49 protein-coding genes and 2 tRNA genes are annotated in these 57,671 nt (G+C 53.3%); 42 read left to right on the top strand and 9 right to left on the bottom strand.

What is annotated here, in order from left to right:
* Positions 1 to 128: 128 nt before the first annotated feature.
* Together P1S59_07640 and P1S59_07645 are read left to right on the top strand one after the other, a co-directional pair.
* Positions 129 to 1,151 carry a hypothetical protein gene (locus P1S59_07640; protein ID MDF1526122.1) on the top strand — a complete coding sequence of 341 codons (1,023 nt, stop codon included), beginning with the start codon at positions 129 to 131 and terminating at the stop codon, positions 1,149 to 1,151.
* A 133-nt stretch (positions 1,152 to 1,284) separates the two neighbouring features.
* Positions 1,285 to 2,106, top strand: coding sequence for a DMT family transporter (locus P1S59_07645; protein MDF1526123.1), 822 nt, complete (start codon positions 1,285 to 1,287; stop codon positions 2,104 to 2,106).
* A gap of 155 nt (positions 2,107 to 2,261) precedes the next feature.
* Here the strand turns inward: P1S59_07645 and P1S59_07650 are convergent, their stop codons facing one another.
* Positions 2,262 to 3,179, bottom strand: coding sequence for a cation diffusion facilitator family transporter (locus tag P1S59_07650; protein ID MDF1526124.1), 918 nt, complete (start codon positions 3,177 to 3,179; stop codon positions 2,262 to 2,264).
* A 127-nt stretch (positions 3,180 to 3,306) separates the two neighbouring features.
* Between P1S59_07650 and P1S59_07655 the strand changes: the two genes are divergently transcribed.
* A complete protein-coding gene (locus P1S59_07655; GenBank protein MDF1526125.1) occupies positions 3,307 to 3,789 on the top strand; it encodes a peptidylprolyl isomerase in 483 nt (160 codons plus the stop codon).
* Between the two features lie 136 nt (positions 3,790 to 3,925).
* Here P1S59_07655 and sixA read toward each other — a convergent pair whose 3' ends face one another.
* Entirely contained in the window at positions 3,926 to 4,384 is a 459-nt protein-coding gene (gene sixA, locus P1S59_07660) for a phosphohistidine phosphatase SixA (protein MDF1526126.1), read from the bottom strand.
* A 175-nt stretch (positions 4,385 to 4,559) separates the two neighbouring features.
* Here sixA and P1S59_07665 point away from each other — a divergent pair, with 175 nt between their 5' ends.
* The 19 genes from P1S59_07665 (at position 4,560) to P1S59_07755 (ending at position 29,307) form a co-directional block, all read left to right on the top strand.
* Complete coding sequence (locus tag P1S59_07665; protein MDF1526127.1) at positions 4,560 to 7,046, top strand: PAS domain S-box protein; 2,487 nt, start codon at positions 4,560 to 4,562, stop codon at positions 7,044 to 7,046.
* A gap of 97 nt (positions 7,047 to 7,143) precedes the next feature.
* Positions 7,144 to 7,419: a hypothetical protein gene (locus tag P1S59_07670; GenBank protein MDF1526128.1), complete on the top strand. Its 276-nt coding sequence runs from the start codon at positions 7,144 to 7,146 to the stop codon at positions 7,417 to 7,419.
* The gene (locus P1S59_07675; protein MDF1526129.1) at positions 7,416 to 9,479 is read left to right on the top strand and encodes a PAS domain S-box protein; all 2,064 of its coding nucleotides are present in this window, start codon (positions 7,416 to 7,418) and stop codon (positions 9,477 to 9,479) included. The genes P1S59_07670 and P1S59_07675 overlap by 4 nt, the downstream gene beginning before the upstream one ends.
* A 205-nt stretch (positions 9,480 to 9,684) precedes the next feature.
* Entirely contained in the window at positions 9,685 to 11,541 is a 1,857-nt protein-coding gene (locus P1S59_07680; protein MDF1526130.1) for an ABC-F family ATP-binding cassette domain-containing protein, read from the top strand.
* 121 nt (positions 11,542 to 11,662) lie between these two features.
* Positions 11,663 to 12,610, top strand: coding sequence for a D-2-hydroxyacid dehydrogenase (locus P1S59_07685; protein MDF1526131.1), 948 nt, complete (start codon positions 11,663 to 11,665; stop codon positions 12,608 to 12,610).
* Positions 12,611 to 12,897: 287 nt separating this feature from the next.
* Positions 12,898 to 14,001, top strand: coding sequence for a GntG family PLP-dependent aldolase (locus tag P1S59_07690; protein ID MDF1526132.1), 1,104 nt, complete (start codon positions 12,898 to 12,900; stop codon positions 13,999 to 14,001).
* Between the two features lie 692 nt (positions 14,002 to 14,693).
* Positions 14,694 to 15,515 (top strand): restriction endonuclease subunit S, encoded by an 822-nt coding sequence (locus P1S59_07695; protein ID MDF1526133.1) that lies wholly within the window; start codon positions 14,694 to 14,696, stop codon positions 15,513 to 15,515.
* Between the two features lie 206 nt (positions 15,516 to 15,721).
* The gene (locus P1S59_07700) at positions 15,722 to 16,057 is read left to right on the top strand and encodes a type II toxin-antitoxin system MqsR family toxin (protein ID MDF1526134.1); all 336 of its coding nucleotides are present in this window, start codon (positions 15,722 to 15,724) and stop codon (positions 16,055 to 16,057) included.
* A complete protein-coding gene (locus P1S59_07705; protein ID MDF1526135.1) occupies positions 16,050 to 16,580 on the top strand; it encodes a type II toxin-antitoxin system MqsA family antitoxin in 531 nt (176 codons plus the stop codon). The genes P1S59_07700 and P1S59_07705 overlap by 8 nt, the downstream gene beginning before the upstream one ends.
* Positions 16,577 to 17,059: a protein-export chaperone SecB gene (locus P1S59_07710; GenBank protein MDF1526136.1), complete on the top strand. Its 483-nt coding sequence runs from the start codon at positions 16,577 to 16,579 to the stop codon at positions 17,057 to 17,059. The genes P1S59_07705 and P1S59_07710 overlap by 4 nt, the downstream gene beginning before the upstream one ends.
* Positions 17,060 to 18,154: 1,095 nt before the next feature.
* Positions 18,155 to 20,353, top strand: a complete 2,199-nt coding sequence (gene rlmKL, locus P1S59_07715; GenBank protein MDF1526137.1) for a bifunctional 23S rRNA (guanine(2069)-N(7))-methyltransferase RlmK/23S rRNA (guanine(2445)-N(2))-methyltransferase RlmL — start codon at positions 18,155 to 18,157, stop codon at positions 20,351 to 20,353.
* A gap of 188 nt (positions 20,354 to 20,541) precedes the next feature.
* Positions 20,542 to 21,828: a class II fructose-bisphosphate aldolase gene (locus tag P1S59_07720; protein MDF1526138.1), complete on the top strand. Its 1,287-nt coding sequence runs from the start codon at positions 20,542 to 20,544 to the stop codon at positions 21,826 to 21,828.
* A 244-nt stretch (positions 21,829 to 22,072) separates the two neighbouring features.
* Complete coding sequence (gene tpx, locus P1S59_07725; GenBank protein MDF1526139.1) at positions 22,073 to 22,576, top strand: thiol peroxidase; 504 nt, start codon at positions 22,073 to 22,075, stop codon at positions 22,574 to 22,576.
* Positions 22,577 to 22,746: 170 nt separating this feature from the next.
* Positions 22,747 to 23,847 (top strand): DUF3524 domain-containing protein, encoded by a 1,101-nt coding sequence (locus P1S59_07730; GenBank protein ID MDF1526140.1) that lies wholly within the window; start codon positions 22,747 to 22,749, stop codon positions 23,845 to 23,847.
* A gap of 257 nt (positions 23,848 to 24,104) precedes the next feature.
* Positions 24,105 to 25,223 carry an NADH:flavin oxidoreductase gene (locus P1S59_07735; protein ID MDF1526141.1) on the top strand — a complete coding sequence of 373 codons (1,119 nt, stop codon included), beginning with the start codon at positions 24,105 to 24,107 and terminating at the stop codon, positions 25,221 to 25,223.
* 418 nt (positions 25,224 to 25,641) lie between these two features.
* Entirely contained in the window at positions 25,642 to 27,006 is a 1,365-nt protein-coding gene (gene trkA, locus P1S59_07740) for a Trk system potassium transporter TrkA (protein ID MDF1526142.1), read from the top strand.
* Between the two features lie 43 nt (positions 27,007 to 27,049).
* A complete protein-coding gene (locus tag P1S59_07745) occupies positions 27,050 to 28,510 on the top strand; it encodes a TrkH family potassium uptake protein (GenBank protein ID MDF1526143.1) in 1,461 nt (486 codons plus the stop codon).
* 126 nt (positions 28,511 to 28,636) lie between these two features.
* Positions 28,637 to 28,783, top strand: coding sequence for a hypothetical protein (locus P1S59_07750; protein MDF1526144.1), 147 nt, complete (start codon positions 28,637 to 28,639; stop codon positions 28,781 to 28,783).
* Between the two features lie 98 nt (positions 28,784 to 28,881).
* Positions 28,882 to 29,307, top strand: a complete 426-nt coding sequence (locus P1S59_07755; GenBank protein MDF1526145.1) for a hypothetical protein — start codon at positions 28,882 to 28,884, stop codon at positions 29,305 to 29,307.
* Between the two features lie 87 nt (positions 29,308 to 29,394).
* On the opposite strand, the gene P1S59_07760 is transcribed toward P1S59_07755, so the two are convergent.
* From P1S59_07760 to ald, 3 genes are all read right to left on the bottom strand, one after another.
* Complete coding sequence (locus P1S59_07760; GenBank protein MDF1526146.1) at positions 29,395 to 30,561, bottom strand: uracil-xanthine permease family protein; 1,167 nt, start codon at positions 30,559 to 30,561, stop codon at positions 29,395 to 29,397.
* A 248-nt stretch (positions 30,562 to 30,809) separates the two neighbouring features.
* Positions 30,810 to 31,436 (bottom strand): uracil phosphoribosyltransferase, encoded by a 627-nt coding sequence (gene upp, locus P1S59_07765; GenBank protein MDF1526147.1) that lies wholly within the window; start codon positions 31,434 to 31,436, stop codon positions 30,810 to 30,812.
* A gap of 276 nt (positions 31,437 to 31,712) precedes the next feature.
* Positions 31,713 to 32,831 (bottom strand): alanine dehydrogenase, encoded by a 1,119-nt coding sequence (ald, locus tag P1S59_07770; GenBank protein ID MDF1526148.1) that lies wholly within the window; start codon positions 32,829 to 32,831, stop codon positions 31,713 to 31,715.
* 168 nt (positions 32,832 to 32,999) lie between these two features.
* Between ald and P1S59_07775 the strand changes: the two genes are divergently transcribed.
* From P1S59_07775 to P1S59_07835, 13 genes are all read left to right on the top strand, one after another.
* On the top strand, positions 33,000 to 33,359 hold the full coding sequence (locus P1S59_07775; protein MDF1526149.1) for a cupin domain-containing protein: 360 nt from the start codon (positions 33,000 to 33,002) through the stop codon (positions 33,357 to 33,359).
* Between the two features lie 248 nt (positions 33,360 to 33,607).
* The gene (locus P1S59_07780) at positions 33,608 to 34,039 is read left to right on the top strand and encodes a hotdog fold thioesterase (protein ID MDF1526150.1); all 432 of its coding nucleotides are present in this window, start codon (positions 33,608 to 33,610) and stop codon (positions 34,037 to 34,039) included.
* Between the two features lie 305 nt (positions 34,040 to 34,344).
* The gene (locus P1S59_07785) at positions 34,345 to 35,346 is read left to right on the top strand and encodes a DmsE family decaheme c-type cytochrome (protein MDF1526151.1); all 1,002 of its coding nucleotides are present in this window, start codon (positions 34,345 to 34,347) and stop codon (positions 35,344 to 35,346) included.
* A gap of 31 nt (positions 35,347 to 35,377) precedes the next feature.
* Positions 35,378 to 37,261: a hypothetical protein gene (locus P1S59_07790; GenBank protein MDF1526152.1), complete on the top strand. Its 1,884-nt coding sequence runs from the start codon at positions 35,378 to 35,380 to the stop codon at positions 37,259 to 37,261.
* Position 37,262: 1 nt separating this feature from the next.
* Positions 37,263 to 38,219, top strand: coding sequence for an ABC transporter substrate binding protein (locus tag P1S59_07795; GenBank protein MDF1526153.1), 957 nt, complete (start codon positions 37,263 to 37,265; stop codon positions 38,217 to 38,219).
* 8 nt (positions 38,220 to 38,227) lie between these two features.
* A complete protein-coding gene (locus P1S59_07800) occupies positions 38,228 to 40,360 on the top strand; it encodes a methyl-accepting chemotaxis protein (protein ID MDF1526154.1) in 2,133 nt (710 codons plus the stop codon).
* 52 nt (positions 40,361 to 40,412) lie between these two features.
* Positions 40,413 to 42,488, top strand: coding sequence for a hypothetical protein (locus P1S59_07805; protein MDF1526155.1), 2,076 nt, complete (start codon positions 40,413 to 40,415; stop codon positions 42,486 to 42,488).
* Positions 42,489 to 42,569: 81 nt separating this feature from the next.
* Positions 42,570 to 42,803: a hypothetical protein gene (locus P1S59_07810; protein ID MDF1526156.1), complete on the top strand. Its 234-nt coding sequence runs from the start codon at positions 42,570 to 42,572 to the stop codon at positions 42,801 to 42,803.
* Between the two features lie 777 nt (positions 42,804 to 43,580).
* Positions 43,581 to 44,546: a hypothetical protein gene (locus P1S59_07815; protein MDF1526157.1), complete on the top strand. Its 966-nt coding sequence runs from the start codon at positions 43,581 to 43,583 to the stop codon at positions 44,544 to 44,546.
* Positions 44,547 to 44,664: 118 nt separating this feature from the next.
* Positions 44,665 to 44,823 (top strand): rubredoxin, encoded by a 159-nt coding sequence (locus P1S59_07820; GenBank protein ID MDF1526158.1) that lies wholly within the window; start codon positions 44,665 to 44,667, stop codon positions 44,821 to 44,823.
* Between the two features lies 1 nt (position 44,824).
* Positions 44,825 to 46,012, top strand: a complete 1,188-nt coding sequence (locus P1S59_07825; protein MDF1526159.1) for an FprA family A-type flavoprotein — start codon at positions 44,825 to 44,827, stop codon at positions 46,010 to 46,012.
* 11 nt (positions 46,013 to 46,023) lie between these two features.
* A complete protein-coding gene (locus P1S59_07830; GenBank protein ID MDF1526160.1) occupies positions 46,024 to 46,725 on the top strand; it encodes a type 1 glutamine amidotransferase in 702 nt (233 codons plus the stop codon).
* Between the two features lie 133 nt (positions 46,726 to 46,858).
* Positions 46,859 to 47,089: a NifU family protein gene (locus P1S59_07835; GenBank protein MDF1526161.1), complete on the top strand. Its 231-nt coding sequence runs from the start codon at positions 46,859 to 46,861 to the stop codon at positions 47,087 to 47,089.
* 132 nt (positions 47,090 to 47,221) lie between these two features.
* Here the strand turns inward: P1S59_07835 and P1S59_07840 are convergent, their stop codons facing one another.
* The gene (locus P1S59_07840) at positions 47,222 to 47,719 is read right to left on the bottom strand and encodes a ferritin family protein (GenBank protein MDF1526162.1); all 498 of its coding nucleotides are present in this window, start codon (positions 47,717 to 47,719) and stop codon (positions 47,222 to 47,224) included.
* A gap of 142 nt (positions 47,720 to 47,861) precedes the next feature.
* Between P1S59_07840 and P1S59_07845 the strand changes: the two genes are divergently transcribed.
* The 7 genes from P1S59_07845 to aroB (P1S59_07875) all read left to right on the top strand — a co-directional run bounded on the left by P1S59_07845 (position 47,862) and on the right by aroB (P1S59_07875) (position 54,742).
* On the top strand, positions 47,862 to 48,791 hold the full coding sequence (locus P1S59_07845; protein ID MDF1526163.1) for a M23 family metallopeptidase: 930 nt from the start codon (positions 47,862 to 47,864) through the stop codon (positions 48,789 to 48,791).
* 320 nt (positions 48,792 to 49,111) lie between these two features.
* A tRNA-Pro gene (locus P1S59_07850) sits at positions 49,112 to 49,188 on the top strand.
* A gap of 72 nt (positions 49,189 to 49,260) precedes the next feature.
* Positions 49,261 to 49,337: transfer RNA gene (locus tag P1S59_07855), tRNA-Arg, on the top strand.
* A 67-nt stretch (positions 49,338 to 49,404) separates the two neighbouring features.
* A complete protein-coding gene (locus P1S59_07860) occupies positions 49,405 to 49,644 on the top strand; it encodes a GIY-YIG nuclease family protein (GenBank protein MDF1526164.1) in 240 nt (79 codons plus the stop codon).
* A 667-nt stretch (positions 49,645 to 50,311) separates the two neighbouring features.
* Positions 50,312 to 51,643 carry a type II toxin-antitoxin system HipA family toxin YjjJ gene (gene yjjJ, locus P1S59_07865; protein MDF1526165.1) on the top strand — a complete coding sequence of 444 codons (1,332 nt, stop codon included), beginning with the start codon at positions 50,312 to 50,314 and terminating at the stop codon, positions 51,641 to 51,643.
* Positions 51,644 to 52,011: 368 nt separating this feature from the next.
* A complete protein-coding gene (gene aroB / locus P1S59_07870) occupies positions 52,012 to 53,598 on the top strand; it encodes a 3-dehydroquinate synthase (protein ID MDF1526166.1) in 1,587 nt (528 codons plus the stop codon).
* A 73-nt stretch (positions 53,599 to 53,671) separates the two neighbouring features.
* Entirely contained in the window at positions 53,672 to 54,742 is a 1,071-nt protein-coding gene (gene aroB / locus P1S59_07875) for a 3-dehydroquinate synthase (protein ID MDF1526167.1), read from the top strand.
* Positions 54,743 to 54,827: 85 nt separating this feature from the next.
* Here the strand turns inward: aroB (P1S59_07875) and P1S59_07880 are convergent, their stop codons facing one another.
* From P1S59_07880 to P1S59_07890, 3 genes are read right to left on the bottom strand one after another with little or no spacing between them, the layout of a single operon-like run.
* Positions 54,828 to 55,616 (bottom strand): IclR family transcriptional regulator, encoded by a 789-nt coding sequence (locus P1S59_07880; protein MDF1526168.1) that lies wholly within the window; start codon positions 55,614 to 55,616, stop codon positions 54,828 to 54,830.
* On the bottom strand, positions 55,609 to 56,541 hold the full coding sequence (locus tag P1S59_07885) for a hydroxymethylglutaryl-CoA lyase (GenBank protein MDF1526169.1): 933 nt from the start codon (positions 56,539 to 56,541) through the stop codon (positions 55,609 to 55,611). Before P1S59_07885 ends, P1S59_07880 begins: the two co-directional genes overlap by 8 nt.
* A gap of 13 nt (positions 56,542 to 56,554) precedes the next feature.
* A complete protein-coding gene (locus P1S59_07890; protein ID MDF1526170.1) occupies positions 56,555 to 57,538 on the bottom strand; it encodes an alcohol dehydrogenase catalytic domain-containing protein in 984 nt (327 codons plus the stop codon).
* Positions 57,539 to 57,671: the final 133 nt, after the last annotated feature.

A 57,671-nucleotide genomic window follows, 5' to 3' on the forward strand; every position in this document is an offset into this window, starting at 1 on the left:
CAATGACTTACGGAGTGAGTCATTGATTTGGGCGCCCCGCGCGGGGCGCATTGATGACTTTTTGCGAAGTCATCAACCTTAGGTCCCGGAATCGCAGGTACAACAACTCCTTGTATTGGGGGAACGCCATGAAATCCTGGAATTCGACGCTCACTTTGCTCATTTTGGCACTGTTTCTTGCTGCGCCGTCACAGGCCGCCTATACAGCCAATATCAATGCTGCCGAAGAGTTTATCTCCACCGGAAAGTATAATGAGGCAATACCGTTGCTTGAAGAAGCGGTGGCCGAATCCCCGGATAGCGCGGAGGGGTATTTTCTTCTGGGTGTGGCAGGGTTGTGGTCAAGGAATTGTGAAATTGCCTGCGTGCATTTTAAAAGGGCGCTGGAGATCGATCCCGGCCTTGTTGTTCGAATGAGCGTTCAGATCAAGGACCGGGTGGTGGAACGAATACTGGCCGGGGACATGGAGGAAGCCAAGGCTGCCCTTACAGTGGCGGTTAAGCACGATCCCCAGCTCAGAAGGGATATCACCCAATCCTGCCTGTACCGCGGCGAGGGCTATCTTGACAGCGGGGACGAGGCTATTGCCGAGAGCATTTTCCAATTCGTAGCCGAGACAGATCCGCAAATGAAAGCCAACATCTGCGAACTTCTCTACGGTAAGGCCAGATCGGCAACTGGAGAGGAAAGCCTCAGACTGGTCCTTGCCTCTCTTCGTTACGGCAACCGGTACCAAAGCGAAACCGTTAAAATGGCTTTTCGTCTTGCCAACGACCTGGATAACGAAACGGCCCGAAAGGGCTACCTGGAGATGACCTCCGAATTCGTTGAACCGGGAAAAATACTGCAATCCAGTGTTGAATATTACACACGAATGTATGGTAACCCCTCCACGGTCAGCCTGTTCACCCCAGACTCATGGATCAGTGCGGACAAGAACAAAAATGTTGCCCGTATCCGTTACCTCACCGGTGACAAAGTGCTTACGAGAGGGGATACAGGCCCCAGGGAACTGGAGCTTTCCATTTATACGGCAAAAGATTTTCCAGGAATAGCCACCCCTTCTGACAAGGGTTACCTCCAGCAGATATGGTTCTCTGCGGCCCAGGGTCCGGCCACTGTTTATTACTGGTCCGTACCGGCTCCCTGACACCGTAACCGATACATGAACAGCTCATCGGGCAGCCCGTTCCTATAGCTTTTAACGATCAAATCACAAGAACAGTACAGGTCTGACCATCAACATGACCCCCCGGAATGAAAAAGTAAGAGGTACCCTTCTCATGGTATCGGCAATGGTGATCCTTAGCCCTGATGCCCTGCTTATCTCACTTATCCGTGTTGATCCCTGGACTCTCGTTTTCTGGCGCGGTCTTCTCACAGCCTGTACCCTGTCGGTGGCGCTGGTGTGTTCCCATGGAAAAGGAGTATTACGGGAAGTCTTCCGCATGGGGCCCGCTGGTATTCTGGCGGGCTTTTTATTTGGCGCGAGTACGGTTTCCTTTGTCATGTCGATCCGGCTGACCACAGCAGCCAACACCCTGGTCATTGTCGCAGCGACGCCGCTGTTTGCAGCCATTTTAACCAGGCTGTTTCTGGCTGAAAGGGTTCCTGTACGGACCTGGGTGGCGGTTATAACCGGTTTTTCAGGCATCATCGTTATCTTCAGCGGAAGCCTTTCAACGGGTACCATTCTCGGTGACCTTCTGGCCCTTGCAACAGCGATGATCATGGCCACAAACTTTGTCATTATCCGCAGCCACAGGAAGGTCAGTATGATACCGGCAGTTGTTTTAAGCGGGATATTGACCACCCTTGTGACGCTGTTCATGGCAGAACCATTTGCTGTAGGTACATCCGATATTTTGCTCCTCACGGTTCTGGGTTCTGTTGTGATGCCCATTCCCCTGGCTATCATGACTGTGGCTCCTAAGCTCATCCCGGCCGCTGAGGTAAGTCTTATTATGCTTTTTGAAACCTTCCTGGGACCCCTCTGGGTGTGGCTGGTTATAGGGCAAAGGCCAGCAGGTGAGACGGTGCTTGGAGGGGGGTTATTGGTGACAACGCTTGTGGTGCACGCGGTGGTTGGGTGGAAAGAGCAGTAATTCGTGATCCGTAATCAGTAATCGGTGAACCGTAACAACATAAGACAACAGGCATTTCAATTACTTCCAATTCATGCTTGACATATAACTGCATGGGTTGTTTGTTTCACGGTTCACGGTTCACGGTTCACGGTTCACGGTTCACGGTTCACGGTTCACGGTTCACGGTTCACCGCCTTCCTCGGTTCCGCAAACACCCTTTTAACCTGAGGATACTCTTCCTTGATGGCGATCCTTATCTGTTCGAGCACGTCCTCAACCTGTCCGGCGGGTACAGTGTCCACAAAATCCAGGCTGATGTTGGTGAGGATGAAATCCGGTCCCATGTGCAGCGTCAGGACTTCGTTCACCGATTGGATCTGAGGGTAGGAACCGGCCAGGATGCGAATCCCGTGTACGATCTCGCGGTTTGCGCTCTCCCCGATGAGAAGGCCTTTGGTCTCGTAGGCAAGCCAGACTGCTGTCCCTCCAAGAATGATCCCGATGACGATGGAGGCCAGCCCGTCGTAAAGCGGGTTGTGAGTACGGTGGCTTATGTAAATACCCATAAATGCCACAATCAAGCCCAGCATAGCGGCGGAGTCCTCAAAAAGGACAACAAACAGAGAGGGGTTTTTCCCCCGCTGGACAGCTTCAATAATTCCCCATTTTCCTTTTGCTCTGGAAAACTCGCGAAAGGCGAAAAGCCAGGCCGCCCCTTCGAAAAGAAAGGCCAGACCTAGGACGATATAGTTGATATTTGGATTGGTCAGCTTTGACGGGTGACTGATGTGTACGATGCCTTCGTAAAGAGAAATGCCGGCTCCCACGGCAAAAATGAGGATAGCCACCACAAAGCTCCAGAAATAGATCTCCTTACCATGGCCGAAGGGAAAATATTCATCTGGAGGGGCTTCGGAGCGTTTCAGGCCGTAAAGGAGCAGCACCTGGTTGCCAGTGTCCACAAGGGAGTGGATTCCCTCGGACAACATGGCGGAGCTCCCGGTGAGGAGCGCGGCAAAAAACTTGGTGATCGCAATGAGGGAGTTGCCCACCAGGGCCGCCCAGATAACCTTTTTGGAAGCTGAGGACATATTGTACCTGCCGTTAAATGTTGTCAGGTTTCCCAGGGAGTGGAATTATGACCACACCTGTGTTTAAATGGGCCTTTTTTTACCTTATAACATTTTTAGCTGTGTAACAGCAGGAAAGGAGAACCAGATGCAGATCGGAACGAATAGCGTGGTGTCCATTCACTACACCCTAAGGGACGAAACCGGCGAGGTGCTGGACGCTTCAGAGGGCAGGGAACCCCTGGATTATATGCACGGCTCCGGGCAGATCATTCCGGGCCTTGAAAACGCGCTGGAGGGAAAATCCAAGGGAGAAGAGCTCGCTGTAGTCATCGAACCGGAAAACGGCTACGGTACCCGGGATGAGTCTCTTGTCCACGAGGTTCCGAAATCGGAGTTCGAGGCGTCTGACGAAATTGAAGTGGGGATGCAGTTTCGGGTGGGTGATGAAGGCGGAACCTTAATTATGGTGGTGGCCGGCGTTGGCGATGAGGCCGTCACCCTGGATGGCAACCACCCCCTTGCCGGTGTGACCCTGTCCTTTGATGTTTCCATCGAGGATGTTCGGGAGGCCACCGAGGAGGAGATCAAGGCAAGTCAGCATGTGCATGGGTCGGGATGCGGATGCTAGTGCAAGAATGCATCCGCCGTCGCCAAGGCTATGGCGGACAGGGAATATGGAATGTAGAACGCAGAATAAAAACTAATCTAAAATAAAGCGGCCAATTGGCCGCCCTATTTATTCCTGGAACCTGGAACTCCGGACACTATAGACTTTTCAATGTGTCCGGGGAGATCATCCATTTAACCCCCCATGTCCCGGCCTTTTCCAGACACACCATTGTACCGGGAGTGAAGTCAATGATCTCCCTGCTGCTGTCGTGAAGGAGCAGCAGGGAAGCCAGGCGCGGCAGGTGGCCCACGAGCATGGCATCCTTGTCCACGACCTCCAGATGTTGGGACCAGATAGCAGGATCATCTGATGGCCTGAGACCCTCCCTTTCCTCGGGGGCAGGAGCCCTGGGAAGAGCCTGGCTGATAATGGAGGCTGTCTGGGCAGCCCTTACCTTGGGACTGTGGAAAATGTGCCCCGGCATCAATCTGAAACGATGGGCCAGAAGCCCGGCCAGATTACGCACATCGGTTTCGCCCTGCTTTGACAGAGGCCGTGCCCGGTCTTCTCCTTCGCTGACAGCCTCACCATGTCTCATGAGGTAAAGCAGCATCGCACTCTCCCTTCACCCGTGTTTAATCTCTTTTTGATTGGAACGTCGAGCGCCCTGGGGGCCCTTCACCGATCTGATCCCATTATGCCAAAACCATAACATTTGTGCTGTGGGCAATTCTAACTTACAATAATGTCTTTTATGGCTGTTTACAAAGGAGAGTGTGCCTGCAGTTATGAACTATTCCATACTGAGTAAAATACTGGACGCGAGTCCGGATATGTACCTGATCATCGACGGGAACGGAGTCCTGATCGACTTCAAACCTTCTCCAAATTTTGAACCGGCTTTGCCGCCTGGAGAGTTCCTTGGCAAAACCATAGGGCAGGTGCTCCCTGAGGAGCTTGCCAAGACGGGTCTCTTGAGGACAAGAGAGGTCCTGGACACGGGAAAGGAATGTTTGTTGGAGTACAGCCTTCCCATCGATGGTAAACTTAATTTCTACGAGGCAAGGCTTACTCTCTTTGATGAAAAACAGGTCCTGGTCATAATCCGGGATGTAACCGATAAAAAACGCTCCATGGAGGCTGCCAAGGCTCTCATTGACGCTTCTACGGACTGGTTCTTCCTTTTGGACAGACAGGGATACATCCTGTCCATCAACCAGAGTGCAGCCGATATCTTTGGGAAGAGGCGGGAACAGATGGAGGGGACACTCTACTGGGATCATCTCTCACCGGAAAAAGCCCGCTATCGTAAAGAGCGGATGGAGGAGATACTTAAAACCGGCAAGCCCACCAGCCTTGTTGACCTGTCAGATGACAGGGTCTTCGAAGCTTCTTTGAATCCGGTAGCGGAACCGGGTGGACCTGTCCATTTGGTGGCCTATTTCATCAAGGATATTACCGATCAGGTTAAAGCTGAAAAGGATAGAATCGAATCTGAGGCCCGGCATCGGCGTCTCTTCGATAGCAATCCGGTGCCCATGTATGTCTACGACACAAGCACCTTGATAATTCTGGACGCCAACGAGGCAATGGTCGATATCTATGGATTTACACTGGAAGAACTCACCTCAATGACGATCACCGAAATCTGTCCACTTGAGGATGCTTCCAAGGTCATGGAGAACGTCACCGATCTGCGATCAGGGCAGGTGCACTTTGGCCTGTGGCGGTATATGAAAAGGGATGGATCCGTCATCGATGTGGAAATCACCAGCGGAGACTTCCCTTATATGAACAGGCCGGCCCGTCTTGTCCTGTGCCAGGATGTAACGGAAAAAGCGGCCATGGAAAAGGAACTCGCCGCCAGTGAGGTCAAATTTCGGAGTATCGTGGAATCCTCTCCCATGGGCATACACATGTATCGCCTCGATGCCGAGGAGCGTCTCATCTTTTCCGGGGCCAATTCAACAGCCGACAGGATCCTCGGGATCGATCACCACCGGTTAACAGGTTTGACCATCCAGGAGGCTTTCCCCGGGTTGGAAAACACCGAGATCATCAACCGGTATCGTGAAGTGTGCCTGAGCGGCAATCCGTGGTATTCCGAGCAGGTCGATTACAGGGATGGCAGGATCAGCGGGGCCTTTGAGGTGCACGCCTTCAAGACAGGTTATCGCTCCATGTCGGTGTGGTTTCTCGATATAACGGAAAAGAAAAAAACCATGGCGGCCATCACGGAGAGCGAGGAAAAGTTCAGGACCGCCTTTATCACCAGCCCGGACTCTGTCAACATCAACCGGCTGGAAGATGGCAAGTATGTCGATATCAATGAAGGTTTTTCGCAAATAACAGGCTACACCAGGGAAGAGGTCATGGGCAGAACCTCCATTGAGTTGGGAATATGGGTCGATCCACAGGATCGTGAAAAATTCGCGGACGGCCTGAAACAGAAAGGTTATGTAAACAACCTTGAATCAAAATTCCGTGCAAAGGATGGTTCTATCCTGGAGGGCCTTATGTCGGCGAAGCTCCTTAACTTGAAACAGGAGCCTCACATCCTTTCGATAACCAGGGACATCACCGAACTCAAGAAAGCTGAGGAGGCACTTATAAAGAGCGAAGAACAGCTGCGTGCCTCCCTCGGGGAGAAGGAGATCCTTCTCAAGGAGATCCACCACAGGGTCAAGAACAACCTCCAGGTCATTTCCGGTCTCCTGGACCTTCAAGCCCATCATATCAATGATCCGATGGGCCGGGAGATCTACAAGGAGAGCCAGAACCGGGTCATAACCATGGCTCTCATACATGAGGAGCTTTATCAGAGCGTGAACCTCGGCCAGGTGGATTTCGATGACTACATCCGGAACCTGTGTGAAAACCTCATGATCTCCTACGGAGCTGACAGGAAGCAGATCAATCTGGATATCAGTACCGAAAAGACCAGTATGGTAGTCGATACCGCAATCCCGTGCGGTCTCATCATCAACGAGCTGATGACCAACGCTTTAAAGCATGCTTTTCCCGATAAACGAAAGGGGACGATCAGCCTTTCCTTCAGGCAGCTGAAAAACAAAAACTATATGCTTACAGTGAGCGACAACGGCATCGGAATGCCCGGTAAAGTTGACATCAACAAAACAACATCCCTGGGGATGCAGCTCATCACGGTCCTGGTGGGGCAGCTGGGCGGAACCCTCAAGTTAAATCGCAGGGAAGGGACCAGTTTTACGATAAAATTCAAGGAATACCACGAGGCAGGAAGTGTCCTTTATTGATAGCGCTTCCGCTTGCAGGTAGATAAAAGGAAAAAAGTAAAATTGCCTGTCTACTTTTCCGCTTTTGACAGTGAATGAAGCATTCAGGGGGGCGCTCATGATCCAGCAGAGTGAACTGATCACATTTCTGATCGGGGCCGGAACCGCGACTTTTATTTATCTCAACCGGCGCCGCATCGCTAATATTCCCGGATCCAACTGGATCCTCCTTGCCTACTCAGCACTTTTTGCGGGATGGACCATTACCATCGTAGAAGGTTTTGTTCTCCCTGATTTCATGAACGCTCTGGAACACGTGTGCTACATGGCAAGTTCCATGGCAGCTGCCGGCTGGTGCTGGATCGCCCTGATCAAGGAGAGGGGTATACAGTGAACTTCGTCAGCCTCATGGACCTTGCCGCCGCCGCAGCTTCCCTGACAGCACTCCTGTTTATTCTTTTCGCAGCCAGGCGAACCCCCTGGAAACCGGAGGTCACTCTATTTACCTTTGTCATTATCCTCGCCGTCAGCCACGATGTGGGAAATTTCCTGGAATGGGCAGGTTATACAAACTGGTTCGACCCGGTGGAGGATTTTCTGGAGGTACTCACTGCCGCACTCTGGGCATTTTTCTTCTATACATTTTTTCAGGAACTTACGGAGCGGAAGCTTCGGCAGATCCAGGATCTCGATGAGAAGATCCTCGATGGGTCACCCGTGGCCTTTGTTCTGAGAAGCTCTGATCTACGGGTTCTGAAGGTTTCCAAGGCGTTTAAAAAGGTCACAGGTTACGATCCAGCTGCCGTTATGGGTAAAAGTATTGAAGAGTTCATGCCAGATATGCCCGGCCGGCAGGAGCTGGAGGCCAGGCACAGGAAGGTCCTGGAATCTGGAGGACAGGTAGGACCGACAGAGATGCAGGTACCATCCCCGGTCCCTCGGTTTATTCGTGAGACTATCTTCCCGGTGAGGGGCCTGGAGGAAGGAAACGTAACCAATACACTTAGCGTTCTGGAGGACATTACTGCTCAGGTAGAGGCAGAGAGAAAACTCAGGGAGGTCCAGGAACTTGACGAGAAGATACTGGACGGTTCCCCGGTAGCCTTTGTCCTCCACGATCTCGATATGCGTATCATAAGGGTGAGCAGCGCCTATGAAAAGGTGACTGGATTCAAAACAGAGGATGTACAGGACCGCACACTGAAGGAGTTCATGCCCGACGGATCTCAGAAAGATGACATTATCCAAAGAATCGAATATGTTCAGGAGCAGATGCTTCAGGTCGGACCCAAAGACATAGAATCTCCCGTCCCCGGCCACTATTTAAGGGAAACGATCCTGCCCATCTTCAGCCCGGAGGGTCGGTTGGTTAACACACTCTCCGTGCTGGAGGATATCACCGAGCAAAAGCACGCCAGGGATGCCCTCGAGGAAAGTGAGTCCAGATACAAGATGCTCTTCGACAGTATTCATGACGGTGTGGTGGTCCATGAGATCGAGAAAGGTGGGCGCCCCGGGCGCTTCCTGGAAGTAAACCGCACATTTTGCCAAATGACGGGATACTCCCGGAAAGAGCTGCTCGAGATCACTCCACTGGATTTAAGTGAAATCTCCAGATATGCAGTTGCTTCGGTAAGGAAAACTCTACTTGGAGGTGGATCAACCTCCTTTGAGAGGGTCCTCATCAGTAAAACTGGTGAGGAACTTCCTTGCGAGATGAAAGCCCATTCTTTCAAGCTGGGGGACAAGCAGGTAATCCTCTCGGTGGTCAGGGACATCACAGAGAGAAAGAAAGCTCATGACAGGATCAGCAGCTCCCTTGCAGAAAAAGAGACTCTCTTGCGGGAGATCCATCATCGGGTCAAGAATAACCTTCAGGTCATTTCAGGCCTTCTCAATCTTCAGGCCCATTATATTGATGATGAGAGGGTCCGGACTATATACAAGGAAAGTCAGAACAGGATCAAAACCATGGCTCTCATCCACGAAGAGCTTTATCAGCGAGAGGACCTGGCGCGGATAAACCTCGCGGAATATATCAGCGGACTGGCCGGGAACCTGATGGCCTCCTACTCCATGGCAATCGGAAGGGTCAGCCTCGATCTGGATCTTGAGGACGCGGAGATCACGATCGACACGGCCATTCCCTGCGGCCTTATCGTAAACGAGATCGTATCCAATTCCCTGGCTCACGCCTTTCCGGATAATGGGAAGGGTAAAATCAGGATAAAATTAAGGCTGTTGGATGGAGAAAAGTTTGAATTAAAGGTATCAGACGATGGCATTGGATTGCCTGCCGATCTGAAAATAAGTAAAACGAAAACACTTGGGTTACGGTTGGTGTCGATCCTGGCAGAACAGCTGGGTGCGGATCTTCAGGTCGAGAAAGATCAGGGCACTGCTTTTTGCCTGACCTTCAAGGAGTACCTGGAGGCAGGGGCGGAAATGTATTAACTGCGGAATATAGAATGTAGAACGCAGAACGCAGAAGAAAGCGTTATCGGTTCCATTCAAAGATCATCCGCGTCTGAACCTTGAATACTGAAAGCAAGAACGTCATCCGAAGGCTGCCGTTTGGTTTTTAAATTCTACGTTCTACATTCTAGGTTCTACATTCTATTTCTAGACACCAGCCACCAGACACTGTAATTTCTCTACTATGCTCAAAATACAGAACCTGTCCAAATCATATGGCTCACAGGCCCTTTTTGACGAGGTCTCCGTAAATATCAATCGGGGGGAGCGGGTAGGTCTGGTTGGGCGCAACGGCCATGGAAAAACAACCCTCCTCAGGCTTCTGACAGGGGAGGAGTCTCCCGATTCAGGGGTCATCTCCGCTCCAAAAGGTTACCGGATAGGATATCTTCATCAGCAGCTGGAATTCACCCGCCCCTCCGTTCTGGAAGAGGCTGCTCTGGGGCTTGAAGAGGAAGAAAAGGACCAGACGTGGCGGGCCGAAAAAATTCTGGCCGGGTTGGGTTTTTCCGCGGAGGATATGATCAGCCCCCCGGAGATCTTCTCGGGTGGTTACCAGGTCCGGCTTAACCTCGCCCGGCTGCTCGTGTCGGAACCGGATCTGCTTCTTCTGGATGAACCAACCAACTTCCTTGACGTCGTGGCGATACGCTGGCTGAAAAAGTTCCTTTTCTCATGGAAAGGGGAGCTTCTTGTAGTTACCCATGACCGGAGTTTCATAGACGCGGTTACGACCCACATCATGGGGATCCACAGGCATAAGGTGCGGAAAATACCGGGTGATACGGGCAAGTATTACAGTCAGATAGCCATGGAAGAGGATGTTCACGAAAAGTCCCGCGTGAATATGGAGAAAAAACGCCGCCAGACGGAAGATTTTATTCGCAAATTCAGGGCCAAGGCCCGTCTCGTGGGCCTGGTCCAGTCCCGTATTCGCTCCCTTGAAAAGCAGAAGGTTCCGGAACGGCTCCAGGCTATAAGAACCCTGGATTTTTCTTTCAGGAAGGCTCCTTTCGAAGGAAAGGTGATGATGGAGGCCAGTGAACTTTCCTACCGCTGGCCTCAGGACTCCAAGGAGCTTTTCCGTAAAGTGCGCCTTGTCATTGGCAAGGGGGATCGCATAGCCGTTATCGGGCCCAACGGAAAAGGGAAATCGACTTTCCTGAGAGTGCTTGCAGGAGAGCTTACCCCCACGGGTGGTGAGGTCAGGACCCATAACCGTACGCGGGTGGGTTTCTTTGGGCAGACAAATGTTCAGCGGCTGGAGCCCAACCGCACCGTGGTTGAAGAGCTCCTGGCAGTGGAACCGGACCGTTCCCTGGCAAGAGCCAGAGCGGTGAGCGGGACAATGATGTTCGAGGGTGACTCGGCTCTGAAAAAGGTTTCTGTACTCTCAGGCGGGGAGAAGAGCAGGGTTCTTCTCGGCCGATTGCTTCTGGAACCACACAATCTCCTTCTTCTGGATGAGCCAACAAACCATCTGGATATGGATTCCTGTGAGGCGCTCCTCGACGCTATCGAAGATTTCGAAGGGGGCGTTGTTATCGTCACCCACAACGAAAACTTTCTGCACAGCCTGGCTGAGAAGCTCCTTGTTTTCGACAGAGGCGGAGCATCCCTGTTCGATGGCACATACCAGAACTTTCTGGATGAGGTGGGATGGGAATCGGAGGAGGAAACTGAGGGGAAAGGGGAAAGGGAAAAGGGAAAAGGGAAAAAGCCAGGCGTTAAAAGTGATGTCAGGGAGAATAAAAAAGAGTCTCGGAAAGAGAAGGTCCGTCTGCAGCAGGAACGGACCAGGATCATGGGGCCTCTCCAGCAGCGCGTAAAAGAGATGGAAAAAAAGATCACCGGATTGGAGTCAGAGGTCGAAAGGATAAACAGTGAGCTTATAGAGGCTTCCAATGCCGGAGAAGGGCAGCATATTTCTGAGCTTTCAAGAAAGCTGCACAGCCTTACCCGGGAGATAGAGAAGGGTTATGAAGTACTTGTGACCGCCTCGGAGGAGCTGGAAAAGGTGGAGAAGGAATTGGAACGGTAAGCTGTGAACACGTACATGCGTAGGTGCGTGCGTGAGTGTGCGCGGAAATAATCCCGGGAAAATGCTTTTCGCACGTACGCACGAACGCATTTACCCACGAACGACAGCACCGGAGGTGCCGATGAAGATCGTTGTCCTGGACGGCTACACCTTGAATCCAGGCGATCTTTCCTGGGATGATCTGAAGGCGTTGGGTGATTGTATCGTCCACGACAGGACCGCTCCCGATGAGTTAGTGGAAAGAGGGAAGGGAGCCCAGGTCCTTCTGACCAACAAGGTGGTCCTGGACCGGGAGGCCATCGGGCAGCTGCCTGAGCTGGCTTATATTGGCGTTCAGGCCACCGGTGTTAACGTTGTTGACCTGGAGGCTGCCCGGGACCGGGGGATCGTTATCACCAACGTGCCGGCCTACGGCACCGATTCTGTGGCCCAGTTTGTTTTCGCGCTCCTTTTAGAACATGTTAACTCTGTCGGGCACCACACCGAAGCGGTCCATGCAGGGAAATGGTCAGCCTGTGCGGATTTCAGCTTTCATGAAAGACCCCTCGTAGAACTTGCAGGTATGACCCTGGGTATCGTCGGTTACGGGGCCATCGGAAGGGCTGTGGCAAGGATCGCCGAGGCCTTCGGGATGGTGGTCATTGTGCATACGCGAACACCATGTAAAAGCAGCGAGACCCGATTTGTTGATCTGGAAACGGTATTTGCCGAAGGTGATGTGGTGAGTCTCCACTGTCCCCTTACACCTGAAACAAAGAGGCTGGTAAACAGCAGACGTCTTAAGCTGATGAAGAATTCAGCAATACTCATCAACACATCACGGGGCCCTCTTGTGGATGAAGCGGCCCTCGCAGATGCCCTCAATGGCGGACAGATAGCGGGAGCCGCCCTGGACGTTCTTTCGGTGGAGCCTCCACCCGAGAACAACCCTCTGTTAGCGGCCCGGAACTGCACCATAACTCCTCACATCGCCTGGGCCACACTGGCGGCCAGAAAAAGGCTCATGGACACTGTGGTGGGGAACGTAAAGGCGTGGATGGAAGGGAGACCGAGGAACGTGGTCAGCTAGGAGCTGACCTGGAATCGTCTGACACGGAGACCCGCCTTCGCTGAAGCTACGGCGTGGCAAGCACGGGGACCCGCCTTCGCTGAAGCTACGGCGTGGCAAGCACGGAGACACGGGGAAAAGGCTCTGTGTCGGAGTGTCGGGGTATCGGTGTGCCGGCGAAATGCTATATAATCCTTTATGCTGTTGACACTGCGGGCTCTTTAGATAAGCTGCCCATAGCCCATAGCCCATAGCCCATAGCCCATAGCCCATAGCCCATAGCCCATAGCCCATAGCCCCTTTGAGATATGAGATCTGAAATTAGCCTTATTGATCTTCGTTCCGACACGGTAACGAAACCCACCCCCGAGATGCGAAAGGCCATGGCCGAAGCCGAGGTGGGGGACGATGTTTACAGCGAGGACCCCACGGTCAACCGTCTCGAGGAGACGGCTGCCGGCATGCTGGGTTTCGAGTCCGCCCTATATGTGCCCACCGGAAGCATGGGAAACCAGGTGGCCCTGGCGGTCCACACCCGTCCCGGGGAAGAGGTTGTGTGCGACGCCGATAGCCATATCCTGCACTATGAGATGGCGGCCATGGCAGCGCTTTCCGGTCTGCTGCCACGGGTCCTGAACACGGTGGGAGGGTTTCCCAGCGCCAGCCAGGTTTCGGAGGCCATTCAGCCTGACATCGGATACCTGTCGCGGACCGGGCTTATTAGTCTGGAAAACAGCCATAACAGGGGCGGCGGTGCGGTCATGGAGATAGAAAGGCAGCGGGAGATCCAGGAGGCTGCCCATCAAAAAGGAGTGCCTGTCCATCTTGACGGGGCGAGGATCTTTAACGCTGCTATCGCCCTTGGTGTGGATGTCCATGAGGTGGCAGCCGGGTTCGATTCGGTCATGTTCTGCCTTTCCAAGGGGTTGGGGGTTCCAATCGGATCTCTTCTGTGCGGGTCTTCGGATTTCATCAGGGAGGCCCGAAGGGTCCGCAAGAGGTTCGGCGGGGGTATGCGGCAGGTGGGGGTGCTGGCCGCTCCCGGCCTGGTGGCCCTGGAAAAAATGACAGGGAGGCTTGCCGAGGACCACCTTACGGTGAGGCTCCTGGCTGAAGGGTTGGCACAGAAGTCAGGTATCGAGATCCCCGTCGATCCTCAAACCAACATCCTCATCTTCACCGTGGGGCCGGAGTGGTTCGGCGAAAAAATCCCGGAGGACGAAAACTACGCTGGAGGGTTCGTCCGACACCTGAAAGAACACGGGATCCTGGCTCTGGCATTGGATAAAAACAAGGTCCGAATGGTAACGCACTATGATTTACCTGAAGACGCAGTTGTGAGAACAATGAGAGCAGTAGAAAGTAGAAACCCTTCGACAAGCTCAGGGTCCCGAGCCCGGTCGAGGGAGTAGAAAGGGGAAAGAGAGAACGCAGCACGCAGAAGGCGTGATGAGCCGGAATCCAGCCCAAACAATGGTTCCTGTAAAAGCGGCGGATTTAACCACGGAGAAAATCGGAGAAAGGCGGAGGAAACCTGGAATCAGGGGGGAGCGCATGCGTATGCCGCAAACGCTCTGAAGTCCATTCACCACGGAGGTCACAGAGGACACGGAGAAAAGTCAGGAACTGGGGTAATGCTTGTCATCGCGAGCCGTCAACCAGGCGACTCGCCACGGCGGAAGCGCAGACCTGGAATCCAGCCTGGCGTGCCTGCCGCGTCGAAGTCCGGAGGACGAAGATGGGCCTGCCACGGTGAAGCCGAAGGCGAAGACGGAAGCGATCCCGGTTGTTATGACTGCGATGTTTTTACCACAGGGTTCACAGGGTAACACAGGGTTAAACCTGGAGTCTTAGGAAAGCGCGGTTACCATAATTGCGATGTTTTTTCACCACTGAGCTCACTGAGAACACTGAGGAAACCTTAAGTCTCGGTTGTGGGACGGTTACTATAAAGGCGATCTTTTTCACACAGAGCGAAGACGGGTCATTGCGAACCCTGAAATAGTCCAGTTCCTTAATCTTCCTCCCCCTTGAGCCCCTCGACTTTGCTCGGGGTCCTGAGCCTGTCGAAGGAGGGGGAGGACCGAGGTGGGGGTGAAAAAGTATGACCTCTGAAAACTTCCTTGAAAACTTTGAGCATCTTGCTGGTGCACCTAATGGGGTCCCAAAATTAAGAGAATTAGTACTCCAACTAGCTGTACGGGGGAGGCTTGTTCCACAGGATTCTAATGCTGAGCCTGCATCGAATTTGTTGAAAAAGATTGAGGCCGAGAAAAGAAAGCTGGTAGTTGCGAAGGCGATAAGAAACAAGAAGCTGAGCGCTTTGGGAGATGCTCCTTATGAACTCCCAGATAGCTGGTCTTGGGTACTCATCGGGAATATTTGTAGAGATTGGGGTCAAAGAGTACCCGATAAGCTTTTCAGTTATATTGATGTGTCGGCTATCGACAATGAAAAAGGTGCCATTAATGAGCCCACCGTTATTGAAGCAGCTGACGCACCATCTCGGGCAAGAAAATTAGTACGACTGGGGACGGTTATTTATTCGACAGTACGTCCGTACTTGTTGAATGTTGCAGTGATCAACAAGGAGTTGGAACCTGACCCGATTGCTAGTACTGCTTTTGCTATCGTGCATCCCTTAGGGGGGATATCGAGTCGATATGTTTTCTGGTATCTACGCAGCCCCGTATTTATCTCATATGTAGAATCCAAAATGCTTGGTGTTGCTTATCCAGCCATTAATGACAGCCAGTTTTTTTCGGGACTGTTTCCTCTCCCCCCCCTCGAAGAACAAAAACGCATCGTTGCCAAGGTCGATCAACTCATGGCCCTTTGCGATACACTGGAACAGCAGCTAAACTTGGCACAGTCCAAGGCCTCCAAGTATGCAGAAGCTATTGTCGCAGCGATGACGGCTGCCTGATAGTTGCCATATGAGTTGACTTTGCCTGATGCAGCCGCATCAGGTTTTCAGCGACATTCCTACTAAAGAGAGAACCAAACAACTCCCTGTTGGTAGCTAACACTATGAGCACATTCTCTGTTGACTTTTTATAAAGTATCATTATGATACCTTTATGTTGATCGCTAGCAAGGAGGTGCAGATATGCTTGATCCAGGGGAAGCGATTTGGGACGCAAACTGAAACCCCATTATGACCTCAATGAGCTTAAGGAACTGCTTCAGGAAGATGACACTGGTGACATTGTCGGGAAGGCCAGGAAGACAGCTGTCGCGCTTGGTTATAGCGAGGACGATGTGATCAGGAAGGTTCTGGAACTACAGCCAAAACACTTTTTCCTGAGCAAGACAGCGTTTCACGATCCAAAGCTTTGGCATGACTATTACAGACTTCCAGACGATGATAAAGATATCGACCTATTTATCAAACTGCAAAAGGGCCATGACGGAGTGGCCCGGGTGACATCCTTCACGGGATACGATGAGGAGTACGAGAATGTATAAGCACGGACAGGAATGCCCCATCTGTGGCGCGGGGAAGCTGGAGAAGAAAGTCATTGAAGAAACCTTTGAGTACAAAGGCCATTCTCTGGTTATCCCCGACTACATCATCTATGAATGTCCCACCTGTGAGGAAGGCCTCGTTGACAAGAAATCCTCCAGGGATTCTCAAAAGATCCTTAAGGATTTCTTCCGGGAGGTGGATGGACTGCTTCCATCAAAAGACATCAAGAGGATCCGCAAGAAGCTCGGCTACACCCAGGAAGATATGGCCAGGGAGTTAGGAGTTGGTCTTAAGAATTTCGCCCGATATGAAAACGGCCAGGTAATCCAGGGCCGTGCAATGGACCTGCTCTTGCGCGTCTTTGATTTCGATCCGGGAATCTTGGACAGGATAAAGCAGCACGAAAGGCGACAGGTTCTTAGAAACAACATCGTCAGCTTTGAAGAGGCAGCATTCAAATACAGGCAGAAAAAACAGCCTGAGGAGACAGTTGAGCATACTGCTCTGGGGTGGTTGATATGAGAGAAAGTTACAGTTTCAGTTTTAATGATATTAGAATCGTCGATATCATGTTCCATGCGACGCCAAACTGGAAGAAAGGCGAGGGAGATGTTCCTTTAGACACCAGTCTGAACATCGAATACTCACCTAGAGGGAAAAAACTTCTCGTTAGGATCAGCCTTTCTAACGACAATCAATATTCACCTTTCACCTTCATGGTGGCCGGGATAGGTTTCTTTGAGTTTGAAAAGATGCCAAATGAAGAAATCCTTGAAACGGTTGCTCGAGTGAACTGTGCCGCGATCATGTTCCCTTATATCAGGGAGGTCGTTGCCGATCTTACAAGCAGAGCCGGCCTTCCTCCGTTCCATCATTCACCGGTAAATTTCCATGCGCTCTATGAAGAGTACAAGGCCGCTGAGAGCGAAGAACTTGAACAGAAACCGCCGGCACCTGGGAAGAGGGCAAGCGGCAAGAAGAAGCAGACCAAAACCAAATAACCCTGGGGCTGCGTATTCCGGTCCAACCTGACCACCGATTCCGGTGCAAACTGTCCACCCATTCCGACGCAAACTGTCCACCCATTCCATTCCAAACTGTCCACTGATTCCAACGCAAACTGTCCACCGATTCCAGTGCAAACTGACCACTTTTTGGTTAGCCGCCGGAATTGGTTGTCGAATCGGCGTTGACGGCAATGCGGCGCTGGAGAACCTGGTGTAAAACCACCTGAGGTTTGTTTTTTACCCACTTCAGGAGGTGCACCATTGGCGAACAAGAGGTTATCCATGCGCAGGATCAAGGAAGTGTTACGTATTCACTACGAATCGGGCCTGGGGCAGCGGTAGATCGGCCGCGCTGTGGTTAGTTGGCTTTTAACGCTTTTACAGGAACCGAGCTTTCCCCCTGATCAAAGCTTTCCTCCGCCTTTCTCCGTGGCTCCGTGGTGAATCAGCTTTTGCAGTTCTTGCAGGAACCACGTCTTCCCCCAGATCTTGCCTTCCCCTGCGGTTCTCTGCGGCGCGGCCGGGGGTGGCCGCCTCCGCGGCCCTCTGCGTTAAAGCTTTTGATCTATGGGATTGCTTCACACGGGTATCGGTTTCCGTCTACGTTCTACGAACTACGACGCGACAAGCGCAATGACCCGTCTTCGTTCCTGGAACTACGACGCGGCAAGAATGGCTGGATTCCGGGTCATCGCGTTTATTTCACCCTCCCCTCGATCCCCTCCCCTCAGCCGTCTTCGCATAAAGCTTCGCCGTGCCTGGAGGGAGGGGAAGAGTTCGGAATGGGCCTTATTGGACTGCTCTTCCCGGAATGACGTTAGTGGAGGGTTTCCAGCAAATTAGATTTCCTCTGTGACCTCTGAGGCTCTGTGGTGCAAAATATCTCCCTCATAGTAACCGGCCTTTACCCAGCATTGAAGTTTTCCTCCGCCTGTCTCCGTGCCTCCGTGGTGAAAAACATCGCTTGTATGATAACTGTGCTTTATCCAAGATTAAAGCCTTCCTCTGCACCCTGCACTTTACACTCTGCACTGAGCGAAGAACTCAAGTTTTGTGGACAAGTAAGCAGTTTCCCCATAATCTGTATGTATGTCTACAAAACTCAAGTTCTTTGCTACCTGCCCCAAGGGCATCGGTGACATTCTCGCTGCTGAACTCATTTCCTTCGGCGCCGAAGGCACGAAAGAGTCCGCGGCAGGTGTCTCCTTTACCGGGACCCTTGAGACGGCCTATCGAGCCTGTCTGTGGTCCCGGGTTGCCAGCCGGATACTCCTTCCTCTTTCTGAATTTCCCGTAACTTCGGAGGATGATCTTTACCAGGGAGTCAGGGATGTACCATGGGAAGAACACTTTTCCCCCGACTCCACCTTTGCGGTTAGCGCCAGCGGGAATGCCGGAACAGTTGAACACACCCACTTTGCCTCCCTGAAGGTAAAGGATGCCGTTGTGGACAGGTTTCGGGACCTTCTCGGCACACGTCCGTCCATCGACATCAAGCAGCCGGATCTCCGTTTAAACCTTCACCTTGCCCGGGACACGGGAACCGTAAGTCTGGATCTGTCTGGGGAGGCGCTGCACAAACGCGGCTATCGCCATGAAAAGGGGAAGGCCCCTCTGAAGGAAAACCTGGCTGCGGCCATTCTCATAAGGGTGGGGTGGCCGCAATTGGCCATAGACGGCAGTCCTCTTATCGATCCCATGTGTGGATCCGGGACTCTTCCCATCGAAGCTGCGCTTATGGCCGGCGATGTCGCCCCCGGGATCTTGAGGTCTTCTTTCGGCTTCATGGGGTGGAAAAACCACCATACCGGCACCTGGACCAACCTTCAGGTTGAGGCCCGCTACCGCATGAAAGAGGGTTTGGAACGCCTGCCTGTCATCCTGGGTTACGACTCGGACAGAGCTGCTATCAGGGCTGCCCTGGATAACACGCAGAGGGCGGGCCTTGAAAAGCGAATTCACTTTGAGCGTCTCGATCTCCATTCACTGACCGTACCGCCAGCCGTACACGGCAGGAAGGGGCTGGTCATCGTCAACCCCCCATACGGGGAACGTCTGGGAGAAGGGGAGGACCTCAAAGCCCTCTACGCAACAATTGGAGAGCGTTTAAAGACCCAGTTCAGACAGTGGCGGGCCGCTGTTTTCACCGGCAACCCGGAGCTTGGCAAAGAGATGGGCCTGCGGGCTGTGAAGACCAACAACCTTTATAACGGCACCATCAAATGCCGTCTGCTGCACTTCGATGTTCAGGAAGAGCGTTTCACCAGGGGAACCCTGGATGGATCAGCCGAACCAACCCCTGACCCGGAGGCTGGCGCAGATGCCGGGATGTTCGCCAACCGCCTTCGAAAGAATTTGCGGACCCTGGGCAAGTGGGCCGAAAAAGAGGACATCTCGTGCTATCGGCTCTACGATGCCGATGTGCCGGAGTTCAACTTCGCCGTGGATCTTTACGATGACCATGTCCATGTCCAGGAGTATGAGGCGCCCCGTTCCGTGGATCCCGGGCGCGCAGCCGCCCGTCTCGAGGCGGCTCTGGGGAAGATCCAGGAGGTCCTGGGCGTTACGAAGGACGCAGTGCATTTGAAAGTCCGGCGACGACAGCGGGGAGGGTCTCAGTACGATAAAAAAGAGGAACAAAAACAGTTCATGAGGGTAGATGAAGGAGATCTTGATTTCCTTGTAAACCTGACTGACTACCTGGATACGGGACTTTTTCTCGACCATCGGATTACAAGGAGTATGATAAGGGAGCTGGCCGCTGGCAAAAGTTTTCTCAACCTGTTTTGCTACACTGGTTCAGCCACGGTTTACGCCGCGATCGGAGAAGCTTCTTCTACGACTTCCGTTGACATGTCCAACACCTATATCGACTGGGCTCGCCGCAACATGCGCCTGAACTCCTTCGGAGGGCAGCAGCACAGGTTTTTTCGAGCCGACGTTCTCCGGTGGATACGCAAGGAAAAAGGGCGCTATGATCTGATTTTCCTGGACCCTCCCACCTATTCCAGATCAAAAACCATGAACACTGATTTCGATGTGCAGAGGGACCACGTTTCTCTCATCCGGGACACTGCCGGACTTCTCACAACGGGTGGGACACTGCTTTTTTCCACCAATCGCAGGGGGTTTTCTCTTGATAAGGATGCCCTGGACGATCTCAGGATAGAGGATATTACCGACGCCACCATCCCCATGGACTTTAAAAGAAGGCCGGGAATACATAAATGCTTTAAAATCAGAACGCAGAACTCAGAACTCAGCACACAGGAGAAGATCAAAAGCTGAAAACCAAACTTGACAATGCACCGCATAGCCTGTTCGATTTCACGCTTCACTAATCACGGCTCAAACCTTGCTTTCCCCCCTCCTGTCCGTGTAATCTGTTCCTGTTATAATTGGATCAGGCAGGTCATCCGTAGAATATTTCCATCTGAACCCGGAGCAACTCATCCAGGCTGACAAGGAGGCAAGCCATGACAGCTGTTTCCCTGAAAGATTTTACAAAAGCCCTTGAAAGAGGGCGTCCACCCAGCATCGTTCATCTTTTCCCTAACTCCAAGGCGCTCATCGTAAGCGGCAAGGTCATTGACCGGGCTATGATCACCAAGGGCAAGGCTATGACCATCGCCGCCAACGGTCGCAACCAGTTTATCATCCGTGGGGCACTGAAGGCGGCCCAGAGGGCCAATGCGGCGATCATCGTGGAGATCGCCAAATCGGAGGGCGGCGCCGGGGCATACTGTGCAGTGAATTTCTGGAACCTGGCTCGCCTGGTTGATTCTATTGCCAACGAGCTGCACATTACTGTTCCCGTGGCCATACACGCCGACCATTACGGTATCAAGGGAGACGCGGATGTAGAGAGGGCGCGTGTGGAGATCCCCTCCATGTTCGACGCTGGCGTGACATCTATTGCAGTTGATGCCTCCCACCTTCCGGACGAGCAGAACCTTCTGGCCAGTATCGAACTGGCCCAGTATGTCCCGGGCTGGGCAGGGCTGGAAACAGAAGTTGGGGAGATCAAGGGAAAGGAAGGGCTTTCCACGCTGGAAGAAGCCCTCTTCCTCGTTCAGGGGCTCAACGCCCACAACATATTCCCGGACTGGATCGCTTTGAACAACGGGACTACCCACGGCATTGAGGCCAGTGAAGCGGGGATCCAGGTCGAACTTACTTCTGAAATACACAAGGCTCTGAAACCCTATGGGATCTCGGGAGCCCAGCACGGGACCTCTGGAAACAGCAGCGAAAGGCTCCGGAAGATCGCCTCCGAAACATCCACCACCAAAGCCAACGTGGCTACCGCCTTGCAAATGATCTCCTGGGGAGTGAAAGTCAACGATTATGGAAATGCGCAGCTCGCCGAAAACGGTGAATTCATAAAAGACAGCAACGCCGGAGCTGACGACGGGGTGTGGGCTGAGATGGTCGGTTACGCGACGGACAAGGGCTGGAAGAAGGGCGACTACAAGAAACTGAACCTTCCTTTCGAGAACAAGCTTCTTGGCCAGCCAGGAGCTGTTCGGGCCAGGATGGTCAGTGCTGTTGAGGAGTTCACATACGGTCTCCTCACAGAAGTTTTCAACGCCGCTGATACCGCTCCCCTGGCGATAGAGGCGATCCTCTCGGCCGGATCCTTTGATCCTGGACCCAAGGTGGGCCGGATCGAAGACCCCCGTCAATGGACCAAAGTGAAGATCGCCGAAAGGGCCGCAGCCATAGATTCAGACAAGGGCCCGGCCGGGGATTTCGAGGACTAACATTGACAGGGTCGCAAAAAGTCCGTTATCGGCTTTTTGCTCCTCGGAAAGTGAAAAGCGTCGTTTTCACTTTCCTTACAAATCAATGACTTATATGGACAGTCATTGATTCGGGCGCCCCCCTCGGGGCGCGTTGATGACTTTTTGCGAAGTCATCAACATAAAATTCCCGCAATGGGGCGTTGAATTTTATGTCTGGAAAATGCTGGAATAACCCAGACCACTCTAAAACCGGAGATATAGCATGGCGACTGTAACCCTCAAAGGCCAGGAGATCAGGACCAGCGGGGAGCTTCCCGCGGTCGGAAGCAAGGCCCCTGATTTTACCCTTACAAAGAACGATCTTTCCGATGCAACCTACTCTGAATTTGAGGGAAAGAACATCGTTCTCAATATTTTTCTGAGCCTGGATACATCAACGTGCGCCAGGTCGGTTCGCAAGTTTAACGAAATGGCCGCCTCCTTAAAGGACACAGTCGTCCTGTGCGTATCGGAGGATCTGCCCTTTGCCCAGAAACGTTTCTGCGGTGTGGAGGAGATCGAAAACGCCATAACCCTTTCAGCTTTCCGGTATCGCGCTTTTGCCAACAACTACGGGGTCCGGATCCTCTATGGTTCGATGAAGAGTCTCATGGCCAGGTCTGTGATCATCATCAACAAGATGGGACGGGTGATCTACACCGAGCAGGTTCCGGAGATAAGCCAGGAGCCTGATTACGAAGCGGCACTTGAAGCCTTGGGAGGTTAAGGGACAAGGGCAGCAAACCGGGGCTCTCGAATCGGATGCGTCGGCGGCGCCCACAGCTTTAGGGAAAATCGTTTCTTTGACGTCAACCTCCACGACATGAGCGAGCGGGAACTGTGGGAAGTTTGTTCCATCCTGTCCCGGTTCCCATGATCCAGGAAAGTGTTTTTTAAATGAAGATACTCCTTCTTTCAGCTTACGATGCGGCTAGCCACAGAGTTTGGCGTGAGGGACTGGTCCGTCAACTAAACGAACACGACTGGACCGTCCTCACTCTCCCTCCCAGGTTCTTCGCATGGAGGTCCCGCGGCAATCCACTTTCCTGGGTATTCGGCGAGAGTGATATTCTCAAAAAAAAATACGATATCATCGTGGCAACTTCCATGACAAATTTGGCAGCCCTCAAGGGGATAGCCTCCAATCTGGCGGTCATCCCCACCGTGGTCTATTTTCACGAGAACCAGTTCGCTTACCCGGAGCAGCACGAGCGCAAGGAATACCAGAACTACAAGTTCACCAATATCTACACGGCCCTTGCCGCCGACCGTGTTCTGTTCAACTCCCGCTACAATATGGACACCTTTATGGAGGGGGCAGAGGGGCTGCTCTCGGTTATGCCCGATCATGTGCCGAAGGGTATCGTTAAGGCAGTGCAGGACAGATCGGAGGTCCTCTCTGTTCCTCTTGAGGAAGGTTCTTTTATTGCCAGCCCCAGACCACCCGGTGGCCCTCTTGTTGTGGTGTGGAACCACCGGTGGGAGCACGACAAAGCGCCTGATCGATTCTTTCAGGCGCTTTATAAGCTCCGGGATGAAAATATCCCCTTTAAGGTGAATGTTGTGGGTCAACGTTTTCGAGATTGTCCCCCTGAATTTGACAAGGCACGCGAGAGGCTAGGGGACAATATACTGACCTGGGGGTTTGTGGAGGATAAGGTCAAATTCAGGTCTCTTCTGGCTTCCAGTGATGTGGTTATATCCACGGCTCTTCACGATTTTCAGGGACTCGGTGTCCTGGAAGGAGTTGCCGCTGGCTGTCTGCCGGTGATCCCGGACAGGCTGGCCTATCCGGAGTTTTTTCCGGAGGTGTCCCGATATTCCTCATTTGAAGATGATGGGGAAAGGGAGGTTCAGGAACTGGCTGGCCGTCTGGAAGAGCTCTGCCGGGACCCTGAAAAGACGCGAAAGCTGTCTGTGCCGAACCTGGAGCACCTGTCGTGGGAAAATATGGCACCATGCTACAGGGAAATCATAAATTCAGTGTCTAGAGTCTAGTGTCTGGTGTCTAGATTTTAGAACGCAGAACACAGAACGCAGAATAAAATCTTAAACCTCAGACCAATTTTTTAGTTGGACTTTGGACCTTGGACTTTGGACTATCCAGGGACCACCCCGGGTCCCCCTTGTCTTTCCTTTTTTTCTGTGTTAATTACCTGACCCGTTTTATGTGATTTGCCCTCTGACCTTCACGGTAATATATAGTGGAGGGTACAGAGGGTTAGCTTCGCCTGGAAAAGATATATGGAGTTGTGATGAAAAAGACACTGTTCGACCCGGTTCATATCGGGAGCATGGAGCTTTGCAACAGGTTTGTGCGCAGTGCCACATGGGAAGGCATGTGTGATGAACATGGCCGTCCTACTGCCCGGCTGGCGGAACTCTACCGGGAAATGGCCCAGGGGGGAGTGGGACTGATCATAACCGGCTATACCGTGGTTCATCCCAGGGGACGTCAGATGACCGGTGCGATAGGGGCCTGTTCCGACAAACAGATCCCCGTGCTCAGCACTCTTACTGAGGCGGTGCACGGGGCCGGCGGCAAGCTTATGGCCCAGCTCTTTCACGCAGGAGCCCAGACCTCTGTCCGGACAATAGGGGAACCCCCTGTCGGACCTTCCCAGGTGGAAAGTCCGTTTTATTCAGGTGTTCCAGAGGCTATGACAATGGGCCAGGTCGATGAGGTTGTGACCTCTTTTGGCCAGTCGGCCCGCAGGGCCAGAGAAGCAGGGTTCGACGGAGTCCAGCTGCACGGTGCCCACGGATATCTCATTAACCAGTTCCTCTCCCCCCTCACAAACGTGAGAACCGACAAGTACGGCGGTTCTTTAAACAACAGGTTCCGTTTCCTCGAGGAGGTCTATCGGTCCGTGAGAGAGCAGGTTGGTCCGGATTTTCCTGTAGCTATCAAACTCACTGGTTCTGACAACCTCGTGGGAGGACTCCAGATAGAAGATGCCGTTTTCTTTTCCCGGCGACTGGAGGCTCTCGGTATCGACGCCATAGAGGTGAGCGCGGGCACCTCCGGTTCTGGCGAAGGTGTGCCGGTTCGCAAGGCGATCAACAGCCAGGATAAGGAAGGCTATAATGCCGGACTCGCGCGGCGCATCAGTGAAGAAGTGAGTGTACCGGTCATGCTTGTGGGTGGGTTGAGATCCTTTTCGGTCATCAAAAAGCTGCTGGATGAAAAAGTGGCAGATCTTTTCTCCCTCTCCCGGCCCCTCATTCGTGAACCGGACCTCGTGAACATCTGGAGGAAAGATCCTGGCCACCGGTCCACCTGTACTTCATGTAACCTGTGCTTCAGACCAGGTATGAGAGAGGGAGGGATCTACTGCGTCCCCGAAAAAAGACTGCGGGAAAAGAATCCCTGATCTTTTTTCGGGAACGAGCCCAAAGCCTAAAGACCAAAGGCCAAAGGAAAACCGCAGGAAAAGATGGGATTCATTGTTTTTGCCACTACTTTGGACTTTGGATTTTGGGCCTTGGGCTATCTTGATATTTCCCCCGCCTTGTGTCACCCTTTCGGCTGTTCCCACAGTAGAAACATCGCTGGAAAGTGAAAATATTGCTTTAAAATACTTAACCCGCATTTCTCACCAGGGTTCGTCGCGAGGCGGCGTAGACGGGTGTGGATACAAGGCGCGCGACCGAGGGCCCCGCAGGCGTAGTTGACACTACGTTGAGGAGCCCGACCGAGCGCAACGCAGTAGACATGCCCGTATCCGCCGCCGCAGTAGAAGGCTGGTGAGATGTGGGATATGATCCCGAAGTATTTTAAAGGGAGCCTTCATGTCACAGAGATTGATCGTTTGCGGAGCAGGTGTCATCGGCTCGAACCTTGCCAAGTACCTTGCCGAGGAGAGGCACGAGGTCACCCTCATTGAGCAGAAACAGAATGTAGCTGCCCGAGCCACTGAAAAGCTGGATGTCCAGGTAACGGTGGGGTCTGCCTTTGATCCCAAGGTCCTGGAAGAGGCAGGTGTCGGCCAGGCCGACATGGTCATCGCGGTGACCAACTCGGATGTGGCCAACCTGACCATCTGTTCCCTCGCCGCTGCCTTTGGCGCAAAGAAAATGATCGCGCGCGTTCGGGACATAGCCCTGTCAGGGATGGTTGAGCGCCACGGTCGCGGACACTTCCACGTCGATGAGATTATCAACCCCGACGAAGTCGCCGCCCAGACCATTGTCAAGATCATGGAGGCACCCGGCTCAAGTGAAGTTGCTGACTTTGCCGGCGGCAGGATTTTGCTTCGTTCCTTCAATGTATTGGATGAGTCGCCCCTGGTTGGAGAACGTCTGGGTGACCTGAGGGATTCTGAATTCCCTTGGCCCTTCGTCATGGTGGGCATCAACCGTGACGGGAAGATCCATATTCCACGGGGTGACGATGTCGTCGAAACCAGGGACCGGATCTATGTTCTGCTGCCGAAGCCTTCCCTGGCCGAATTCCTCACCTTTGTTCATCCTGGCGTCCGGCTCCCCAAAAAGGTGATCATTTACGGTGCCACCAATACAGGGACAAGCCTGGCCAAAAGCCTTTCGGAAAAGGTTCCGGATGTAGTGCTCCTGGAGGAAAACCGCCTCAAGGCGGAGAAGGTGGCCGGTGAACTGAAAGATGTGAGGGTCATCCACGGACTGGCCTCGGAAGCCGACATTCTCAGGGAGTGCGGTGTGGAAGCTGCGGATGCCTATATAGCGGTGTCTGCCAGCGATCATCATAATCTGATAAGCGCGGTGCTCGCAAAGCAGATGGGAGCCAAGACGACTGTGATAACGACTCACACGCCAGATTACATTCCGATCGTGGCAGGGCTGGGTATTGACGCCTTCATAAACCCAAGGCTGCTCGCCACAGATCAGATCATGCGTTTGGTAAGAGGCGAAAGGATCAGCCACGTGGCAAGCCTCCCCGAGGTAAAGGCGGAGGTTCTCGAACTTGTGGCTGAGCCGGATTCGCCCATCACCAGGAAACCGCTCAAGGATTTCAAATTCCCCAAAAATTCCATCGTTGGAGCAATCTGCAGGGAGGATGAAGTCGTTCTGGCATCAGGCGACAGTCATGTACGGGCGGGTGAACCGGTTGTCGTTTTCTGTCACGAAGATGCGGTCCCGCAAATAGAAAAGCTGTTCACAAAAAGGAAACTTCTCTAGGGTTCCCCCTTCACAGGGCGGAGTTTTCTGGTAGCTACCAGGCATGCATAAAAAACTGGTTTTAAATGTCATATCCAGGATGCTGATGGTCGTGTCCCTTATCATGGTCCTTCCCCTGGGTTGGGCCGTTCTGGATGATCCCTCGAGCGCCGAATCCCGATCGTTTATCATTACCATCCTGCTGGGTCTCGCAATTGTGGCTGTAATACGGAAACTTGCTCCTGCTTCCGGTGATGATTTTGACGTTATGGGAGCCAAGGATGGGCTCGCCATTGTGGGTCTGTCGTGGGTTGCTGTTTCCCTTCTCGGAGCGTTGCCCTTTTACCTGAGCGGTGTGACACCGACCTTTACAGACGCATTTTTTGAGACGGCAAGCGGGTTTACCACTACCGGGGCTACAATCCTCACCTGGATCGAAGGGCAACCCAGAGGCGTGCTGTTCTGGCGGAGCCTTACTCATTGGCTTGGCGGAATGGGGATCATTGTGCTGTCTGTGGCACTTCTCCCGGCCATCGGCAGGGGTGCCTACGCTCTTTACAGGGCGGAAGCGCCGGGGCCAACCGCCGAAAGGGTCAGGCCCAGCATGAAGGAGACGGCCAAGACTCTCTGGACCGTCTACTTCATCCTGAGTGCGGCGGAAGCCCTCCTGCTTCTCGCGGGGGACATGCCGCTGTTCGATGCTCTATGCCACACATTCGGGACCATGGCCACTGGAGGGTTTTCTACAAAAAACGCCAGTATCGCGGCCTACGGCAGCTATATCCAGTGGGTCATCGTCGCGTTCATGTTCCTGGCTGGATGCAACTTTATCCTTCACTATCAGGGGCTGCGAGGGAAGGTGAAAAGTTACTGGCGAAGCGAAGAGTTCAGGGTCTACCTGGCTATCACACTGTTCTTCATCTCCCTGTTTATTTTGATACTTGGCCTTGGTGGAGAGGGTTTTTCTGAATCGACTGTGCGCCAGTCTGCGTTTCAGATCGTGTCCATTTTGACCACCACGGGTTACACAACGGTGGATTTTGGCCTCTGGCCTGCCTTCCTGAAGATCTCCCTCGTTATCCTCATGTTTGTGGGGGGCTGTGCCGGGTCCACAGGTGGGGGGATGAAAGTGATCAGGGTTTATATAGCCCTCAAAACGGGTGCCAAAAGTATCATACAGGTTATCCTCCCCAATGCAGTTATGCCCCTCAAGATCGATTCCAAGCCGGTTTCGGATACCTATGTCGTCAGGGCCGCGGCCTATTTCATTATCTACATGTTCCTTTTCCTCTTTGGAACCGTTGCGATGACTATCACAGAAAATACGGATCTGGTCACAGCTTTTGGTGCCTCTGTAGCCTGTCTATCGAACATCGGCCCTGGTCTCGGCAAGGTAGGTGCGGTTGAGAACTACGCATGGATATCACCGGCAGGCAAGTGGATCCTCTCCTTTCTCATGCTCGCGGGACGCCTGGAACTGTACTCGATCCTTATACTTTTTGTACCGGATACATGGAGAAAGTAAAAATAGCAGAAGGTTGAAGGAAGAAGGAGGAAGGAAAACATATAACTGTATAACTGAATATGTTTTGATGGTAGCAACAGTTCTTCATCCTTCATCCTGCCTCCTTCCCTCTTCCAAAACACTCTCATGAAAACCTCCGACTTCCTGTTACTACTCCTGCTTGTCGCCCTCATCATCGGTATGCTCCTCACCGCCATTTTCGGCCGCGGCAGCAGGCACGGATACGGAATGGCTCCAACCAGCATAAAGACTATTAAACTAGTCAGCATATAAGGCCATTTCTGTAACAACAACTTGACAGCAATGGTGCGAGTTGTTAGATAGTCGATGTAGCCTTTGGAGGGGCGAGGAACTGTTTGCGGAGGATTAAAATGAAGAAGTATATCATCATCGGTTCTGTCGCTGTTTTTGTTCTTGTCGCGGTGTCGGTCTTTGCCCTCCAGGGCAAGAGCGGGCAAGCGGCTGTGGCCGAAGAAGTGGCCCCTCTGGCCGCTGCCACCTCAAGTTCGGGATGTGGCGCCAGCGGATCAGGAGGGTGTGGATCCAGCGCATCAGCCGGTTGCGGCGGCGCTTTGGGCGGCTGTGGCGGGGAGACTTTGAACCCCGATGAAGCCAGGGCCCGAACAGATCAGATAACGGCCTATCTTCAGAACTACTACACAGGGAAGGGCTATGAGAAAGTTCAGGTCAAAATAGACGACTTCGGCTGCCACCAGGAAGCAACCGTTTCCAGCGATGGCCAGGTGGTTGACAGGCTTTCAGTCAGCGGGAACAGTATAACGAAGATAGAGAGTTAAACACGGTGAACTGTGAACCGTGAACAGAATAGACGAAAAGGGCCGGGAATTTCCCGGCCCTTTTTATTTGAAATTTGAGATTGATTTTTATTTCTTCGCCGCCGGCAGTATCAGGTTCAAAGCCACCCCCAGGATACCCGCCAGGCCGATGCCGCCGAGTCCCAGGATCTTCATCCCGCCCAGACCGGAAACGAGGATGAGGGATACGACGATGAGGTTCCTGGGAAGAGAGAGATCATCCCCGGCCCTTACCAGTGTGTTCAGGCCTATCACCGTAATGGCACCGAAGAGAAGGATCATGATCCCGCCCATCACCGGGACCGGGATGGTGGACAGAAGCGCTCCGAACTTGCCTATAAAGGCCAGGGCGATGGCAAAGATGGCGGCCCAGGTCATGACAGCCGGGTTAAAGACCCTGGTGATGGCCACTGCGCCGCTGACCTCTGAGTAGGTGGTATTGGGTGGTCCGCCCAGCAGCGACGCAAAGCTTGTGGCTATCCCGTCCCCAAGGAGAGTCCTGTGTATTCCCGGGTCAGTCACGTAGTCCTTCCCGCTTATGGAGCCGATAGCGAGGATATCCCCGAAGTGTTCGATAGCCGGAGCGATGGCCACCGGGACGATGAAGATGATCGCCTCCCAATTCCAGACAGGGAGGGTGAAGTTGGGCCACGCGATGAAGGCGGCCTCCCTGATGGCGTCGAACTTTACAAGGCCGAGAAGCATTGCGGTCACGTACCCGGTAGCGACTCCGCACAGGATGGGAATGAGGCGCAGCATCCCTTTGGCCATCATGGTCACGAGGACAGTGGTTGCCAGAGAAACGATAGCCACGATGATCGCCTGATTGTAAGGCACCAGAACCAGGGCGCCGTCACCTGATCTTCCCTGGGCCATGTGGACAGCAACAGGAGCGAGCAGGAGGCCGATGACCATGATGACCGGGCCTGTCACGATGGGGGGCAGCACCTTGTGGAGAATGTCCGTCCCCTGCCAGCGCACCAGCTGGCTCAGGATTATATAAACGACACCTGCTGCGGCCAGACCGCACATGGTTCCGGGGATGCCCCACTTTGCCACTCCTACGCTTATGGGAGCGATGAAGGCAAAGGAGGAAGCAAGGAAAATGGGAACCTTTCCCTTGGTGATCAGTTGGAAGATGAGGGTTCCGGCCCCCGCCGTAAACAGTGCTACGTTGGGATCAAGGCCGGTGATAAGAGGCACCAGAACCAGGGCCCCGAAGGCTACGAACAGCATCTGGGCTCCAATGACGCTGTCCCTTATGGAAAAGTTGTAAGCGGTTGATTCCCTCTCGGACACGTTTTCCTCCTTTCCCATAAAACTGGCATGAAAGGTTTGCCAGTTTTATGGATGTTACCTCAGTACGAAACCGGGGATGCAATTCAAACAGCGCCGATCCGCTCATGGTTCAGCGCGCTCCCCTCCCCCATAAAAATTGGTAAGAAATGATTTAAGGTACAAAATAAAAGGGCCGAAAGGCCCTTTTATTTTGTACCGAAAATCTTGTCCCCGGCGTCCCCGAGGCCGGGCAGGATATACCCGATCTCGTTCAGCCGTTCGTCAATAGCGGCGGTATAGACCTCTACGTCAGGGTGGCACTCTTCCAGCTTCTTCAACCCTTCGGGGGCGGCTACCAGGAAAAGACCCTTGATCCGGTTGCAGCCGTCTCTCTTGAGCATATCCACTGCGGTGCAAAGGGTGCCGCCGGTGGCCAGCATCGGGTCCAGTATGAGAGCGATCCTGTCCTGTATGTTGCTGGTCATTTTCTCGTAGTAGACTACCGGCTCGAGGGTTTCTTCGTTGCGATACATCCCAACGATGCTCACCCTTGTACTGGGGATGAGATCCAGGACCCCGTCCATCATCCCGAGGCCGGCCCGAAGGATAGGCACAACGGTGATCTTCTTGCCTTTGATCTTCTCCACATTTACCGGCCCAGCCCAGCCCTGGATAACCCCAGGTTCAGTGGGAAGGTCCTTGGTCGCTTCGTAGGTGAGCAGGCGTGCTACCTCGGAGGCCAGTTCACGAAAATCCTTGGTGCTGATATCGTGGCGCCGCATAAGGCCCAGCTTGTGTTTGATCAGAGGATGATCGACAACGGTCACCTGCATGAATGAGATACTCCCGGGAATATTGCGGTGGAAAGTCGGAACTACGGGACTGGAAGCCCCCCTCCCTTAACCCGAATAATAGTATAGCCGATGAGTTGGGGAAAGGGAATAAAGAATTGTTAGTCTCCAGTGATCAGTGGTCAGTAATCGGTAATCAGGGGGGAAAACAGTAATCTGTGATCCGTAATCCGTGATCAGAAAATTCAAACCAGAATATGATAATTCTGCATTATCTCACGTATCTGCTTGACAGAATAAATGGTGTGGATTCAGCCTTCACGCTTCACGGATAAGGTTCTCAACAGGCACCCACTCCCTCCCCAGCGCCTGGGCAACCGGCTCGCAGGTGATGTGTCCATCCCAGGTGTTGGCTCCCAGGGCCAGCCCGGAGTCGGATCTCAATGCCGCAACCGGATCTGCCGCGAGCCTGAGGCAGTAGGGCAGGGTAACGTTGGTCAAGGCTATGGTGCTGGTAGCGGGGACGGAACCCGGGATGTTGGGCACACAATAGTGAATGACGCCCTCCTCCACATAGGTGGGCTGGGAGTGGGAGGTGGCACGGCTGGTTTCCCCCATACCGCCCTGGTCGATGGATACATCAACGAAAACTGAGCCGGGTCTCATGCCTTTAAGGACTTCCCTCGTTACGATCCTGGGTGCCAGAGCCCCCGGAAGAAGTACGGCTCCCACGAGCATGTCGCATGAGGCGGCAGCCTCCCTGATGTTCCGGGAGTTTGACATGAGAGTAACCACCTTACCGTCGAAAACATCGTCGATGTAGCTGAGACGGCTGTGATTCGTATCGATGATCACCACCTGGGCTCCCAGGCCGTAGGCGACCTTGGCGGCGCTTATCCCGACGTTCCCTCCCCCGATAATGACGATCCGGCCATGCTTGGTGCCAGGCACTCCCCCCAGCAGCCGGCCAATGCCCCCCTTTTCCTTCTGCAGGTAGGCCGCTCCAAGCTGTACTGCCATTTTACCGGCCACCTGGCTCATGGGGGCAAGAAGAGGGAGGCTTCCATCGGCTCCCTGTATCGTTTCGTAAGCGACGGAACGGATCTGACCTTCGATGAGGCTGTTCACCAGGTCCGGAAGGGGAGCCAGGTGGAGAAAGGCGAAAAGGAGCTGGCCCTTTTTCATGAGATCGTATTCGGGCAGCAGCGGCTCCTTGACCTTCATGATGAGCTCCGAGCTTTCCCACAACGCCGGGGCATCCGGGAGGATAGTTGCTCCGGCACTCCTGAATTCCTCATCGGAGATGAAGCTGCCCTCTCCTGCCCCCTTCTGTATCAGTACATTGTGACCGTGGCGGACAAGATCTTCGACTCCGGATGGAACGATACCGACCCGGTATTCATTGTCTTTGATCTCCGTGGGTATCCCGATCCTCATAACTTGACCTCCTGGCCTGCTAATTCATGCCAGACCCTGAAAATTGTTGATGGCTTCGTAATTGGCATTATCAAGAAGGTGCTGTTTAGGGTATGTTATCTTTTGTAGTATATCCGATGCAAGTGGCTATATGCCATTTGCATCTGAATAGACCAGGGAGGTAACAATATGAGCCAGAAAGAGATCCCGAAAAAAGAGCGTGGTATGCCGGTTAGCGAGGCCACAGACCTTGCGGAACTGGTTCAGTATGGAGATGGAGCTGTGGTGAGCAGGACCCTTATTCAGGCAGCTGTGGGTACAGTCACTGTTTTCGCTTTTGACAAGGGGCAGGGGCTCAGCACCCATTCAGCCCCCTTCGACGCCCTCGTTCAGATTCTGGACGGAAGCGCCGAAATAACTATCGGGGAGAAAACGGTTCCGGTATCCGCGGGTGAATCCCTTCTCATGCCGGCGGATATCCCCCACGCCCTGAATGCCACTGAACGGTTCAAGATGCTCCTTACTATGATAAGGGAGAAGAAACAGTGAGCAGAGATCTCGCTGTTTCTTCGTGAAAAGTGAACCGTGAACGGTAATCTGTGAAGGCAGTTAACGGTGATCGGTGAACCGCAACAACATAAGACAACATGCATTTTAATTATTTTCAATTCATGCTTGACATATAACTGCATGGGTTGTTTGTTTTCACGGTTCACGGTTCACGGTTCACGGTTCACGGTTCACGGTTCACGGTTCACGGTTCACGGTTCACGGTTCACGGGTACTGAGGTAAAGCAATGTCCAAAGATCTATCAAAGCACATCCAGTTCATGGAGCAGGAAGTTCCCTTCAACCGCTATCTGGGGTTTAAGGTGCTGCATTCTGAGGAAGGGTTTGTCAGGGTGCTGATACCCTTCAGGCCTGAATTTATAGGGGATCCAAGGCGTCCCGCACTCCACGGAGGGATCTTTTCCGCCGTTATCGATGCGTGCGGCGGGTTGGCCGTGTGGACCCTGTTCGATGTCAAGGCTCTCATCTCCACAGTGGACATGCGGGTGGATTACCTTCGGCCCGGTCCGGACAGCGATATCGTTGCGGAATCAAGAGTCGTGCGCATGGGCAACCGTGTGAGCGTGGTCAATACCATCGTTTACCCTGAAGGCAGCAATGATGATATCCTCGCCGAGGGACGGGCGGTTTACAATACGCGAAAGGCTCAAAGCGACTGAAATTCTTCCTGCCTTTACCGATGATCCCACCGTCTGTACGGTAAAGATTTCCTGTTTGTATTGATTATCAAGTCCTTTTGTCCACTTGAAGTAACCCCGCCAGTATGATACAAATAATCTAACAACCGTAACCAGTTATTGACGGTTATGCTTTTATGCTCTGCAAATGGGGGTGTAGTTGGTGTAGCTGAGGTCCGCAAGGTTCAAGTGCTTTTCTTCCAGAACCCAGCTTCATTTTTTATTCTATTCCAGTCCAGGTTGTTTTCATTGTTCATGTCCAGCTTTTAGAAAGGGGTAAAGGGGCCATGCCGCGGTTGACGCTGAAGATCCTGGGTAAGGCTACCGTTTTCGGGCTCGTTCTGGCGGCGCTCGGATTTGTCGTTTCCTGCGCTTCCATGAAAACCAGTCGTCCCGTGGTTCCCATGAGGGAGTATGAAAGGGTGCTGGTGGGCTCCATGGCGGCCGAGTATGTGGGAAACGAGGATTGTCTCAAGGCGTGCCATGACCACGATCAGACCGCTGCGTTTCTTGCCGAAAGTGTCCACGGCCACCAGAAGGTCGAGGGCACGGACAGGCTTCTCGTCAACTGTGAAACCTGCCACGGTCCCGGCAGCGAGGCGATAGCGCCGGACTTTATCAGCAAGCACAACCGGTGCGATACCACCCAGTTCGTCCCCCTTCAGGCGTTGCCGGCAGCGGCCCTTTCCATGCTCTGTCTCAAGTGCCACAGCTCCTACTCCATGGCCAACATACAGTACTGGCCCTTCAGTGATCATGCTCTGGGTGAGATCAGCTGCTCTGACTGCCACAAGCTGCACCGGAGTTCTCAGCAGAAAATCAAGGGCGCTCAGATCAACCAGCAATGTATGGGCTGCCACGACAGCGTCAGGGCGGAGTTTTCCTTCACCGCAAGACACCCAGTTCCGGAGGGCAAAATGCTCTGCACCGACTGTCACGAACCCCATGGCAGCCAGGCTCCCCGCGGCCTCGTGGCGCTGGACCAGAAAGGCCTGTGCCTCAACTGCCACGGACAGCTCGTCGGCCCCTTCACCTGGGAGCATGCCGACGTCACCGATGAGTGCACGGCATGCCATTCGCCCCACGGGTCCGTATTCGCTGATATGCTCAAGGTCCAGGAACCGTTCCTGTGTCTTCAGTGCCATGCAGGACATACCGATTTCAGCACACCGGCGTCTCCCTCGGCGAGCATAAAGGGAGCTTTCTACACCCGCTGCACCAACTGTCACTCCCAGATACACGGTTCCGATACAAGGGGACCGCATCCGGGCAGTGGCCTGATCCAGTAGGGGACCGGATTATAAAGGCTGGAGGGTTCGAATGAGGGGAAAGCGTTATAAAGTACTGACGATCATTTCCATCGCCCTGTGGGTTTTCCTGGGGGGGGCGGCCCTGGCTGCTGAGGTTGATGAGCAGCTGGAGGGGTGCGGTGAAGAGGCCAGAAGAGGTTATGGGCTCTGTGTAGGTTACGAGGAACTGTCCATCGACGGTGGCGGCGAAACCCTCTTTCCCTACAGGCTCCTGGACTCGCATCCCGTGGCAAGGGGCCACTACCAGGAGCTCCTCAAAGACGGCCTGCTCAGCCTTTCCTTCTCCTATGAAGGAGAGGACTACTATAATTTTAACGGTGATTACTACGGGCTTACCGATACCGTGGTGGTCTGGTCCCAGAAGTTCGTGAAGAACCTCGAGCACCAGAACCTGCCCGGGCCATTCAATACTTCAGGTGCACCCCTTTACTGGTCCGAGGATATGGACCCCGGGGACGCATATCACCTGGACCAGCAGGAGAGCTACGCCAGTTTCAAGTACAAGTGGCACAGTTACCCGGCCAACGTGTCGGTGGCCATCCGCCAGTATACCACTGAGGGTGAAAAACAGCAGTTCTTTCTCAATGAGAACTGTGCCACCAACTGTCACGCCGTGTCACAGACCAGGAGTGTCAAAACTTCCACCGACCAGGTCTTTTTAAACGGTTCAACCCATCTGGGACTGGTGGATGTTTCCTACAATTACAGAGGTGCACAGTTCACTGACGACATGCCTGATCCGGTCTATGCTTTCGGTTCCATCCCCAGCTATTCGGGAACCCGGGATGTTCACAACACCTACCCGGATCTGGATTCATCAGAACACCTTCTCAGCGTCAGCACCAACCACACAGGACGTTTTTCCGGTCTCCTGGGTCTGGGTATGGGAGACAGGGAGAACCTGGATTCAGGAGCATCCGAGAAATACCAGCAACTGCAGGGACGCTTTCTGTGGCGGCCCAGCAAAACGGTGGCGATGTTCCTGGACTCCAAACAGCTTTATCAGCAGGACGACAAACCGTCCGCTGCTCTGGAAGCTGTGAAGACCGCTGACGGGGCTCCCCTGCGCTACGGGTCGGTTCAAAATCGGCACAAGCTGACAGTCATTTACTATCCCATGGACATCCTGGACCTCAAAGGGGAGCTGACCTATTCGGATACAGAAAGGGAAGACAACGAACTGTGGGGTCTTCCCGATGACACCTCCTCCAGCGAATGGAGTCTTGCAGCACGAATAAAGCCTGCTTCAAAGGTAAAGATCAAAGCAACCTATGCCGACAGGATCACCGATAACCCGGCTTACCCGTCTTCAGCCACCGACAGCCGTAAAATGCTGCTCTCCGGTCAATGGGTCCCCCTGAACGGTTTGTGCTTTGAAGCCGATCTCAAGGATTTTTCCGATGAGAACACCGACAGCGGCCAGACCAATAACCGTCAGATCCTGGGCGCCGCGATCACATACACCCCCCCAAAGCCTTTCTCCCTCGCCTTCAGGGTGTACCAGTTCACCAACGATATATCAGCCGATCTTACCTTCGCTGATACTTCTCCCTCGCCCATTATCGATGAGGGTGTTCCCTACGCCGCGGACGGGACACAATATATGCTGCAGGGTGTCTGGAGCGCGAGCAAGAAGCTTCAGGTAACCGGTCAATACAGCTACCTCATGGCGGAGGGGTCTTACGATGCTGGCATAACCGGCTTTGCTGATGTGGGAGGTTACTCGGGACTCGATGCCGTCCAGCAGGAGTCGTCCCTGGATCTCAATTACACCATGAACGATGGCTGGGGAGTGTCAGCCCGGCTTGCCCAACTGTCCTACGAAGACAAACAAAGTGATCTGGCGGATGAGGATATAAGCCAGGTTTCGGCTTCCGTGACGAGGAAATGGTGAGATGATCTCAGTGCCGATAAAGTTCATGCGGACAGAGTTAATAGTGGGCATTTTATGCATGCTGCTGATGACCTGTGTGCCGGTGGCTGCCCGGGCGGCCACCGTAGGGCTTATCCTTCCCAAAGACTGCGCTTTTTCCTCCGACGTCAAGGACAAGTTTTCCGTTCATTTAAAAGAGGCAGGGATCAAGGATAGCGAGATCCTGATGCAGCGGCCAGGTTCGGACAAGGTGTCGCGCCTTAACAGTATGAGGAAGTTCCTGGCTTTCGGGGTGGATGTCATTGTGGTATGGGGCAGTACTTCCATTAAGGAGATCGCAGGTGAGGCGGGCAAAACACCCATTGTGTTTGTTGGTGTGTGGGATCCTGTTGAGAGCGGCATCGTTAATGGCCTTAAACAGCCGGGTAAAAACATCACAGGCGTTGTGGGGAAAACCGCTACAGCCTTCCTGCTGGATAATATCATCGAAGCCACCGGTACCAAGGTTCTCGGAGTCATTTACCATTCAGGTCTTGTTGACAGCATGGGACAGTACGGTGACGTCAAGAGGATGGCACCCGGTAAGGGCCTGGAACTTGTGGAGGCTGACCTTCAGACAAGCTCCGAGGAGGAGACCTCCGCAGCCCTGGAACCGGCCCCGTTCCTGTACCTGGCCCAGGGGTGTGACGTGGAAGGCGGCGTTTATGAGGCTCTGGCGAAGCTCAACAAGCCGGCCGCCACCCAGAACCCGGGTATCACAGGGGGTGGCGTTATCTTTACTCTCGCTCCGGACATGGATGAGACCATCAAGGTCGCCTCCGACATCACGGGGCGTATTCTGCAAGGAGAAAAACCTGGGGATATTCCGGTAGCCAGGATCAAGAAGGTCAACTTTAAAATAAACGTGGGTGAGGCACGCAGGTTGGGCGTAAAGATCCCCTTCGGAGTGCTTAATCGTGGGACCGAGGTAATCAGATAGGTGCAGACATGATCAATTTCACAAAGCTCTCAATAAAGATCAAGGTCTCGATCTTCGTCGCCGTCATTCTTGTCGTTGTTATTGGTTTAACGACGATGATATTCTCTTCGGAGGTCAACCAGCGGCTTGAGAAGGCCCTGCTGGCCGCTACCACCCTTGTGGGAGAGAACCTGGTCAGTGAGATCAAGAAGACGGTAGACATGGGCATCTACCTTTCCGAACTGGACGGTCTTTCCGATCAGCTCACCCAGGTTGTGGAGCAGGATGCCACTCTCGGTTATATCTATGTCGCTGACAACAAGGCCGCGGTGCTCTACTTCAGCGACGGGATGGCGGAGTGGGTGGGGGAACTGGCCAAGGTTTCGGATTCTCTCCTCGAGGATACCGCGACCCCGGTAACGGCACTGATCCAATCCGGGGGTGAGGGGTACTACCAGCTTTCCATTGCCATTGATTCCATGGGAGATTTTCAGGGATACCTCGCCATCGGTCTCAAGGAAAAGGTCATAGGCGAGCAATTAAAACAGATCAACAGGCGCATGATCCTCATCGGGCTGTTCAGCTTTCTCATTGCCACCCTTATCATCGTTGTATTTTTGAACAGGCTCATAAGCGTGCCTCTCGCGAGTCTGGCGGTAACCGCAAGACAGATCTCCGACGGGAATATCATGGAGCCTGACATCGCTGTGCGGCACGATGAGATCGGGGAGCTTTCAGGAGCCTTCGGGGTGATGGCTCGGGAGCTTACCGGCATGATTTGCAGGTTCTCCGATACATCGTCCAGCCTCCAGAGTTCTTCGGTGGACCTGTCCTCCGTAGCCGGGAACCTTACGACCTCCTTCGGGAAACAGATGGAGACCCTCGACGGGGTGGTAACCGCTATCCAGGAGATCGATGAGCTGGCCAAGGACCTTTCCAAGCAGGCAATTAACCTGAGTGATACGGCCAACGAATCCTCCGCATCCATTACAGAGTCCACATCTGCCATCGGGGAGATCAACCTGAATATGGCTGAGATCAACGAGGCTATAGAAAACATAACCTCCTCCATACTCCAGATGTCCGCTACCTTTGGAGAGTTGGCGGAGGGGGCTGATGAGACGGCCAAGCTGGGAGAGGACGCCATGGACGCTGTGTCCAGGATCAGCGAGGGCGTCAAGAACATGGAGATGATGGTGGACCAGTCAAAGACCCTGTCTGAGGATATGAAGCTCAACGCTCAGGACATCGGGTCCAAAGCTGTCAGGGAGACCCTCCAGGGCATTCTTTCCATAAAGGAGGATGTCCAGAATTCTGAACAGGCCATGAAACTGCTTAACGAAAAGGTGGACAGCATAGGGGATATCGTCACTGTGATCGAGGGTATTGCCGACCAGACCAACCTCCTTGCGCTCAACGCAGCCATCATCTCGGCCCAGGCCGGAGACGAAGGCAAGAGCTTTGCCGTGATCGCCTCCGAGATCAGGGAACTTTCCGCAAGCACAACCGAGTCCACAAAGAAAATATCCTCGGTCATCCAGTCGGTCCAGCAGGAGGCCAAAAGCTATACCAACTATGTAAAGAGGGTCAGCCATAGCGTGGAAGAGGGTCATAACCGCGGTCTGCAGGCAACAGAAGCGCTGGACAAGCTCGTGGAGTATGCTAACGACTCTGCTAGAATGTCTGGAGAGATCTCCCAGGTGACGCGAGAACAGGCATCGGCCAGTGAAATGGTGGCCAGCAGCATCGAGCATTTCACCAAGCGGGCTGACGTGATCAGACGCGCCACCTCCGAAGAGGCGCAAACGGCAAAGTTCATCAGGGATTCAATCGAGAAGGCAAAGGGGATGGTGGAAAAGGTCTATCGGTCCACAGAAGAGCAGAACAAGACCAGCCAGATGATCAACGACATGGTCATCAAGGCTGAGGAGATAGCCAGCAGACTGCAGCAGGCTACCGAGAGAGAAAAAGACCTCATCACTTCCATTTCCGGTTCCGTGGAGTCCCTGAGGGATATGAGCCAGGAGAACTTCGGAATGGTGAAGAGTGTCGATTCCTCGTCAGAAATGCTTACCGATCTGTCCTCCTCCCTGGGCAAGGAACTCGACAGGTTCAGGATGGAAAATGGCGCGGAAAAGGGACCTTCCATCGAGGAAGGGTAGCGCAACTTTTCGGGCCCGCTAGAAGCAGGGCCCCACAAGGGAGCGGTGGTTCATGAAAGGTTTCGAAAGAGCATTTTTGGTCCTGTTATTGGTTCCTGTCCTTATGGTGTCGGCGTGCAGCAACCCGCTGGACAGCAGCAGTACGGACGGTGTTCAGTTCACTCCCCAGCCCCTGGGTATGGATTACTGCTACGATTGCCACAATGTCCCAGGTTCCAGTCAGGCGTTCGAACAGGTATTTGAGGGATGGGTGATCAGCCGGCACTCCAACTTCGACTACTACGATAGTGTTTCTCATTCCGGAACCCCTGTGGACCCCTTCAATTTGGGAGTGTACAACTACAGCGACATCGAAGGCTATCCCAGCTACTATTCCAATACTTTGGTTTACCCGACAAGCTGCAGCCCGTGCCACATGGGTCCTGACGACGGAGGTCAGTTCCTCGATGCCAATGCAGGTGGGGTGATATTCAATGACCCGAACCTGGGGGAGCAATACCGTTTTATAGTCGACTGCGAGGCGTGCCACGTAAGTGGAACAGGACATTTTGGCGGAGCTTCCCCTCCTGAGGTGGCCATCCCGGCCTTTCACCAGTGCACAGAGTGTCATCCGCCCACTGACCCCATGCTCATTTCCCCGGCCTTTGCGGATGCCGAGCACACCGACCACCACGGTCCCGATTCGACCCGCATGTGGTCCTATGGGGATACGGTTATTTACGATATCGTGGGAAGAACAGGAGCTTCCCCTATAGACACAGCGACCCTGGTCCTGGCTTCCAATTCCTTTGATGCCTATATCATCAGTGCGGCTTGGCTTGCTGCCAACGGCGGTTCCTGGACCTTCGATTCCCACGAGACCATTAACGATACTCACTACCAGGGGATCTGGATGATCGACGAACCTAACGAGCTGGTGATCTACGAGGTCCCCACCTCCAGGTTCGGTTACGTGGACCTGACCAACACCTCTCCCAATTCGGGCATGGCCAGAGCCGACGCTGTTGACTCTTGCACAGCAAGTTGCCACGGGGCCCACGAGTTCGATCTCACCATCAACGAGCAGTGGTTCCACGGCGCGCATCATCCCAACATTGAGGGTCCCCTGGGAACAACCACAAGCAGGGGGAATGTGGTACTGGACATTCCCGGGCCAGCCAACTGGGGGGCGGTGGACCATGGGTTTAACGCCTCGTGCTATCGCTGCCACAATGCCATGGGGTTCGCAGAGGTGGCCCCGGGTTACGGCAACGCCATTCTCACACCTGCCAATTCGGACGGTTTTATAACCTGCAACGCTTGCCACGATGGGGTGAATTACCCGACTGCTAATGACAAGAGTCTCCGCTTCAGCGGAGCGGTGCCTCTGTACGATTACCAGGGTGTTCCTTTGGCAAATGTTCAAGCGGGAAGGAACGCTGTTTGTGTTTACTGCCATCAAGGCCGTGAGGATGGCAGTCACGTTGATGCAGATATCGCCTCAGGCTCGCCGGGATTCAGGAACATGCACTACCTGGCTGCCGGCGCCACCCTCTACGGAATGAAGGGGTATGAATATTCCGGAAAGACCTATGCGGGAGAGCATACCTTCCACGTAGTGGCTGGTTGCGCCGGCTGCCACATGGCGGATGATCCCCCGGTAGACGATGTGGGTGGTCACACTTTCCACATGGCCTATGGGTCTACTGAAAATACCGCCTTCTGCGCAGCGTCCTGCCACACGTTCATGGTAGCTCTGGACGATCCCGGGGCACCCCATGCTCATGGTGTGGACTGGGATGGAAATGGCGCCACCGTATCGGCCAAGGATGAAGTGGCATATCTCCTGACAGTACTCCTCCATGACGCCATCGAGGCCTACGACAGCCCCGACGATGCTGATACGATAGCAAATATAGACTATTCGAGCAGTTATCCCTATTTTGGAACTTCCGACCCCACCCAGCAGTGGGACGGCACCGTTGCCAAAGCAGCTTTTAACTGGCAGTTCATATATAAAGACCCCGGAGCTTATGCCCATAACCCGAAATACGCAGTTCAGCTATTAAGGGATTCGTACAATGACATGGTCGATGCCCAACCGGCAGGTGCTCCGAGCATACCATCGCTGGGCGGTACAAGACCTTGACAGCAGCGATGAATGGCGTAGGCTAAACGTAGCAAACCGAGTCATCAAAACTGTTAACTGTGTTCGCAAAGGAGGGGGAAAATGCTACTTTGGCTAATGGTTGGTATTGCCTTGGCTGTTTTTGGGGTCCTTGAGATCATGCTCAACTTTACTATGCCCTTTGTGGAGCTCAGGACTATCCTCCTTTTTCTCCTGGTCATGGGGATGTCCTACCGCATCTATCTCATGGAGCGGGGAGGGGAAAAGGAAAAACTTAAAAACAAAGTCCGTGAACTGGAGGACAAACTGCGCCAATTGGAGATGGGCTTGGAGTAGGTTTAAATGGTTAAAAGCGTCAGGGGTCGAGGGTAGTCAGAGGATTACTCCTGAGGCCTTCAACCCCGGCGATTAAAAGTGCCGTAAAAGCAGTTCGCTGAAGGGCCGAAAGGCCCTTCAGCCGTTATTGTGGAATGTCCGGAAGCCAAATGCCCGCCAAGTTTACAGTAAAACCGAATTTTCACCACGGAGATGTTGAAGCATGGAGGAAAAGGAGAAAGGTCAAGTTCCGGGTAAAGGCGTGAATACTATAAAAGCGATGTTTTTTTACCACTGAGATCAGTGAGAACAGTGAGAGAACCTTTAAACCAGGAAATACCGCTTGTCATTCCGGGCACCGACCCGGAATCCAGTGGTATTTTTATTAAGTACGATAAAAGCTTTAACGCAGGGTGACGCAGAGCGGCCGATCATGGCCGCACCGCAGGGTTACGCAGGGTAAACCTTTAAACTGAGGGAAGGACGGTATCCAGGTCTAAGTATCCAGGTTTTACGGATCACCCGTCTTCGCTTTCAGCTTCCGTCTTCGTTCTTCGAACTACGCCGTGACAAGTCGCCGTGGCAGGCGGATCACGAATTACGATTCACGGTTTATTCACCACAGACACAGAGGTCAAAGAGGAAGGCTTAAGGCTGGGGGAAAGAACAGGTTCTATGAAAGTAAATTTTCCCCTCGCAAAAACTATGGCAGGCATGGAAGTTCTTCTCACAGGATAACACTGAAACTATTGAGAAAACCGAAAGAAATCATTGGCGGATTAGTGTGAGAGGTACAAATTGACACAATCGAGATTGAAGGATGGAAGCCCGGCAAGGGTAAAAAGGGTTGGGCTGAGCCTTCGCAGGGGGGTTCTTTCGGGGGTTTTCACCTCCTGGGCCCTTCTGAAGGTCATGATCCCCACCATGGTTCTGGTACAGATCCTCAAGGTGACCGGCCTGTTGAGTTCCATGGCTGTCGCTGCGGCTCCCCTGATGGATTTTTTCGGCCTGCCAGGTGAAAGTTCACTCGTTCTGATTACGGGAGGTTTGGTCAATATTTACGCCGCGATAGCTGTCGCTGTAAATATCCCCCTCACGGCTAAAGGGATGACGATCCTGGCCATCATGGTTCTCATTGCCCATAACCTCATTGTGGAGACCGCGGTTCAAAGCCAGTCAGGGACACCGGCCTGGATCACTCTCCCCGTCAGGATCTCAGCCGCCATTTTTGCCGGCCTCTTCTTCGCCTGGATCATGCCGGGAGGTGGAGAGGTTCTGGTTCAGGCTGGGATGTCCGCCGATGGTGTCCACACCTGGGGTCAGATCCTCATCGCCAACATGATATCCCTTGCCAAGATCATCGTGATCATCATCAGTCTGATGGTGGTTATGGACCTGAGCCGGGAGTTCGGAATTATGGATCAAATTACTGCCGGCTTGAGTGTGCCAATGAAGTTCCTGGGAATGGACAGGCGGACCTCCCTGGTAACGGCTGTGGGGCTGCTTCTTGGCCTGGCCTACGGTGCAGGTCTCATTATTGAAGAGACAAGGCAAAACAATATCGGGAAAAGTGAGATCCTCCCAACAAACATTTTTTTGGGCACCAACCATGCCCTGATCGAGGACACCCTTATCTTCGTTGCCGTTGGGGCCAGTTTGGGATGGATCGTTCTCGGACGTTTGCTGGTCGGTTACTTGATGCTCAAAATCTCCCTACCTCTGGTCCGGTATTTCTGGAAGCCAGAGGGGTTTGGATCAAATTAGGCCAAATTGTAGTGATAACAACTTGACACCGTGTGACTAGTGGGAAACAATACGGCAATTCGAGTCGGTCGGGATGGCCTTGGCCGGTCAAATAACATTGGAACAGGGAGGAAAGACCATGAAAAAGTATAACTGTACAGTCTGTGGTTATCTCTATGACCCCGCAGTAGGCGATCCAGACGCAGGGATCGCCGCCGGGACCCCTTTTGACGATCTACCCGAAGATTGGGTATGCCCCGAGTGTGGTGCAGACAAGAGTTTTTTCGAGGAGGATTAAATTGAGCGCGATCCAACTTGCACCTGGTGTTCACTGGATAGGTGCCATCGACAAGGACATTCGCGTTTTTGACGTGATCATGAAGGCGGAGCAGGGAACGACCTACAACTCCTACCTGGTCCAGGGATCCAAAGGCTGCGCCCTTATTGAAACGGTGAAGGCCCGGTTCTACGACTCTTACCTTTCCACGATCGAGACCCTGGTCGATCCAGCACAGATCGACTATATCGTTATGAACCACGCGGAACCGGATCACTCCGGGTCTCTGGGCAAAATCCTGCAGGAGGCTCAGTCGGCTCAACTCGTCGCCTCCAAAAACGGTGTCCCTTTCATCCAAGGGATACTGAACCAGGATGTGGATGTCCGGGCGGTGGGGGATGATGATTCCATCGATCTGGGGGGTGTGACCCTGGAGTTCATCCAGGCTCCATTCCTCCATTGGCCCGACACCATGTTTACCTTCGTAAGGGAGCATGGCATCCTGTTCCCCTGCGATTTTCTGGGCAGCCACTATGCCGATGAGCGGATGTTCGATGATGAGTTAGACGATTTTACCTATGCCCGCAGCTACTACTTTGACCATATTATCCGTCCTTTCAAAGAGTTCGCTGTTAAGGCTATGGACAAGATAGAGGATCTTCCTGTCCAGATTATCGCTCCCAGCCACGGTCCTGTTCTCCGCACCGATGTTAATAAATACATTGAGGAATGCAGGAACTGGTGTGCGGTGCCGTCCAAGGGCGAGAAACCCAGGGTTCTGGTGTTTTATGCATCCAGTTACGGTAACACGCGGCGCATGGCCGAAAGTGTGGCCGATGGCTGCCGGGGCGCTGGGGCCGATGTCACCCTTTTCGACCTTGAGGTGACAGTAGGAGGTTCGATCCTGGATGAGGTAGAAAGTGCCGATGCTCTGGCAGTAGGGTCCCTCACGATCAACGGGGATGCAGTGAAACCTGTCTGGGACTTTCTGTCCTCCCTGGCTACTCTTAAGCTGAGGGGGAAGGCCGGTGCTGCTTTTGGCTGCTTCGGCTGGAGCGGTGAAGCAGTGAAGTTCATTGAGGACCGAATGAAAGCTATTAAGCTGAAGGTCCCTGTGGAGGGTGTTCGGGCCAAGTTGATGGTTACGGAGCAGGACCTGGATGAGTGCAGGGCCCTTGGTAAAAGCCTGACCGAATCTTTAACCTCCTAGGTTATTGTTTTATGGTGATCGTTTTACGGCATGTCCCCTATGAAGGCCCCGGCCTCATCGAGGACATGCTGGAGGGAAGGGGACTTCCTTACAGGATAGTTGATGTACCCGGGGAAGGGGTCCCCCTTGGAGTGGCAGGTTTTACCGGGATCGTATCCATGGGCGGCCCCATGTCTGTCAACGACGGTACCATGGAGATCGAGAAGGAAAAGGGACTTCTCCTTGAGGCCATAGGGAGGGGTATCCCCATCCTGGGTGTGTGTCTCGGGGCTCAGCTCATTGCCAGCGCCATGGGCGCCAGGGTCTATGCGGGCGATCAACCTGAGGTTGGATGGGGTGAGGTGACCCTGACTAAAAGCGGTATGGCAGATCCCCTCATGGCAGGGGTGGACAGTGTTTTTCCAGTTCTGCACTGGAACGGGGATACTTTTGACCTGCCGGAAGGTGCAGTGAAACTGGCCAGTTCCGATAAGTATGAAAACCAGGCCTTCAGGGCAGGGAGCAACATCTACGGCATGCAGTTTCACATGGAGATCGACGAGGAAATGGTTCGGGAATGGGTTGCCATGGATCTGGAAGAGGAGAACGGCATCGTTTCCGAGCCGGAGGAGATCCTGGATGGTGTGAGACTGTATCTGGACCAGGTACGGTTTGGCGGTTCTTTTGTTATCGGCAGGTTTCTGGACCTTGTGGCGGGGCGGGAGAGTGGTTAGAATAAGCTGAAGTGAAGAGTGAATCGTGAACAGTGAAGGGTCAAAACAACAGATCCGAGAGACGATAACATTGTACTGCTTACCATTCACGTTTCACTATTCACGGTTCACTGAATTTAAATGGAGGTTACAAATGGTTGACAAGGAAAAGGTCAAAGAAGTTCTGGACAAGGTGAGAGTCTCTCTTCAGGCAGATGGCGGTGATGCTGAGCTGGTGGAGATAACTGACGAAGGTCTCGTAAAGCTGCGCCTCATGGGTGCCTGCTCCGGTTGTCCTATGTCCCAGATGACTCTGAAGAACGGCATTGAGCGGTCCTTGAGGGAAAACGTGGATGACTCCATCGTAGTTGAAGAGGTTGTGTAAAATCAGTACCCAGTACCCAGTAGAACCATATGTAATTAAAAAGGTCAGGTTACGCACATATTGCTAGACCTGACCTTTTTGTGTTCACTTTTCCTGGCTCCTGGCTCCTGGCTCCTGGCTCCTGGCTCCTGGCTACTGATTACTCAACTGCTCTCTCATTTTGTACAGGTAGGCTGCGTGTCCCTTCTCCTGTTTCTCCAACTCCGAAACAGAAGCGCGGTCCTCAGGGTTATCGACCATATCTGCCATCTCTCTGTAAAAGCCCACCGACCTGAGTTCGAAGTCGAGGGCCATATCAATGGCCTCGATGACATCACCGAGGTTCTCCGCTTTGCTGACAGCATCTTCAGGACTTGTGAATATACGCCTCGAGGCGGAAGCTCTCAGGTAGAGCAGATCTTGTTCAGTGGCGGCATAGTCCAGTTGACCCGGTCTGGCAAGGGCCTTTTTGAGGATGGCCTCAAAATCGGAGATGTGGTGATATTCGGCCTTTTCAAGGTGTCCGAACAGTTCCCTTGCCTCGTCTGATTCAGCAAGTTCCCGCAGCCTCCTGTAAAAGGCGGCACCGGCGGTCTCGATCTGGATCGCCATCTCGATGATCTCTTTCAGGTTCAGTTTTTTATCGGCCATGATAGCCTCCCATGACTGTGTAATTTGACCGGGAGTAGAACTTATCACCTCACCCGGTACATGTCTAGCAAGTGGTCATTGGAACCGGTTTTGTGATAGAAAATGGGACATGATCCTATTCAATCCTAAAAACTGTCCATCCATGTTTAAACTAACACGGGTATTTGAGACTGGCAAACCCCGGAGCAGGGGAATATTTTTCCTGGCGCTTGCCCTTATCATCCTTGTTCCGATGCAGGCCACGGCAGGAAATATCAAGGTCTCCTGGAACCCCGCACAGGTCAGGTCCGGAGGGGTGGTCATGATGAAGGTCCAGTCACCTGTCAGGCTCATGGCTGCTGAAGCGCAAACGGGTGAGGACCGGTTCCCCTTATTCAAGATGGAAGGGGGGGCCTATGCTGCTTTGGTCGGGGTTGATGTGGCGTTAAAGGAACCATCCATGCCGGTGGATTTCGTTCTGTTCCCGGCCAAGGGCGGGCCACCTTACAGGATCAGGGCAGATTTGAAAATAAAAGACGGGGCTTCGGGAGCCAAACGGACCCAGAACCTTTCACTCCCAACCGGGATGGTGGACCTTTCCCAGAAGAGGGTAAAACAGGTGCAAAAGGACAACAGGAATCTGGGGGATATCCTTGCCACCAGAAGCCGCGAGAGGTACTGGAAGGAAGGGTTCCTTTTGCCGCTGCAGGGCCGCATTACGACCAGGTTCGGCACAGGAAGAGTGTTGAACGGCAAGCCGCGCTCCTCTCACAGCGGTGTGGATATCTCAGGGAAAAAAGGGAAACCGGTAAAGGCATCCAACAGCGGGAAAGTCCTTCTGGCGGACGATTTTTATCTTTCAGGAAAAACGGTGGTAGTGGATCACGGTTGGGGTGTGTCAACCCTCTACGCACACCTGGACAGGATCGATGTCCAGGAAGGACAGGAAATGAACAGGGGTCAGGTCCTGGGCACTGTGGGGACCACCGGCCGCTCCACCGGTCCGCACCTTCACTTCGGGGCGTTCATTCGTGGATCGAAGATTGATCCTCTGCTGCTTGTTGAAGTAACAAAGCAGTTAAGTACCCGGTAATCAGTAACCGGAATCCAATGGCCCTTGCCTGCCACGGTGAAGTCCGGAGGGCGAAGACGGGTCATCGCGAACTATTACCCATGTGAAGCGATCCCAGTTAATATGAAGTCGAATTGTTTTAACGCAGAGTAGGCGAAGGAGCCAGAGAAAGGCCTGAATCCTGGTTGAGGCACACTTGCTATTAAGTCGACGTTTTTTCACCACTGAGTTTATTGAGGACACTGAGAAAGGCTTGAGCCTGTGGAAAAGAACGGTTCTCTTGAATTCGATAAATTTGATATCTGGAATTTCTGGTAATATTAATGTAGAGTTTGTCGGTTCGGGGCGTGGCGCAGCCTGGTAGCGCACCTGCTTTGGGAGCAGGGGGTCGGAGGTTCAAATCCTCTCGCCCCGACCAATATTTGCCTCAACCGAGCGAGAGAACCGCGGTCGGGAAAATATTGCAAGCAAAATGGCTGCACCATTTTGCGCGCCCGTAGCTCAGCTGGATAGAGCAGCGGACTTCTAATCCGCAGGTCACAGGTTCGAATCCTGTCGGGCGTGCCAATGCAAAAAAAAGCCTCCTCAATTTTGAGGGGGCCTTTTTTTGCATCTGCCCTCCAGTATGAGAACCATGTTGCGAGAACAGAGATTGCGTCGATGGTGGGTCTATATAGTTCCCAAAGGTGAGAACTTCTATGTTGGGATCACCACAGACCCACCAAATCGACTCAGACAACACAGTAGTCCCACTTCCTTCTACGTCAAGGGTCCCCTTGAAAGAGACCAGGCCATTCGTTTAGAGAAAAAACTGAAAAAATGCACGAGACTGGAGAAGTGGGCCCTCATTAGAGAGTTCTCGCAACAAGAGTGAGCCTGTCCCCCGTAGTCCTGACCTTGTCGAAGGACGAAGGGGGGAATCCTGCTTGTCACGTCGTAGCTGTAAGCGAAGACGGATCGGGCGTGCCACAAATAAAAGGCTATCCATTGTTTGGTGGAGAGACTTATTATTTGTGAGCACCTTGAGCAAGCCGTGATCCTGTCTGATGGCGCGTCGAATGGGTGCCATGCAGGCCACTATGCGAAAAGCGAAAGCCACGAGCAGCGTCGAATGGCCCTGCCTGCCCTGAGCGTGTCGAAGGGAGCAAGTCCCCGATAAAATGAGTGACGCGTCGAAGGGCGCCTGGATGGTAGCTTAGGTTACCCCTTTTCCCTATTCTGGAGTGGGGAGTGGAGTTGGTTTGGGGGCTAGAGATTCAATCCATCGGCCTGTACCCTAGGGCGCTTCTCTCGCGGTGTCGACCGCATATATAATTCATATTATCCTGAAAAATATTCTCTCGCGTGTTTGGAGGGGGGTTGATCCCCCCTCATACCCCTAAACTGCCTAGGATGCCCTCTATGGCACCTTCTCCTCTAAATCTGTAAAGGAGGAGGGTGGGGTTGGGGCCCGCAGGGACGCATTGGTGGACTTTTTGCGATCCCATCAACAATTAGTGTATACTGTATCTATTCGCTATGGATATGCATATATCTATTAAGTGATTGATATATTTGAATATTTATATATATTTTCTATTCATAGTGCCCTGGGCATGAGCCAGGCAACAGTATCTCGACTTATTAACTCTATAGGCAGCAGGGTCTTGAGGCTGGGGCGTGGAAAAGCAACTCTATATGCTATTGCCAGAGACGCAAGAGGCGATGGCCACGAATTTCCTGTATTCCGGGTAACTGAAACCGGAGATGTTGAACCTGTTGGTACTCTGCTTACAGTCCAGGGAAACCAGTATTGGTGGGCTCCAGTAGGCGCCAAAGGTGAACTGTTTAATCACTTGCCCTGGTTCATACAGGACATGCGTCCAGATGGTTTCATGGGGCGGGCATTTGCTCAAAGAGTCGGGCCGCAATTAAGGATTCCTGATCGATTGCAGTATTGGACAGATGAACACGTACTGGCAGCCCTTTCAACAAGGGGTGAAGATTTGATGGGAAATATTATTGTGGGCCAGGAATCGTTGGGGCGATATCTCGAAATGACGCGGCAGCCATGCGAGGCGATAAATGCGAATGAACGTTTAGAGACATATCCACGATTAGTAGAATCTGCATTGAAAGGGGATCCGCCAGGATCATCCGCTGCCGGGGAACAGCCGAAATTTGCCGCACTGATCCGAAACAATGGCGAGCTTAGACATGTACTTGTCAAGTTCTCTTCTTTGATCGCTACCCCAGTTGGCAGAAGATGGGCGGATTTGATCGTATGTGAACATCTTGCTCTCAATCTTATAAGTGAACGAGGAATTGATTCTGCCCCCAGTCAACTTCTTGAGACAGAAGACAGATACCTTTTGGAGGTAACCCGGTTTGATCGTCAAGGAAGATTTGGTCGACTCCCGATGTTATCTCTTTTTTCCATCGACGCCGAGTTTTTCGGGCACCTGGACAATTGGATCGCTGCTGCGTCCAGGCTAGAGAGCAGTGCGATGCTCTCTCGGGATGATGCTGCTGATCTACGGTGGCTGTCACTGTTTAGCAGTCTTATCGCGAACTCAGATCAGCATTTTGGAAATGTCTCATTGATAACGGAAGATGGAAGGAGACGTTTTTCTCTGGCACCTGCTTACGACATTCTTCCAATGCTATATAGACCTCAGGAAGATGATGTCCCAGGGAGACCATTTAAGCCGGGCATTGACATGGCTTCCGGAGCTTTAGACTTGTTTCCGGATGCCCTTGATTGGGCGATCAGATTTTGGGAAGAAGCTGCCGGAGACACTCGGATCACGGAAGGTTTTAGAGGGATCTGCAGGGAAAACCTGGTGGCTGTGCGCAACCTGGCTGGTGGTCCGCAACTTCTTTCATCGCGTTAGCGAGCCAATACTTCAACATAAGCTATGTTTTTCTTCGGGTAGTTGAGCAAAAATACGTTTAGAGAAAAAGCTTAAAAGGCTCACCAGGCAAAAGAAGTGCCCCCTCAAGAATGAAAAGCTTGTTGCGGCACCGTGGTGAAACCATCTTTCCGGAGAGGCAGTAGGGGTTATGACCGCCTAGTTTAGACTGGACTGGGATCGGCTCTATGAGGCATATTGCCAGATGACTCTTGATAGTTTCATGGGGATTCTAAATGTCATCCCACTTTAATGCGCAGCAATTTTGGTCCGCTTGGCCGGCAAAAGAAATTATAATGAATATCAAAAAGCCTGGCTGGCACATACAATAGTTAATTCGAATCCAAACTATGCAGAATAACAAAAAAAATATCATTTTGACCGGATTCATGGCAACCGGGAAGACCTCCGTTGGCAGGACCCTGGCGTCTCATCTCGGCTATGATTTTGTGGATACCGACCATCTGATCGAAGCAAAGACAGGCATGACAATTGCTGAATTTTTCCAGGAAAAAGGCGAGGCGGCTTTCCGAAAAATGGAGGCGGATCTTGCCCGGGAGCTCGCGGATAAAAGCGGCATGGTCATTGCCACCGGTGGCCGATTCATGCTGGATGGTGACAACGCAGCCGTACTGGGCAAAAGCGGCCGGGTATTCTGTCTGGTGGCGACACCAGAGGAGATCCTCAAGCGGGCCGAGAGCGATCACCATGTTCGCCCGTTGCTTCAGGTACCCAACCCTCTTGAGCATATCGTCGAACTCCTGCAGCAGCGAAGGAAGGGATACAGTAAGTTTGCCCAATTTGTCACCTCTGAAAAAAACCCGGAAACCGTTGCCGAAGATCTTGTGGGGATTATAGCAGGAGGGCCAGATGTCCGTCTGCCTATTGCGGCCCATAGCGATCGCTATGATTTTATTGTCGGTGGCGGACTGCTGCCGTTTATCTCCCAGTTAGCCGGAATTGATGGCCCCATTGCTATCATAACGGATGATACCGTTGGTCCTTTGTATGCGCAGAGCTGCGGTATTGTCGATGTCGTGGTCACCATGCCGCCCGGCAGGAAGAATAAAACCCTGGCAACAGCCCAGGCGATTTACGAACAGTTGCTTCAAGCGGATTTCGACCGTAGTGGAACGGTCATTGCGCTTGGCGGAACCGTGATCAGTGAGCTTGCCGGATTTATAGCGGCCACATACATGCGGGGGGTCGATTGTGTGCAGTGTCCCACCAGCCTGTTGGCTATGGTCGACACCAGTATCGGCGGTAAAACCGGGATTGATATGCCCAATGCGAAGAATCTGATCGGCGCTTTCAAACAACCGAAATCTGTGATCGCCGATATCGCTACGCTGCAAAGCCTGTCACCCAGGGCGTTTGCGTCTGGGATGGCGGAGGTTATCAAGCACAGCCTCATAGCTGATTCAGATCTGCTCCAGAAGATCGAATCGGGAAGCTGGATCCAGACATCGGGGAAGATTGGGCAGCAGGCTTTGGAGCTTCAGGCGCTGGTTGCCCAGGCCATTCAGGTCAAAATCAATATCGTTCAGGAAGATCCTTATGATCAGGGGCGAAGGGCGGTGCTGAATTTCGGACACACTTTCGCAAACGCCATTGAACGCCTCAGCCATCACAGCGTCAATCATGGTGAAGCCGTGGCCATGGGGATGGTTGCTGCCGCCAACCTTTCCGTAAAATTGGGTTACTGCCCTGAAGAACTGGAGAACAGGGTCGAGTCTGTCCTGGTGGCCTCTGGCTTACCGATCCGAATCCCCAATGACCTGGTTCCGAAACAGCTGCTCCAGGCCATGGGAAGCGACAAAAAGAAGAAGGCCGGAAGGCTGCGCTATGTGCTGCTCAAGGATGTCGGCGATGTGTTTGTGACCGATCAGGTCCCTGAAGAAACCATACTGGACACTTTTGCAGCATTGAAATCCTGAATATCGTGGATATCCACGGCGAATGCGTTGACGAGGTCTTCGAACCCCTTTTCATAAAGGTTTCCCCCTGACCATGGCTCTTGGTGTTGTACATGTCGAACTGAGTGAACGGTCCTATTCCATATATATCGGGGACGAGGCCTGGGAACTGCTCGAAGAAAATTTGCGCGGATGGAATCCGGCCGGGAAGGCCATGGTGGTGACTGACGAACGGGTTAACTCTATCTATGGTCATCGCATCGAAAAGCTGGCAGGAGCCTTGGAGTCAACCGCCACCGTCGTCGTACCCGAGGGAGAGAAGAGCAAATCCTTCGGTCACCTGGAAGACCTCTGCAGGAAAATGGCAGGTGCCGGACTGGACAGGGGTTCCCTGGTCGTTGCCCTGGGCGGTGGAGTCGTGGGAGATCTCGCGGGTTTGGCTGCCTCCCTTTACCTTCGGGGCGTGTCCGTCATCCAGGTTCCCACGACACTTCTTTCCATGGTGGACAGCAGCACCGGGGGGAAAACCGGAATAAACCTTCCCGAAGGTAAGAATCAAGTAGGGACCTTCCATCAGCCCCAGGCAGTATACGCCAACACCGATGTCCTCAGGACCCTGGAATCCAGGGATTGGTACTCGGGCATGGCAGAGATAGTGAAAATTTCCCTCACCCTGGACCCGGAACTCTTCGCTTATCTCGAAAAGTTGAATGATCTCGGTCCTGAAGGGGGCGTTGATATACCGTTCATAGTGGAGACGGCCTGCCGCCGAAAAGCGGAGGTGATATCCATTGATGAAAAAGAGGCCGGTCCCCGACTTGTTCTCAATTTTGGCCACACCCTCGCCCACGCCCTCGAGTCGTCCCTGGGGCTTGGTGAGATCCGTCACGGTGAGGCTGTGGCTATCGGCATGAGAGGCGCTCTTTCCCTTTCAAAACAGATGTGCGGACTTGATGAGGGGCAGTACAGAAGAGCCATGGCGGTGATTGAAAAGATCCCCGTTCCTGACAACAGGTATGATCAAAACCTGGAGCGGTTTTTAACCCGTGACAAAAAAAGAATTGGCGGGCGCGTCAGGTGCATACTCCTGGAAGATATCGGCCGCTGTCACGTAACTTCACTTGATGATCCAGGGGACCTTGTAAAAGCGCTGGCATCACCCTGAACCCCTGTCTGTCAGGCTCACTGATGGTTTGAGATGCTTTCGGTATGAAAGCTGGTGCAAACGCCGGGATGGGAAATCGGGGCAGTTATTCCTTCCCCTGCAGAAAGGAGAGGCGGCGGGCAGATTCCATAAGAGCGGGTAGAAGCTCTGACTGCTTTTCAGGTGTCAGGCGCTGGGCCGGGCCGCCAAGATGGATCGCATAGCTCGCATTGGACTCGTTATCAAAGATCGGTGCTGCTATGGAAATGGCGCTTTGCACAACCTCACCCTCACTGATGGCATACCCTTTAAGGCGCACCGAATCCAACTCCTGTTCCAGTTCCTTCCTGTTGGTGATGGTCCTCGATGTGTATTTTTTCAAATCCTGATCTTTAAAAAATCGCTCTCTTATGTTTTCAGGGGCCCAGGCCAGCAGTACTTTTCCCGGTGCCCCCGCATGGAGCGGCAGGGGTTCACCCTCACTTACAGAGTAACGGAGGGAGGCAGGACCGATCCTCTGGATCACACAGAAACGGTTCATTCCTTCCCGCATGAAGATGGCCGCTGATTCCCCGGTTATGGAAACGAGTTCCTCAAGGACGGACCCGGCAGTGCTGAGCAGGCTGTGGGTTTTTTCGTAGATCTTGCCCAGGATCATGACTCTGGGGCCCAGTTCGTAGGTGGCACGCGACGTCTTCACCAGGAACCCCTGGGCGCTGAGTGTACCGCACAACCGCATGATACGGCTCTTGTACAGTCCGGTCATTTCACTAAGGGCCTTAAGAGACAGTTCCGGCTCGCTTGCGGAAAAGCAGTTGAGGATGGTCAGAGCCTTGGCGACGGTGTCTACCTGACGATCCGATTCCCTGACTGGATTCCGGGCCTTTTCAGTCACACTTGGCCCTTTGAAGCAGTCTACTCATGCGCCCCGGTAAGGTGCGGCCAAGCCTGGACTCGAGGAAGCCCACAGCGCCGCAAAGGGCGTCCAGATCGACCCCCGTATCCACCCCCATGGATTCGAACATGTTCACCGCATCCTCCGCAGGAACGTTTCCCGCAGCTCCCTCCACGAAAGGACAGCCCCCAAGACCGCCGGCTGCGACGTCAAAGATGCGAACGCCGGCTTCGTAACCGGCGAACATGTTGGCTAGCCCAAGACCGGTTGTATCGTGAAGGTGAAGGGATACATGGACATCCGGGAGTTCCATGGCGGCGCGTTGGGCGAGGCTGCTCACGGAATAAGGTGATGCCATTCCGGTGGTATCTGCCAGATTGACTTCCGAAGCCCCGGCCTGGGTCATGCGGATTATGCCGCGGATGACAGTGTCCGGTTTAACGGTTCCTTCATAAACACAGCCGAAACTGCACTGAAAGCCAGCTCTTACCTGCACACCTTCCCCGTCGGCCAGGGCGATAAGCCGGGTCATGGAGTCCAGGGCCTCGACAGCCGACATCCCGGCGTTCTTGCGGCTGTGGGTGTCGCTGGCGGAAACGGACATGCTCAGATGTTTTAAGCCGCAGGCCAGGGCCCGCTCCAGCCCCTTTTCGTTAAGGACCAGTGCTGTTAGCACAGTTCCTTTTGTTTCTCCGATATGCCGGATCAGTTCGTCTGTGTCGGCCATCTGGGGCACTATCCTGGGATGGACGAAGGAACCCACCTGGATCCGCCTGATGCCTGATTCTTCCAGAAGGTGGAACAGTTGCAGTTTCTCTTCGAGACTGAAGATCTCGGACTCCATCTGGAGACCGTCCCGCAGTGCCTCGTCTTCGAGGAGCAGTTCCGGGGCTTGTCTCTTTTTATTATTGTCACCGGGTATCACAGTGACTGGCCTCTCAAAAGGAGACCAGGACCTTGAACCGGTCCGGTGCGTTGAAGTTCTTTATGGCATGATCCAGGTCATCAAGTCCTATGAAGTCTGAGATAAGAGGGCTGAGATCAATTCGCCCGCTCCGCAAAAGCTCAAGGACACCTGGAAATTCGTCGGTGTAGATCATGGAACCCCTGATAGTAAGCTCCTTGCGGACGATCTGGGTAGTGGAGACAGGGTGCTCATTGCCTGGAAGACCCTGCAGTGCTATTCGTCCCCCCGGGGCGGCAAGTCCAATGGCATCCGAAAGGCCCGACGGCGCGCCGCTGGTCTCATAGATCAGGTGGAAGGATGCCGGATCCGGCTTTTTATCACCCCCGACCCGAAAGGCGCTGTCGGCCCCCATTTTCTCCGCCAGCGACAGGTGCTCGTTCAGAAGGTCCAGAACGGTCACATTAGCTCCGTTGAGTTTGGCGAGCAGGAGCGTCATAAGGCCGATGACCCCGGCGCCGATGATAAGGACCCGGTCCCCCTCGGCCGGGGGCATCACCTTCACGCCGTGAGCAGCCACGGCCAGCGGTTCCGTAAGCGCGGCGGTCCGGTCATCAAGACCCTCCGGGACCGGCCAGGCATATCTGGCCGGGACCTTGACATACTGGGCGAACACGCCGTTAACGTCGATCCCGAGACGCACCTTTCCAGAGCAGATGTTATCCATCCCGGCAATGCAAAGATCACAATCCCAGCAGGCGAAGTTGGGCTGGATCACGACCCTCTGTCCCACAGTCACATTCGATACCCCGGGACCGACCTCTGTGACGGTCCCCATCCCCTCATGGCCAGGTACTACGGGGAGGGGAACGCCGAACTTTCCGTGATACAGCGAGTAGTCCGAACCGCAGACGCCAGCTAAGGTTACGGCGATGATAACCTCTCCAGAATCCGGTACGGGATCTGGCAGGTCACGAATAGCCAGCTTTGCTGACTGGTCAAGCACTGCTGCTCTCATAATGTTTCTCCGTGAAAGCTGATGGTATTCTTCCCGGGCTTTATTAATTCAGGCAGGCCCCCTTGATAACGGAAGTCAATTAAGTGACTGCGCCAGTGACATTATCATATTTTTCCATGCGGTAGACAAGTCG

The organism is bacterium, from assembly GCA_029210965.1.
Classification (GTDB): domain Bacteria; phylum BMS3Abin14; class BMS3Abin14; order BMS3Abin14; family BMS3Abin14; genus JALHUC01.

Excerpts from the sequence above, each read along its gene's own strand:
- P1S59_07685 (MDF1526131.1), top strand. The coding sequence starts at position 11,663 with ATGAAGATCGTTGTCCTGGACGGCTACACCTTGAATCCAGGCGATCTT.
- P1S59_07775 (MDF1526149.1), top strand. The coding sequence starts at position 33,000 with ATGAGCCAGAAAGAGATCCCGAAAAAAGAGCGTGGTATGCCGGTTAGC.
- upp (MDF1526147.1), bottom strand. The coding sequence starts at position 31,436 with ATGCAGGTGACCGTTGTCGATCATCCTCTGATCAAACACAAGCTGGGC.
- P1S59_07750 (MDF1526144.1), top strand. The coding sequence starts at position 28,637 with ATGAAAACCTCCGACTTCCTGTTACTACTCCTGCTTGTCGCCCTCATC.
- P1S59_07730 (MDF1526140.1), top strand. The coding sequence starts at position 22,747 with ATGAAGATACTCCTTCTTTCAGCTTACGATGCGGCTAGCCACAGAGTT.
- P1S59_07785 (MDF1526151.1), top strand. The coding sequence starts at position 34,345 with ATGCCGCGGTTGACGCTGAAGATCCTGGGTAAGGCTACCGTTTTCGGG.
- P1S59_07710 (MDF1526136.1), top strand. The coding sequence starts at position 16,577 with ATGAGAGAAAGTTACAGTTTCAGTTTTAATGATATTAGAATCGTCGAT.
- P1S59_07860 (MDF1526164.1), top strand. The coding sequence starts at position 49,405 with ATGTTGCGAGAACAGAGATTGCGTCGATGGTGGGTCTATATAGTTCCC.
- P1S59_07805 (MDF1526155.1), top strand. The coding sequence starts at position 40,413 with ATGAAAGGTTTCGAAAGAGCATTTTTGGTCCTGTTATTGGTTCCTGTC.
- P1S59_07695 (MDF1526133.1), top strand. The coding sequence starts at position 14,694 with ATGACCTCTGAAAACTTCCTTGAAAACTTTGAGCATCTTGCTGGTGCA.
- P1S59_07830 (MDF1526160.1), top strand. The coding sequence starts at position 46,024 with ATGGTGATCGTTTTACGGCATGTCCCCTATGAAGGCCCCGGCCTCATC.
- P1S59_07670 (MDF1526128.1), top strand. The coding sequence starts at position 7,144 with ATGATCCAGCAGAGTGAACTGATCACATTTCTGATCGGGGCCGGAACC.
- sixA (MDF1526126.1), bottom strand. The coding sequence starts at position 4,384 with ATGCTGCTTTACCTCATGAGACATGGTGAGGCTGTCAGCGAAGGAGAA.
- P1S59_07645 (MDF1526123.1), top strand. The coding sequence starts at position 1,285 with ATGGTATCGGCAATGGTGATCCTTAGCCCTGATGCCCTGCTTATCTCA.
- tpx (MDF1526139.1), top strand. The coding sequence starts at position 22,073 with ATGGCGACTGTAACCCTCAAAGGCCAGGAGATCAGGACCAGCGGGGAG.
- P1S59_07840 (MDF1526162.1), bottom strand. The coding sequence starts at position 47,719 with ATGGCCGATAAAAAACTGAACCTGAAAGAGATCATCGAGATGGCGATC.
- P1S59_07800 (MDF1526154.1), top strand. The coding sequence starts at position 38,228 with ATGATCAATTTCACAAAGCTCTCAATAAAGATCAAGGTCTCGATCTTC.
- P1S59_07780 (MDF1526150.1), top strand. The coding sequence starts at position 33,608 with ATGTCCAAAGATCTATCAAAGCACATCCAGTTCATGGAGCAGGAAGTT.
- ald (MDF1526148.1), bottom strand. The coding sequence starts at position 32,831 with ATGAGGATCGGGATACCCACGGAGATCAAAGACAATGAATACCGGGTC.
- P1S59_07760 (MDF1526146.1), bottom strand. The coding sequence starts at position 30,561 with ATGCTGTTCGTAGCCTTCGGGGCCCTGGTTCTGGTGCCTCTTATCACC.
- P1S59_07820 (MDF1526158.1), top strand. The coding sequence starts at position 44,665 with ATGAAAAAGTATAACTGTACAGTCTGTGGTTATCTCTATGACCCCGCA.
- trkA (MDF1526142.1), top strand. The coding sequence starts at position 25,642 with ATGTCACAGAGATTGATCGTTTGCGGAGCAGGTGTCATCGGCTCGAAC.
- P1S59_07795 (MDF1526153.1), top strand. The coding sequence starts at position 37,263 with ATGATCTCAGTGCCGATAAAGTTCATGCGGACAGAGTTAATAGTGGGC.
- aroB (MDF1526166.1), top strand. The coding sequence starts at position 52,012 with ATGCAGAATAACAAAAAAAATATCATTTTGACCGGATTCATGGCAACC.
- P1S59_07690 (MDF1526132.1), top strand. The coding sequence starts at position 12,898 with ATGAGATCTGAAATTAGCCTTATTGATCTTCGTTCCGACACGGTAACG.
- P1S59_07745 (MDF1526143.1), top strand. The coding sequence starts at position 27,050 with ATGCATAAAAAACTGGTTTTAAATGTCATATCCAGGATGCTGATGGTC.
- P1S59_07810 (MDF1526156.1), top strand. The coding sequence starts at position 42,570 with ATGCTACTTTGGCTAATGGTTGGTATTGCCTTGGCTGTTTTTGGGGTC.
- P1S59_07735 (MDF1526141.1), top strand. The coding sequence starts at position 24,105 with ATGAAAAAGACACTGTTCGACCCGGTTCATATCGGGAGCATGGAGCTT.
- P1S59_07655 (MDF1526125.1), top strand. The coding sequence starts at position 3,307 with ATGCAGATCGGAACGAATAGCGTGGTGTCCATTCACTACACCCTAAGG.
- P1S59_07835 (MDF1526161.1), top strand. The coding sequence starts at position 46,859 with ATGGTTGACAAGGAAAAGGTCAAAGAAGTTCTGGACAAGGTGAGAGTC.
- rlmKL (MDF1526137.1), top strand. The coding sequence starts at position 18,155 with ATGTCTACAAAACTCAAGTTCTTTGCTACCTGCCCCAAGGGCATCGGT.
- P1S59_07890 (MDF1526170.1), bottom strand. The coding sequence starts at position 57,538 with ATGAGAGCAGCAGTGCTTGACCAGTCAGCAAAGCTGGCTATTCGTGAC.
- P1S59_07640 (MDF1526122.1), top strand. The coding sequence starts at position 129 with ATGAAATCCTGGAATTCGACGCTCACTTTGCTCATTTTGGCACTGTTT.
- aroB (MDF1526167.1), top strand. The coding sequence starts at position 53,672 with ATGGCTCTTGGTGTTGTACATGTCGAACTGAGTGAACGGTCCTATTCC.
- P1S59_07705 (MDF1526135.1), top strand. The coding sequence starts at position 16,050 with ATGTATAAGCACGGACAGGAATGCCCCATCTGTGGCGCGGGGAAGCTG.
- P1S59_07720 (MDF1526138.1), top strand. The coding sequence starts at position 20,542 with ATGACAGCTGTTTCCCTGAAAGATTTTACAAAAGCCCTTGAAAGAGGG.
- P1S59_07790 (MDF1526152.1), top strand. The coding sequence starts at position 35,378 with ATGAGGGGAAAGCGTTATAAAGTACTGACGATCATTTCCATCGCCCTG.
- P1S59_07680 (MDF1526130.1), top strand. The coding sequence starts at position 9,685 with ATGCTCAAAATACAGAACCTGTCCAAATCATATGGCTCACAGGCCCTT.
- P1S59_07755 (MDF1526145.1), top strand. The coding sequence starts at position 28,882 with ATGAAGAAGTATATCATCATCGGTTCTGTCGCTGTTTTTGTTCTTGTC.
- P1S59_07665 (MDF1526127.1), top strand. The coding sequence starts at position 4,560 with ATGAACTATTCCATACTGAGTAAAATACTGGACGCGAGTCCGGATATG.
- P1S59_07650 (MDF1526124.1), bottom strand. The coding sequence starts at position 3,179 with ATGTCCTCAGCTTCCAAAAAGGTTATCTGGGCGGCCCTGGTGGGCAAC.
- P1S59_07845 (MDF1526163.1), top strand. The coding sequence starts at position 47,862 with ATGTTTAAACTAACACGGGTATTTGAGACTGGCAAACCCCGGAGCAGG.